The organism is Serpentinimonas maccroryi, assembly GCF_000828915.1.
GTDB lineage: Bacteria > Pseudomonadota > Gammaproteobacteria > Burkholderiales > Burkholderiaceae_C > Serpentinimonas > Serpentinimonas maccroryi.
Window position 1 is genome coordinate 2,475,986 of sequence record NZ_AP014569.1, and the last position, 55,667, is coordinate 2,531,652.

50 protein-coding genes and 2 pseudogenes (2 of these 52 running past the window's edge) are annotated in these 55,667 nt (G+C 67.4%); 11 read left to right on the forward strand and 41 right to left on the reverse strand.

Annotated elements, in window-relative coordinates:
* A protein-coding gene (locus tag SMCB_RS11330; protein ID WP_052468520.1) for a YhdP family protein crosses the window boundary here: on the reverse strand, nt 1-3,388 show its 5' portion. The gene continues 794 nt to the left of window position 1, outside the view; 3,388 of the gene's 4,182 nt are visible here — the first part of the coding sequence; the start codon lies at nt 3,386-3,388; its stop codon lies beyond the left edge, outside the window.
* Between the two features lie 8 nt (nt 3,389-3,396).
* Here SMCB_RS11330 and glnE point away from each other — a divergent pair, with 8 nt between their 5' ends.
* Nucleotides 3,397-6,249 carry a bifunctional [glutamate--ammonia ligase]-adenylyl-L-tyrosine phosphorylase/[glutamate--ammonia-ligase] adenylyltransferase gene (gene glnE, locus SMCB_RS11335; RefSeq protein ID WP_082027378.1) on the forward strand — a complete coding sequence of 951 codons (2,853 nt, stop codon included), beginning with the start codon at nt 3,397-3,399 and terminating at the stop codon, nt 6,247-6,249.
* A 27-nt stretch (nt 6,250-6,276) separates the two neighbouring features.
* A complete protein-coding gene (locus SMCB_RS11340; protein WP_045537100.1) occupies nt 6,277-6,576 on the forward strand; it encodes a 4a-hydroxytetrahydrobiopterin dehydratase in 300 nt (99 codons plus the stop codon).
* A gap of 61 nt (nt 6,577-6,637) precedes the next feature.
* Here SMCB_RS11340 and SMCB_RS11345 read toward each other — a convergent pair whose 3' ends face one another.
* The 7 genes from SMCB_RS11345 to SMCB_RS11375 all read right to left on the reverse strand — a co-directional run bounded on the left by SMCB_RS11345 (nt 6,638) and on the right by SMCB_RS11375 (nt 14,020).
* Nucleotides 6,638-7,624, reverse strand: coding sequence for a Bug family tripartite tricarboxylate transporter substrate binding protein (locus SMCB_RS11345; protein WP_045537102.1), 987 nt, complete (start codon nt 7,622-7,624; stop codon nt 6,638-6,640).
* A gap of 88 nt (nt 7,625-7,712) precedes the next feature.
* Nucleotides 7,713-9,167 carry an aldehyde dehydrogenase gene (locus tag SMCB_RS11350; RefSeq protein WP_045537104.1) on the reverse strand — a complete coding sequence of 485 codons (1,455 nt, stop codon included), beginning with the start codon at nt 9,165-9,167 and terminating at the stop codon, nt 7,713-7,715.
* Nucleotides 9,168-9,209: 42 nt separating this feature from the next.
* Nucleotides 9,210-10,028, reverse strand: a complete 819-nt coding sequence (locus SMCB_RS11355) for an ABC transporter ATP-binding protein (RefSeq protein WP_045537106.1) — start codon at nt 10,026-10,028, stop codon at nt 9,210-9,212.
* Nucleotides 10,025-10,822 (reverse strand): ABC transporter ATP-binding protein, encoded by a 798-nt coding sequence (locus SMCB_RS11360; protein ID WP_045537108.1) that lies wholly within the window; start codon nt 10,820-10,822, stop codon nt 10,025-10,027. The genes SMCB_RS11355 and SMCB_RS11360 overlap by 4 nt, the downstream gene beginning before the upstream one ends.
* Nucleotides 10,815-11,843 carry a branched-chain amino acid ABC transporter permease gene (locus SMCB_RS11365; RefSeq protein ID WP_045537110.1) on the reverse strand — a complete coding sequence of 343 codons (1,029 nt, stop codon included), beginning with the start codon at nt 11,841-11,843 and terminating at the stop codon, nt 10,815-10,817. Before SMCB_RS11365 ends, SMCB_RS11360 begins: the two co-directional genes overlap by 8 nt.
* On the reverse strand, nt 11,840-12,730 hold the full coding sequence (locus tag SMCB_RS11370) for a branched-chain amino acid ABC transporter permease (RefSeq protein WP_045537113.1): 891 nt from the start codon (nt 12,728-12,730) through the stop codon (nt 11,840-11,842). Before SMCB_RS11370 ends, SMCB_RS11365 begins: the two co-directional genes overlap by 4 nt.
* Nucleotides 12,731-12,826: 96 nt before the next feature.
* The gene (locus tag SMCB_RS11375) at nt 12,827-14,020 is read right to left on the reverse strand and encodes an amino acid ABC transporter substrate-binding protein (RefSeq protein WP_045538123.1); all 1,194 of its coding nucleotides are present in this window, start codon (nt 14,018-14,020) and stop codon (nt 12,827-12,829) included.
* A gap of 199 nt (nt 14,021-14,219) precedes the next feature.
* Between SMCB_RS11375 and SMCB_RS11380 the strand changes: the two genes are divergently transcribed.
* Nucleotides 14,220-15,191: an AraC-like ligand-binding domain-containing protein gene (locus tag SMCB_RS11380; RefSeq protein ID WP_045538124.1), complete on the forward strand. Its 972-nt coding sequence runs from the start codon at nt 14,220-14,222 to the stop codon at nt 15,189-15,191.
* Nucleotides 15,192-15,239: 48 nt separating this feature from the next.
* Here SMCB_RS11380 and holA read toward each other — a convergent pair whose 3' ends face one another.
* The 7 genes and pseudogenes from holA to SMCB_RS11410 form a co-directional block, all read right to left on the reverse strand.
* Nucleotides 15,240-16,295, reverse strand: a complete 1,056-nt coding sequence (holA, locus tag SMCB_RS11385) for a DNA polymerase III subunit delta (RefSeq protein WP_045537115.1) — start codon at nt 16,293-16,295, stop codon at nt 15,240-15,242.
* A 35-nt stretch (nt 16,296-16,330) separates the two neighbouring features.
* Nucleotides 16,331-18,478 (reverse strand): CHASE2 domain-containing protein, encoded by a 2,148-nt coding sequence (locus SMCB_RS11390; protein WP_052468521.1) that lies wholly within the window; start codon nt 18,476-18,478, stop codon nt 16,331-16,333.
* Between the two features lie 962 nt (nt 18,479-19,440).
* Nucleotides 19,441-19,527 (reverse strand): annotated as a pseudogene (locus SMCB_RS13365) (zinc-ribbon domain-containing protein); the annotation flags it as partial.
* Nucleotides 19,528-19,544: 17 nt separating this feature from the next.
* Nucleotides 19,545-19,715: a hypothetical protein gene (locus tag SMCB_RS12910; protein ID WP_171820308.1), complete on the reverse strand. Its 171-nt coding sequence runs from the start codon at nt 19,713-19,715 to the stop codon at nt 19,545-19,547.
* Between the two features lie 287 nt (nt 19,716-20,002).
* Nucleotides 20,003-21,376: an IS1380 family transposase gene (locus tag SMCB_RS11400; RefSeq protein WP_045537692.1), complete on the reverse strand. Its 1,374-nt coding sequence runs from the start codon at nt 21,374-21,376 to the stop codon at nt 20,003-20,005.
* Between the two features lie 83 nt (nt 21,377-21,459).
* Nucleotides 21,460-22,227 carry a hypothetical protein gene (locus SMCB_RS11405; protein ID WP_231851212.1) on the reverse strand — a complete coding sequence of 256 codons (768 nt, stop codon included), beginning with the start codon at nt 22,225-22,227 and terminating at the stop codon, nt 21,460-21,462.
* 208 nt (nt 22,228-22,435) lie between these two features.
* Complete coding sequence (locus tag SMCB_RS11410) at nt 22,436-23,632, reverse strand: zinc ribbon domain-containing protein (RefSeq protein ID WP_045537119.1); 1,197 nt, start codon at nt 23,630-23,632, stop codon at nt 22,436-22,438.
* A gap of 392 nt (nt 23,633-24,024) precedes the next feature.
* Here SMCB_RS11410 and SMCB_RS11415 point away from each other — a divergent pair, with 392 nt between their 5' ends.
* Entirely contained in the window at nt 24,025-25,983 is a 1,959-nt protein-coding gene (locus tag SMCB_RS11415; RefSeq protein ID WP_045537121.1) for a TolC family outer membrane protein, read from the forward strand.
* Here SMCB_RS11415 and SMCB_RS11420 read toward each other — a convergent pair.
* From SMCB_RS11420 to SMCB_RS11445, 6 genes are all read right to left on the reverse strand, one after another.
* Nucleotides 25,970-26,431, reverse strand: a complete 462-nt coding sequence (locus SMCB_RS11420) for a FecR family protein (RefSeq protein ID WP_045537123.1) — start codon at nt 26,429-26,431, stop codon at nt 25,970-25,972. The genes SMCB_RS11415 and SMCB_RS11420 overlap by 14 nt on opposite strands.
* 72 nt (nt 26,432-26,503) lie before the next feature.
* The gene (locus tag SMCB_RS11425; protein ID WP_045537125.1) at nt 26,504-27,283 is read right to left on the reverse strand and encodes an MBL fold metallo-hydrolase; all 780 of its coding nucleotides are present in this window, start codon (nt 27,281-27,283) and stop codon (nt 26,504-26,506) included.
* 8 nt (nt 27,284-27,291) lie between these two features.
* Nucleotides 27,292-27,837, reverse strand: coding sequence for an LPS-assembly lipoprotein LptE (locus tag SMCB_RS11430; RefSeq protein WP_045537127.1), 546 nt, complete (start codon nt 27,835-27,837; stop codon nt 27,292-27,294).
* A 58-nt stretch (nt 27,838-27,895) separates the two neighbouring features.
* The gene (locus SMCB_RS11435; protein WP_045537128.1) at nt 27,896-30,766 is read right to left on the reverse strand and encodes a leucine--tRNA ligase; all 2,871 of its coding nucleotides are present in this window, start codon (nt 30,764-30,766) and stop codon (nt 27,896-27,898) included.
* Nucleotides 30,767-30,843: 77 nt separating this feature from the next.
* Nucleotides 30,844-31,605 (reverse strand): 4-hydroxy-tetrahydrodipicolinate reductase, encoded by a 762-nt coding sequence (dapB, locus tag SMCB_RS11440; protein ID WP_045538128.1) that lies wholly within the window; start codon nt 31,603-31,605, stop codon nt 30,844-30,846.
* 142 nt (nt 31,606-31,747) lie between these two features.
* Nucleotides 31,748-32,308: an outer membrane protein assembly factor BamE gene (locus tag SMCB_RS11445; RefSeq protein ID WP_045537130.1), complete on the reverse strand. Its 561-nt coding sequence runs from the start codon at nt 32,306-32,308 to the stop codon at nt 31,748-31,750.
* A 108-nt stretch (nt 32,309-32,416) separates the two neighbouring features.
* On the opposite strand from SMCB_RS11445, the gene fur reads away from it, so the two are divergent.
* Nucleotides 32,417-32,854, forward strand: coding sequence for a ferric iron uptake transcriptional regulator (fur, locus tag SMCB_RS11450; protein ID WP_045538129.1), 438 nt, complete (start codon nt 32,417-32,419; stop codon nt 32,852-32,854).
* Between the two features lie 28 nt (nt 32,855-32,882).
* Here fur and SMCB_RS11455 read toward each other — a convergent pair whose 3' ends face one another.
* Nucleotides 32,883-33,797: an NAD(P)H-binding protein gene (locus SMCB_RS11455; RefSeq protein WP_045537132.1), complete on the reverse strand. Its 915-nt coding sequence runs from the start codon at nt 33,795-33,797 to the stop codon at nt 32,883-32,885.
* Between the two features lie 113 nt (nt 33,798-33,910).
* Between SMCB_RS11455 and SMCB_RS11460 the strand changes: the two genes are divergently transcribed.
* On the forward strand, nt 33,911-34,297 hold the full coding sequence (locus SMCB_RS11460) for a winged helix-turn-helix transcriptional regulator (protein WP_045537133.1): 387 nt from the start codon (nt 33,911-33,913) through the stop codon (nt 34,295-34,297).
* 184 nt (nt 34,298-34,481) lie between these two features.
* On the opposite strand, the gene hprK is transcribed toward SMCB_RS11460, so the two are convergent.
* From hprK to hpf, 3 genes are all read right to left on the reverse strand, one after another.
* Nucleotides 34,482-35,432, reverse strand: coding sequence for an HPr(Ser) kinase/phosphatase (gene hprK / locus SMCB_RS11465; protein ID WP_045537134.1), 951 nt, complete (start codon nt 35,430-35,432; stop codon nt 34,482-34,484).
* A gap of 39 nt (nt 35,433-35,471) precedes the next feature.
* On the reverse strand, nt 35,472-35,942 hold the full coding sequence (locus SMCB_RS11470) for a PTS sugar transporter subunit IIA (RefSeq protein ID WP_045537135.1): 471 nt from the start codon (nt 35,940-35,942) through the stop codon (nt 35,472-35,474).
* Between the two features lie 132 nt (nt 35,943-36,074).
* The gene (hpf, locus tag SMCB_RS11475) at nt 36,075-36,407 is read right to left on the reverse strand and encodes a ribosome hibernation-promoting factor, HPF/YfiA family (RefSeq protein ID WP_045537136.1); all 333 of its coding nucleotides are present in this window, start codon (nt 36,405-36,407) and stop codon (nt 36,075-36,077) included.
* 421 nt (nt 36,408-36,828) lie between these two features.
* On the opposite strand from hpf, the gene corA reads away from it, so the two are divergent.
* On the forward strand, nt 36,829-37,815 hold the full coding sequence (gene corA / locus SMCB_RS11480) for a magnesium/cobalt transporter CorA (protein WP_045537138.1): 987 nt from the start codon (nt 36,829-36,831) through the stop codon (nt 37,813-37,815).
* A 44-nt stretch (nt 37,816-37,859) separates the two neighbouring features.
* Here corA and SMCB_RS11485 read toward each other — a convergent pair whose 3' ends face one another.
* The 5 genes and pseudogenes from SMCB_RS11485 to ssb all read right to left on the reverse strand — a co-directional run bounded on the left by SMCB_RS11485 (nt 37,860) and on the right by ssb (nt 42,561).
* A complete protein-coding gene (locus SMCB_RS11485) occupies nt 37,860-38,615 on the reverse strand; it encodes a 5'-methylthioadenosine/adenosylhomocysteine nucleosidase (protein ID WP_045537139.1) in 756 nt (251 codons plus the stop codon).
* A 12-nt stretch (nt 38,616-38,627) separates the two neighbouring features.
* Entirely contained in the window at nt 38,628-40,322 is a 1,695-nt protein-coding gene (locus SMCB_RS11490; protein WP_045537141.1) for a long-chain-fatty-acid--CoA ligase, read from the reverse strand.
* 176 nt (nt 40,323-40,498) lie between these two features.
* On the reverse strand, nt 40,499-41,431 hold the full coding sequence (locus SMCB_RS11495; protein ID WP_231851213.1) for an ImmA/IrrE family metallo-endopeptidase: 933 nt from the start codon (nt 41,429-41,431) through the stop codon (nt 40,499-40,501).
* Between the two features lie 63 nt (nt 41,432-41,494).
* A pseudogene (locus tag SMCB_RS13395) lies at nt 41,495-41,653 on the reverse strand (helix-turn-helix transcriptional regulator); the annotation flags it as partial.
* Between the two features lie 419 nt (nt 41,654-42,072).
* Complete coding sequence (gene ssb / locus SMCB_RS11505; protein WP_045537145.1) at nt 42,073-42,561, reverse strand: single-stranded DNA-binding protein; 489 nt, start codon at nt 42,559-42,561, stop codon at nt 42,073-42,075.
* A 251-nt stretch (nt 42,562-42,812) separates the two neighbouring features.
* Between ssb and SMCB_RS11510 the strand changes: the two genes are divergently transcribed.
* From SMCB_RS11510 to SMCB_RS11525, 4 genes are all read left to right on the forward strand, one after another.
* Complete coding sequence (locus SMCB_RS11510) at nt 42,813-44,243, forward strand: sigma-54-dependent transcriptional regulator (RefSeq protein WP_420834911.1); 1,431 nt, start codon at nt 42,813-42,815, stop codon at nt 44,241-44,243.
* A complete protein-coding gene (locus SMCB_RS11515; protein ID WP_045537147.1) occupies nt 44,240-45,235 on the forward strand; it encodes an NADH-quinone oxidoreductase subunit B family protein in 996 nt (331 codons plus the stop codon). The genes SMCB_RS11510 and SMCB_RS11515 overlap by 4 nt, the downstream gene beginning before the upstream one ends.
* A gap of 21 nt (nt 45,236-45,256) precedes the next feature.
* A complete protein-coding gene (locus SMCB_RS11520) occupies nt 45,257-46,741 on the forward strand; it encodes a nickel-dependent hydrogenase large subunit (protein WP_045537149.1) in 1,485 nt (494 codons plus the stop codon).
* A 69-nt stretch (nt 46,742-46,810) separates the two neighbouring features.
* On the forward strand, nt 46,811-48,205 hold the full coding sequence (locus SMCB_RS11525) for a sensor histidine kinase (protein ID WP_045537151.1): 1,395 nt from the start codon (nt 46,811-46,813) through the stop codon (nt 48,203-48,205).
* Here SMCB_RS11525 and SMCB_RS11530 read toward each other — a convergent pair.
* The 11 genes from SMCB_RS11530 to SMCB_RS11580 all read right to left on the reverse strand — a co-directional run.
* Nucleotides 48,177-48,470: a DciA family protein gene (locus tag SMCB_RS11530; RefSeq protein WP_052468525.1), complete on the reverse strand. Its 294-nt coding sequence runs from the start codon at nt 48,468-48,470 to the stop codon at nt 48,177-48,179. The two genes, SMCB_RS11525 and SMCB_RS11530, sit on opposite strands and share 29 nt — an antisense overlap.
* A 74-nt stretch (nt 48,471-48,544) precedes the next feature.
* Nucleotides 48,545-49,372, reverse strand: coding sequence for a S1 family peptidase (locus tag SMCB_RS11535; protein WP_045537153.1), 828 nt, complete (start codon nt 49,370-49,372; stop codon nt 48,545-48,547).
* 4 nt (nt 49,373-49,376) lie between these two features.
* On the reverse strand, nt 49,377-50,033 hold the full coding sequence (locus SMCB_RS11540) for a BMC domain-containing protein (RefSeq protein WP_045537155.1): 657 nt from the start codon (nt 50,031-50,033) through the stop codon (nt 49,377-49,379).
* The gene (locus SMCB_RS11545; protein WP_045537157.1) at nt 50,030-52,402 is read right to left on the reverse strand and encodes a VWA domain-containing protein; all 2,373 of its coding nucleotides are present in this window, start codon (nt 52,400-52,402) and stop codon (nt 50,030-50,032) included. The genes SMCB_RS11540 and SMCB_RS11545 overlap by 4 nt, the downstream gene beginning before the upstream one ends.
* A 49-nt stretch (nt 52,403-52,451) precedes the next feature.
* Complete coding sequence (locus SMCB_RS11550) at nt 52,452-53,294, reverse strand: CbbQ/NirQ/NorQ/GpvN family protein (protein WP_045538132.1); 843 nt, start codon at nt 53,292-53,294, stop codon at nt 52,452-52,454.
* A 173-nt stretch (nt 53,295-53,467) separates the two neighbouring features.
* Nucleotides 53,468-53,734, reverse strand: coding sequence for a hypothetical protein (locus SMCB_RS11555; RefSeq protein ID WP_045537159.1), 267 nt, complete (start codon nt 53,732-53,734; stop codon nt 53,468-53,470).
* Nucleotides 53,731-54,372 (reverse strand): nucleotide-binding protein, encoded by a 642-nt coding sequence (locus tag SMCB_RS11560; RefSeq protein ID WP_045537161.1) that lies wholly within the window; start codon nt 54,370-54,372, stop codon nt 53,731-53,733. Before SMCB_RS11560 ends, SMCB_RS11555 begins: the two co-directional genes overlap by 4 nt.
* 7 nt (nt 54,373-54,379) lie before the next feature.
* Nucleotides 54,380-54,697, reverse strand: coding sequence for a 4a-hydroxytetrahydrobiopterin dehydratase (locus tag SMCB_RS11565; protein WP_082027381.1), 318 nt, complete (start codon nt 54,695-54,697; stop codon nt 54,380-54,382).
* A gap of 19 nt (nt 54,698-54,716) precedes the next feature.
* A complete protein-coding gene (locus SMCB_RS11570; RefSeq protein WP_045537164.1) occupies nt 54,717-55,025 on the reverse strand; it encodes an alpha-carboxysome major shell protein CsoS1 in 309 nt (102 codons plus the stop codon).
* Nucleotides 55,026-55,091: 66 nt separating this feature from the next.
* Nucleotides 55,092-55,388, reverse strand: coding sequence for an alpha-carboxysome major shell protein CsoS1 (locus SMCB_RS11575; RefSeq protein ID WP_045537166.1), 297 nt, complete (start codon nt 55,386-55,388; stop codon nt 55,092-55,094).
* Between the two features lie 123 nt (nt 55,389-55,511).
* A protein-coding gene (locus SMCB_RS11580; RefSeq protein WP_082027383.1) for a carboxysome peptide B crosses the window boundary here: on the reverse strand, nt 55,512-55,667 show its 3' portion. It continues 168 nt past the right edge of the window; the window shows 156 of its 324 coding nt (coding positions 169-324); the start codon falls outside the window, past its right edge; the stop codon is at nt 55,512-55,514.

Genomic DNA, 55,667 nt, shown 5'->3' on the forward strand with positions numbered 1-55,667 from the left:
CGACGCGGCTCGCGGCCTGCACCTCCAGCCGTCCGAGTTCGCGCCCGTCTAGGCGCAGGCGCTCGATCACCAAGTCGATGGCCGGCATGGCGTTGGGTTGTTGCAGCACCTGCTCGGCTGGCTGCTCGACGCCGGCGCGCGGCCAGTCGAGGCGGCTCAGGCGCGCGTGCACCAAGCCGGCCGCTTGGGGGCCGCCAGCTCGGTAGCTGAGTTGCCCGGCCAGTTCGCGCGCCACCACCGTTGCGCGCCAGGTGTCGCGCTCCAAGCTGCCGCTCAAGCTCAGGTCGTGCCAGCTGCGGCCGGAGTGGGTGATTCGCGCAGCTTGCAGCCGCCACTGCGTGGGCCAGTAGGGGCGGCTGTCTTGCAGGCTGAGCGCGCTGGCGGCTGGTGCCGGAGCGGCGGCTGTTGTGGGCGCAGGCGTCACTTGGGGGGCAGCGTAGAGGCGTGCCCAAGCGTCGGCGTCGAAATCGCCCAGATCGAGCGCGGCCAGCACGCCCAAGGCGGGCAGCGCCGGGCGCGCGCTGCGCACGGCCACGCTGCCGCGCAGCACGCGGGTGGCCGCGCCACGGTGCTCGCGTTGGTAGTGCAGGCTGAGCCAAGGGGTGGGGCTGCTGCCCAGTTCGAGCTGCAATTCGTCGCGTGTGGCCCCTCTAGGGGCACCGGCCAGCGGCTCGATGCGCAGCCGCAGCGGCAGCGCCGCCTCGGCGCTTTTGCTCAGCGGCGCGGGCAGCTGCAGCGCCAGGCCCTGCAGGTTGGAGTCCACCTGCACCGAGGTGCCCTCGGGGCCGATGCGCAGTTCGGCCTGGTAGGTGGCGCTGCCGCTGCCGGCACGCCCCAGCGGGGCCAGCCAAGGCCACGGCTCGGCTTGGGACAGGCCCAGCGCCGTGGCTTGGCCGGTGCCGCGCAAGCGCAGCACCGACTGGCCCTGCTCGGTGGCCATGCGCCCCGAGAAACGCAGCGGCCCGCCCAGCATCTGGGCGCTGGCGGCGGGGATGTCGAAGCCGCTTTCGCTGAAGTTCAGCACCCCGTGCAGCGCCTGCAGGGTCGGGCTTTCGGGGCCGATGCGCAGCTCGTTGCCCGCAAAACGCAACTGCCCGCGCACGCGGGTGGCGTTGGTGTCGTTGAGCGGCATCTCGAGTTGCAGCCCCAGCTCGAGCGCGCCGCTGGCCTGGGCCTGGTCGAGCGCGGCCTCGGTCATTTGGCGCAGCGGCGAGCTGCGCACCAAAGCCAAGGCGTCGGTGGCCGGGCCGCGCAATTGGCCGTTTACGCGCAGTTGCGGCTCGGTGGCCATGAAGTCGGGGATTTCAGCTTGGGCCTGCACGATGCGCAACTGCGGCCAAAGGCGCACTTGGGCGCTGGCTTGTTCCAGGCGCAAGCGCGTGCCCTCGATCAGCAGGCGCGCCTGTGGCACCTGCAGGGTGGGCCAAGGCGGGCTGCCCGCCGGCAGCAGGTGCGCCGGGGCGTAGTCGAGTTGCACGTCATGCAACGGTGCCTCGAGCGTGAACACGCCGCTGCCCGGCTGCTGATAGGGAAAGTTCCTCAGATCGCCGCGCACCCGCACCAGCGCTTGCTCGATGCGCCCGGCGACGATGGCGCTGCGCAGCCAGGCTTTGGTCTCCGGTCCCACGTTGAGCGGCAGGTAGCGCACCACCTGCGCCGCGTCGGCGCGCAGGATGCGGCCATCGAGCTCGATCACCCCCGGAAAACGCGCGCGCGCCGGGCTCAGGGCCGGGTCGGCGCTGCGCCAGTTCAGCTGCAGCTCGGCTTCGAGGTCGGGGTTGCGCAGCAGCAGGCGCGGCACTTCGACGGTGATCTGATCGCCTACCACGCGCCAGCTCAGGCCGGCTTGCAGCCGCTGCAGCGTCACCCTGGGTTGGGCAAAGACGCCGGGCAGATCGAGGTGCCCGTTGTCGAGCCGCAGCTCGGCCTGCCCGCCGCTCGAGGTGAGGTTGAAGTCGAGGTCGGCGCCGCCGATGCCGGGGCGCCCGGGCGTGTGCACGTCCCAGCCCTTCGCATGGCGGTACACCGGCGGAGCAGCCCCAGCGCGCAGCCCGACGTTGCGCAGGCGGCCGCTGGCGCTCCAGCTGGCTGCGGCCCCGGTCTGGTCGGCGCCTGCGGTTTGGCCTGCGCCCGCAGCTTGGGCGGCGCTCCATTGCATCTGTATCTGCTCCACCAAGCCGCTGGGGGCGGTGTCGCGCAACCACTGGTGCGCGAGCGCGGGCAGGGGCAGTTGCAGCGCCAGTTGGCTCAGCACCTGCGCATCGAGCCGCTCGGCCTGGAGCGCAAAACCGGCCGGTGCCGTGTCGCTGCTGCGGGTGTGCAGGTGGCGCACGTTGCCGCCCGGCCACACCAGCCCGTCGGCGGTGCGAAAGCCCAGCCCGTGGGTGCTCAAAGTGGTTTGCAGCCCCTCGTGCTGCAACTCGAGCCGGGTTTGCAGGTTTTGCAACTCGAATGGCTGCGCCACCTCGGGCCACTGCAGCTGCACCCGTTGCAAACCGAGGTCGGCGCTGGCCTGGCGCAGCGCGCCGCGCTGCCAATCGAGCCACAAGCGCGCCGCTCCCTGCCCCTGTTGCACCTGCAAACCCAGCCAGTTGGGTGCATCGATGTAGCGCCCCATGTGCGCCCAATCGACCCACGGCAGATCGGCATAAAGGGTGCCGCGCCAATAGCGCCACTGGCTCGGGCGCAGTTGCCAGAACGCGCGGGTGAAATCGCCGCGCACGCTCAGGCGCTGGCCCCAGTGCGCGGGCGGGGTGGCGTCGAGCCGGAACTGGTGCTGGCGCCCGGGGTTGCGCAGCACCAGGTCGATGCCCGTGAACTCGGCCACGGGCAGCGTGGGGCGGGTCTGGTCGTGCCAGCGCAATGTGCCTTGCAACAGGGCCAGCTCGGTTTGCCCCAGCAACCAGTCGGCCAGCGGGCTTTCGTCGCCGGTGCGTTCGAGGTGGCCCAGATCGATGCCGCCCAGCAGCCAGCGCCCATCGGTGCTGCGGCGCAACTCCAGCACCGCGCCTTCGACCACGATCTGATCAAAGCCCAGCCGCCACAACGAGGGCAGCGACAACGCGGCGCGCACGCTGGGCAGGCGCAGCGCTTCGGCGCCGGCGGCGTCGCGCAGCACCACGTCGCGCAGTTGCAGGCTGGGCACCGGGCCGCTGGAGTTGGCCGTCAGGGCCCCGATCTCGACCTTCACCCCCAGCGCCTCGCTGGCCATGCGCTCCAGCGCCGGACGCCATTGGTCAACTCTTGGCACAATGAGCTGATGCAACGCCACCCAACTGAGCCCCAGCAGCAGCCACGCCGCCACCAGCAGCCACAACAGCGCACGCAGCAGCCGGGCCTGCCAGTGCAGCCAGCGCGGTGGATGGGGGGGGCGGGGTTTATCGAGCACACCAAATTATGATGGTTAGCGCCACTTTGGGCCCTGGCGGCCCGGACCAAGTTGTATCAAAAGCTCTCGAAGCCGCGGCCCACTCGCGCTTCGTGCAACGCATCCGGCGCCGCTACCACGCCGAGCTGGCGCTGTTGCCGCCGGGGCCGCCCACGGCCGCTGCCATGCGCCAGACGCTGGCGGCGCTGCAAGCGGGGGGCTTGGACACGCCTGCGGCCCTGCGCGTGCTGCGCCATTTGGTGCTCGAGCGGCTCGCGGTGTTGGACGTGGAGCACGAGGCCCCGCTGGCACTGGTCACCGGGGCCATGACCGATCTGGCCGAACTCGCGCTCGACACCGCTTTGCAGGTGGCTTTGAGCGAGCTCGACGAGGTCCATGGCGCGCCCACGTGCCCGGATGAAGCGCTTGCCGCAACCTCTGCAACCGCCGCAAATGCAAAGGCTGCGGCCGGGTGGCGCCGGGCCGAGTTGTGGATCGTGGGCATGGGCAAGCTGGGGGCGCGCGAGCTCAACGTGTCGAGTGACATCGACCTGATCTACGTCTACGACCAAGACGGCGAAACGCGCGGCAACGCGCTCGGGCGCGGGCGCATCAGCAACCACGAGTATTTTGCCAAGGCGGTCAAGCGCATTTACAGCCTGATAGGCGACAACACCGAGCACGGCCAGGTGTTTCGGGTCGATCTGGCGTTGCGGCCCAACGGCAACTCGGGCCCGCCCGCGCTCTCGCTCGACGCGCTCGAGGAGTATTTTTTGGTGCAGGGGCGCGAATGGGAGCGCTTTGCCTGGCTCAAAAGCCGCGTCGTGGCGCCGCAGCAAGTGCTGGACACCGACCACCCGCAGGCGCTGCGCGCCCTGGTGCAGCCCTTTGTGTTCAGGCGCTACCTCGACTACAGCGTGTTCGATGCGCTGCGCAGCCTGCACCAGCAGATTCGGGAGCACGCGGCCAAACGGGCGGCGGGCAACCCGGGCCGCTTGAACGACGTCAAGCTCTCGCGCGGCGGCATCCGCGAGATCGAGTTCACGGTGCAGCTGCTGCAGGTGGTGCGTGCCGGCCAGTTCCCCGAGCTGCGCACCCGCGCCACGCTGGAGGCGCTGAAGCGGCTGGTGCGCGCCGGCCTGATGCCCGAGCCCAAGGCGGCCGCGCTGGCGCAGGCCTACGAGCTGCTGCGCAAGGTGGAGCACCGCATCCAGTACCTGGACGACCAGCAAACCCATCTGCTGCCCACGCGCGACGACGACCTGAGCTGGATTGCCCAGACCTTGGGTTTTTCCGACACCGCCGCTTTTTTGTGTGTGCTCGACGCCCAGCGCGAACTGGTGGCGCAAGAGTTCGACACCCTGCTCGGGGCCGGTGCGCTGCCCTGCAACGGCAAAGGCTGCAACGGCCACGCACCGGCAGCGCCCAGCCACGATTGGCTCACTGTGCTGGCGCAACTGCCGCCGGGGTTGGGGCTGCGGGTGGCGCAGTGGGCCGAGTCGCCGCGCGTGCAGGGTTTGCGCGAGAGCGCGCGCCAGCGCCTGCTGCGGCTGTTGCAGCGCACCGGTGCCTGGCTCAATGAAGGGCGGGTGAGCGAGGGCGCGGCGCTGCGCTTGTGCGACTGGATCGAGCCGCTGCTGCGCCGCGAGAGCTACCTGGCGTTGCTGCAAGAGCGCCCGGCGGTGCACGAGCGGCTGCTGCGCATGCTCGGTGCCGCCCAGTGGCCGGCGCGCTACCTGTTGCGCCATCCCGGTGTGATCGACGACTTGGCCGGGCAGCAGCTGTACCAAGAGCGCTTCGAGGCGCCGCAGTTCGAGGCCGACCTCGAGGCGCGCCGCCAGGCGCTGGCCGCCGGCGGCGACGACGACGAAGAGGCGCTGCTCGACCTGCTGCGTCGCGCGCACCACGCCGAGGTTTTTCGCACGCTGGCGCGTGACGTCGAAGGCGTGCTCACGGTCGAGCAGGTGGCCGACGACCTGAGCGCCCTGGCCGACGCCGTGCTGCGCGTGAGCGGCCGCTGGTGCTGGCAGCGCCTCAAGCAGCGCCACCGCGACGAGCCGCGCTGCGCCATCATCGGCTACGGCAAGCTCGGCGGCAAAGAGCTGGGCTACGGCAGCGACCTCGACATCGTGTTCGTTTACGACGACCCAGACGAGCGCTCCAGCGAGGTCTATGCCACCTTGGTGCGCAAGCTCATCAACTGGCTCACCGTCAAGACCGGCGAGGGCGATCTGTACGAGATCGACACCGCGCTGCGCCCCAACGGCAACTCGGGTCTGCTGGTGACCAGCTTCGACGCCTTTGCGCACTACCAGCAAAACCGAGGCAGCAACACTGCCTGGACTTGGGAGCACCAAGCGATCACGCGCGCGCGCTGCGTGCTCGGGCCGCCCGACTTGGTGCAGCGCTTCGAGGATGTGCGTCTGGCGGTGCTGACGGCGCCGCGCTCGAGCGCCGCACTGGCGGCCGAAATCTGCGCCATGCGCGAGCGCTTGCGCCAAGCGCATCCGGTGCGTGCGGGGTTGTTCGACATCAAGCACAGCCCCGGCGGCATGGTCGATGTCGAGTTTGCGGTGCAGCACCTGGTGCTGGCGCACGCCGCCGCGCACCCGGCGCTGTGCGCCAACAGCGGCAACATCGCCTTGCTGCACGCCGCCGAACAAGCCGAGCTGCTGCCCGCTGGCATGGGGCAGGCGGCCGCGCGCGCCTACCGCGCCCTGCGCCAGCGCCAGCACCGGGCGCGGCTGGACGAAGCCAGCACACAGATCGCCCCAGAGCTGGTGGCCGAGCACAGCGCGGCGGTGCGGGCGCTGTGGGCGCAGGTGTTCGGGTCCGTCGATTGCACGGCCCCCGTAGGCCCCGCAGCCCTGCCCACCCGGTAACGCCCAGACACAGGAGCAGAGCAGACCATGAAAAAACTCGAAGGGGCGGCCCTGCAAGCCCAGATCGAACGCCTGCCGCTGTGGCGCTTCAACCCGCAGCGCCACGCGCTGGAGCGGTGTTTGGTGTTCAGCGATTTCAACGCCGCTTTCGGCTTCATGAGCCGGGTCGCGTTGGCGGCCGAGCAGCGCAACCACCACCCCGAGTGGGCCAATGTGTACAACCGGGTTGACATCGCCTTCACCACCCACGAAGTGGGGGGCTTGAGCCTGCGCGACATCGAGTTCGCGCTCTGGGTGGACACGCTGGCGCCCGGCGTGGGCGACTGAGGGGGCGCCCTCTCAAGCGCGCATCATCGCTGCTTGCCAGCCGCTGCGTGCACGCGCCGCTTTAGTCCGCCGTGATGTTGCGCTCGCGCACCACCCGGCCGTAACGCTCGCTGTCGGTGCGCGACAGCGCCAGAAGCTGGGCCGGCGTCAAGGGCGTGGGTTGGGCGCCAAAGCCGCGGATCGGGTCGATCACGCTCTGCACGGCTAGGGCGCTGTTGATCTCGCGGTTGAGGCGCTCGACGATGGGCGCTGGTGTGCCGGGCGGAGCCCAAAAGCCATGCGAGGTGCCCACGTCGAAATCGGCCAAGCCCAGTTCGCGCAGCGTGGCGACGTTGGCAAACTGCTCGACCCGCCGCTCCCCGGTGACGGCCAACATGCGCAGGCGACCGGCGCGCACGTGCTGGAACGACACGCCCGGATCAAACGCCCAATCGACCGTGCCGGCCAGCAAGGCCTGCATGACGTCGGCCGAGCCGCGGTACGGGATGTGCACCGCTTGGGTCTGGGTGGCTGCCTGCAGCATCTCGGCGGCGATGTGCGGCGAGCTGCCATTGCCGGGTGAGCCAAAATTCAGCCGGCCCGGGTTGGCGCGCATGTGGCGGATCAAGCCGGCGTAGTCGTCGAAGGGCAGGCCGGCGCGCGTGACCAAGAACAGCTCGAAGCGCGCCGCCGCCGCCACCGGCACCATCTCGCGCAGCGGGTCGTAGGTCTTGCGCAGCAGGTGCGGCCCGATGACCATGGTGCTGCCGGCAATCAGCCCCAGCGTGTAGCCGTCGGGCGCAGACGTGTGCACGGCGTTGAGGCCAATCATGCCGCCGCCGCCAGAGCGGTTCTCGACCACCACCGGCTGCCCCAGCGATTGTGAAATTTGCTGCCCCACCGCACGCGCCACGATGTCGGGCGTGCTGCCCGGTGCGAAGTTGACGACCAGGCGCAGCGGCCGGGTCGGGAAGGACTGCGCCAGCGCGGGCAGCAGCGGCGCGCTCAAGGCGAGGCCGGCGCCCATGGCGAGCACGTGGCGGCGGGAAAGGCGGGGGGGTTGGGTCATGTTTGTCTCCTAGCGGTCAAAGCCGGTGTGATGGGTGAAAGAAAAAGCGAAGGCAGCGCGTGTTGAATGAGGGCCTAGCGGGCGCTGGTCAGAACGGGTAGTGCCGCGGTTGCGTTTGCACCGTGATCCAGCGCAAATCGGTGAACTCGGCGATGCCGGCGCGCCCGCCGAAGCGCCCCATGCCCGAGCCCTTGACGCCGCCAAAGGGCATCTGGGCTTCGTCGTGCACCGTGGGGCCGTTGACGTGGCAGATGCCGGTGTCGATCTGGCGCGCCACATTGAAGGCGCGCGCCAGGTCGGCGCCAAAGACGGCGGCCGACAAGCCGTATTCGTTGTCGTTGGCGCAGGCCACGGCCTGCTGGGTGTCTTTGACGCGCACGATGCACTTGACCGGGCCGAAGGTCTCCTCGTGGTAAATGCGCATGGCCGGTGTCACGTGGTCGAGCAAGGTGGCTGGCATCAGGGTGCTGTCGGCCTTGCCGCCGCAGAGCAGCCGGGCGCCTTTGGCCAGCGCGTCGTCGATCAGCTCGTTGCAGTGGTGCACGGTGTGCATGCCGATCACCGAACCCAGCACCACCGGCTCGGGCTTGCGCGGGTCGCCCAGCGGCAGCGCCTTGGCCTTGTCGGCAAAGCGGCGCACGAATTCGTCGGCCACCTTCTGATCGACGATCAGGCGCTCGGTGCTCATGCAGATCTGGCCGCTGTTGGCAAAGCAGCCAAAGGCGGCGGCGTTGACGGCGTCCTCAATATCGGCGTCATCGAGCACGATCAGGGGCGCCTTGCCGCCGAGTTCGAGCACCACCGGCTTGAGGTGGCGCGCGCAGGTGATGGCGATGATCTTGCCGACTCGGGTGCTGCCGGTGAAGTTGACGCGGCGCACCGCCGGATGCGCGATCATGGCATCGACCACCGCCGCGGCATCGGCGGGGGCGTTGGTGAGGTAGTTGACGACGCCGGGGGCAAAGCCGGCCTCTTGGAAGGCTTCGGCGATCAGGGCATGGGTGCGTGGGCAGTTTTCGCTGCCTTTGAGCACCACCGTGTTGCCGCAAGCCAGCGGGGTGGCGATGGCGCGCACCCCGAGGATGACGGGCGCGTTCCAGGGCGCAATGCCCAGCACCACACCGGCTGGCTGGCGCATACCCATGGCCAAGCTGCCGGGTACGTCCGAGGGGATGACCTCGCCGGCGACCTGGGTGGTCAGCGCGGCGGCTTCGCGGATCATGCCGGCGGCCAACATGACGTTGAAGCCGCCCCACGGGCCGGTGGCCCCGGTCTCGGCCGCCATGGCCTCGATGAAGGCCGGGGTTCTGGCTTGCAGGGCGTCGGCGGCCTTGAGCAGCAGCGAGCGGCGCTCGTTGGGCCCGGTCTGGCTCCAGCTCCTGAAGGCTTCGGCGGCGGCCTCCACGGCCAGCACGGCGTCGGCGGGTGAGGCCGCTGGGGCCCGGGTGGCCACGGTGCCGTCGAGCGGGTTGCGGCGCTCGAAGGTCGCGCCGCGCTCGGCGCTCACTTTCAGGCCGTTGATCAGCATGGACAAATCAGACATAGGGGGGCTCCAGATTAGACAGCGATAAAAAAAGCGGTGCGGCTAGGCTGATCGTGCGCTGGCCAGCGACGATCGGGCGGCCTTGGCGGCCGTTGCGGGCTGTGGGGTGGCGCAGGCGGCGGCACCGAGGTAGGCCTCGCGGATCACGTTCGATCGCGCCAGCAGCCTGGCGGCGCCGCTGGCGACCAGGGTGCCGCGCTCCATCACGTAGCCGCGGTCGGCCACGGCCAGCGCCTTTTTCACGTTCTGCTCGACCATCAGCACCGTCGTGCCGGCGTCGGCGATGCGCCGCGCGATAAGCAGCAACTCATCGACCATGCGCGGCGCCAAGCCAAGCGAAGGCTCGTCGAGCATCAGCAAGCGCGGCGCACTCATCAGCGCGCGCGCCACCGCCACCATCTGCTGCTCGCCGCCGCTCATGGTGCCGGCCAGTTGGCTGGCGCGCTCCTTGAGCTTGGGAAAGTCGATCAAGACCTGTTCTAGGCGGCGTGCGCGCTCACCCTTGGGCACCAGCCAGCCGCCAAGCTCTAGGTTCTCGCGCACCGTCAACTGCGGAAACAACTGCCGACCTTCTGGCACCAGGGCCACCCCGGCACGGACGATTTCGTGCGTCTGGCTGGGCAGCTCCGCGTCATCGAGCCAGACATGGCCGCTGCGCCCGATCAGGCCGTTGAGGGCTTTGAGCAATGTGGACTTGCCCGCTCCGTTGGGCCCCAAGATCACGGTCAGGCCGGGCTTGACTTCTAAACAGAGCTTGCGCAGCACCAGAAAATTGCCATAACCCGCACTCAGATCATCGACCCACAGCCGGGCGGCCTCTTGCGCGCCCAAGGTGAAGGGGGTGTTGCGGTACCACATCATGCGGTGCTCTCCATCTCGTCACCGAGGTAGGCTTCGATCACGTCTGGGTTGCGCACCACCTCGGCCGGGCTGGCGTCGGCGATTTTGCGCCCCTGGTGCAGCACGATCACGCGCTCGACGTGGCGCAGCAAGGTGGTGACGGCGTGTTCGATCCAGATCACGCTCAGATCGAGCTCGTCGCGGATGCGCCGGATCAGTTGCGCCATGTTCTCGAGCTCGGCCTCGGTCAGCCCGGCGGCAACCTCGTCGAGCAACAGCAGCCGCGGCCGCGTCGCCAGCGCCATGCCGATCTCGAGCAGGCGCTGCTGCGAAGGCGTGATGGCTGCTGCGGGCAGGTTGCCCAGTTGCGCCAAGCCGATCAGCTCCAGGATGCTCTCAGGCGTACGCAAGGCCCACGGCACGCGCGTCTCAGGGCCCCAGAAGACCCATGGCCGGGGTCGGCGACCGGCGAACTTCAAGCCGAACTCGACGTTGTCGCGCACCGCCATGTCGGCAAACACGCGCGGGGTCTGGAAGGTGCGGGCGATGCCGTGCGCGGCGTAGCGGTGCGGGTTGCGGCCGATCAGGTCGTGTCCGTCCACCAGCAGCTTGCCGCTGGTGGGGCGCAGCACGCCCGAGATGGCGTTGAAAAAGGTCGTCTTGCCGGCGCCGTTGGGGCCGATGATGCCGACCAGTTCGCCGGCGCGAAACACCGCATCGACCCCATCGACAGCGGTCAGGCCGCCAAAACGCACCGTGATCTCGCTCGCCTCCAGCAAGGGCGGGAGCTGGTTTTGTGGGTGCAGCTCAGACATGACGACGCTCCCGGGCGCGTTGGCGCGCGCGCGCTTCGTCGCGCGCTTGCTGCCCGCTCCACCTGTAGCGGCGCACGCGCCAGCCTTCGCGCAGGGCGCTCCAGGCCGCATGCAGCATGAACCAGCGCACCGAAGCCAGCCCGCCGGGGAGGTAGAGCACGAACAGGATCAGCAGCAAGCCCAGCGACATCATGTACAGCTCGGGCGCCTGCAGGCGCAGGGTTTCCGCCAAGATGCTGAACAGGATCGCTGCCAGCAGCGGCCCCCACAGCGTCATGGCGCCGCCTATGAGCGCGATCAGCACGGTTTGAAAGCCGATGAAGGGGTTGAACACGGTGGTCGGGTCGATGTAGGTCCAGCGCACCGCCATCGCCGCCCCGACGGCCCCGGCAAAGGCGGCGGTCAGGGCAAAGCCACCGATCTTGACCAGCCGGGTGTCCACGCCCAGGGTCTGGGCCCGTTGCTCGTCGGAGCCGATGCCCTGCATGGCCAGGCCAAAGCGGGTGCGGCGCACCACGATCGAGGTCGCCACCGCCGCCACCGCCAGCAGCAGCACCGTGTAGTAGACCGTCTTGCTGTCGGGTGCCACCAGAATCATGCGCCCGACGGTGCCGGTGACCGTGCTTTCGTAGAAGGTGACGGTATGCCGGATGAGTTCGGTCATGCCAAAGGTCAGGATGGCGAAGTAGGTGCCGCGCAGGTGCAGCACCAGCGCGCCCATGAACACCGCCAGCAGCGCCGCGACCAGCGCTCCCAGCGCCACCACCTGCCACCAGGGCCAGGTCTCGACCAGCAGCGCGCTGGTGTAGGCACCGACGCCGAAGAAGGCCGCCGTGGCCAGCGACAGGTAGCGAGTGGTGCCACAGAACAGCGCCCAACTGGTTGACAGCGCCACGTACATCAGGCAGGTCAGGGCCATCGAGAGCACGAAATCGCTGGCAAAGCCAGGCAGGGCCACGGCCCAGCCGGCGAAAGCGAACAAGATCAGCACATCGCGCAGCAGCGTTTGACGGGAATTCATGCCTTGCGCCCCTTGCGAGTGAACAAACCTTCAGGGCGCAACACCAGCACGCCAATGAAAACCAGATACGACAGCAGCGCCTTGAGCGATGGGCTGGTGAAATGCATGGCGATGGCCTCGATCACCCCGAGCAACAAACCGCCGACCAAGGCCCCGCCCATGCTGCCAAAGCCGCCCAGCGCGATGACGATCAAGGCCGTGATGGTGTAGGCTTGGCCCATGTCCGGGCTGATGGTGTAAGCCATCGAGAGCAGCACCCCGGCCACGCCCGAGAGCCCCAGGCCGATGCCAAACATCAGCGGGTGCAAGCGCTTGGTGTCGATGCCCACCAGTTGCGCGCCCATCGGCGACTGCATCAGCGCGCGCACGCCTTTGCCCAGCAGCGTCAGGCGCAGCAGCACGATCAGGGCGGCGCAAAACAGCAGCGCCAGCGCGAAGATCAGCAGCTTGTTGGCGGCAAACTGGCCAAACCCTAGGTGCACCGGTTGCGACAGGTAGTCGTAGCCGCGGATGTCGCCACCCCAGACGTAGGTGACGAAGCTCTTGACTAGGAACATCAGCCCGAAGGCGACCATCAGGCCACGCGCCTCGAACACGTCCAGATTGGGCGACGTCTGCGTCAGCGGCCTGAAGCACAGCCTGTGCAGCACCCAGCCCAGCAGCAGCAGCAGGCCGAAGGTCACGGGCAACATCAGCAGCGGCGACAGGCCAAAGCTGGTGTGCACCATCCAGGTCAGGAAGGCGCCGACCAGCAAAAACTCGCCATGGGCGATGTTGAGGATGCGCATCAGCCCGTACTGGAGGTTGAGCCCCAGGGCGATGAGCGCATAGATGCCGCCGGTGATGAGTCCGGAGACGATCAGCTCGATCCATGTAGAAAGGGACATGAAAGTGCGTGGGTGCGTGGGTGCAGGTCTGTGTGCAGGTCTGTGTGCGGCGCGGGCCGTGGGTGGGCGACCGCGCCGTAAAGGGCTGGCGTGGAATTACCAGGCGGGCTTGTTCGGGTTGAGCGCCGCGGTGGCCACTGCGCGCGGCCAGACGACCTCGAACTCGCCGCGTTGCCACTGCCCCACCGTGCCCGGCGTGCCGACGTTTTCGCTGCCACTGAAGCGGATGTCGCCGACGATGGTGCGGTGCGTGTTGCCGGCCACAAAATCGCGGATGGCCCGCCGATCCAGCCCGACCCGGGCCACGGCAGCGCTCAGAATCTCCAGCGCCGCCCAGGTGTGCCCGCTGGCCCAGCGGTCGGGCTCGCGGTTGTGGCGCGCCACATGGGCCTCAAAATAGGCCTGCGCCCCGGGGCTGCTGCGGCGGTTCCACGAGCCCATGCCCATCACGCCTTCGGCGCCGGTCGGGGTCATGACTTCGCGAAACATCGGAAACGCAGTCCCGACCGAGGCATAGAAAAAGCGCGGGTTGAAGGCGATCTCGCGCGACTGGCGGCTGGCCAGCACGGTATCCGGCGGGTAGGTGAAACCGACAAAGGCGTCCGGGTTGCGGCCTTTCATCGTGCGCAGCACCGGCGCCAGATCGCGCACGCCCAGCGGGTAGCTGCGGTGGTCCACCATCTCGATGCCGCTGCCCTGCAAGGCCACGCGCAAGGCGGCAAAGTTCTCCAGCCCGAACAGGTCATCGACGTAGATGCAGGTTAGGCTGCGCACGCCGTTGGCGCGCAACATGTCGACCAGCGCACCCACCATGGCAGCGGGCTGTTGCAGCAACAGAAAGAAAAAGGGCAGGCGCAGCTCGACCAAGCGCCTAGAGAGTGCGGTCGGGGCCAGGAAAGGGTAGCCGTGGCGGTTGGCCAGTGGGGCAACGGCAAAGTTGGCGCTGCTGCCCCAAGGCGGCAGCACCAGATCGACGCGCTCGCTGCCCATCAGCCGCTCGTAGGTGCGGATCACGGTTTCCATGTCGCTGCGGTCATCGACGCCGATCAGCTCGATCCGGCGGCGCACACCCTGCACGTTGAGGCCACCGGCGGCATTTTGCTGCTCGGCCCACAGAATGTAGTTTGGCTCCTGGCTGGTCTGGGCGCCCACCGTCCACGGACCGGTGCGCGACATGGAGTAGCCGATGCGCACCGGGGCCCCCTGGGCCAGCAGGGGCGGCGCAAAGGCCAAGGTGCCCAAGGCGGCGGCGCTGCCTTGGACGACGGTGCGGCGGGTGGGGTGATTCATGCTGGTCTCCTGGTGCGGAAGCGGATGCGGGTGCGCAATGGGGGCATCGTAGAAGTTTGCTGCCGCGCGCGCTTGCACCACGGTGCACGGCGTTTTGACGATGCGTGCAGCAAGGAGCGGGATTACCCTAGCCCAAAAAAGCTGGCTGAAGCAAGGGGCCGGCCCGATAATTTGGCGCACAGCAAACCCGGAGCGAATGATGACCCCTTCCCAGTCGATGAGCACCGATTTGTACCCGGTCAAGGAGCGCTCGTTGGCGTGGGCAGACTGGATTTCGGGCCACTTCGGCGGTTTGGATTCGGATTTGTACGGCGACTCAGGCTTCGACGGTCGGGTGCTGTCAAGCCGGGCCGGCGAGGTGGTGCTGACCAAGTTGGAGGCCAACCGGCACCGGGTGATGCGCAGCAGCAAGCTGGCGCGCACGGCTGAAAACAGTTACCTCAAGATCGTGGCACCGTGGCAAGGCAGTGCCGCCGTCGAGCAGCATGGTCGCCAGGCTTGGGTGCGCCCGGGTGGTTGGGCCATTTACGACACCACGGGCAGCTACGAAGTCGCCAATCCGGAGCAGGTCGAGCACCTGATCGTGATGCTGCCCAAGGCCAATTTGCTGGAGCGCGGCCTCAAGCTCGAGCCGCTGATGGCGCGCCACGTAGGCGGCTCAAAGGGCATTTCCCGGGTGGCGCTGGAGGCCATGCGCAGCACCTGGCAGGAGTTGCCGGTCATGGGGGCGCAGGCGGCTCGCGGGGCCGGCGAGGCAATCGTCGAGCTGGTGCGGCTGTCCTTGCTGGAGCTGGCGGGCCGCTCCACCGGTACCACGCAGATGGAAGCCTTCAGGGATCGGATTCGGCACTACATCAGCCTGCATCTGCACGACCCAGAGCTGAGCATCGAGCGCATCGCGGTGGCGCTCAATTGCAGCAAGCGGCATTTGCACAATGCCTTCAGCGAGGAGGAGGGCACCTTGGCCTTGTACATTTTGCGCCGACGCTTGCAGGCCTGCATGCGCGACCTGGGCAATCCGGATCTGAATGCGCGCACCATCACCTCGATTGCTTTGACATGGGGCTTCAACCAGAGCGCACACTTTAGCCGGGTGTTCCGCGAACACACCGGTTTGTCGCCCAGCGATTACCGCCAGCTGCAACGCCGCAACGCCAAGCTGGCGCACTGATGCGGTGCGGACTCGGGTGTACCCAGCCGTGTGCCGCGCCCCCAATGCTCAGCGCGCCAGCGCGCACCCTTGCGCCACCTGCTGCGCCAGCCGCTCCAGCGCTTGCCAGGGGTGGGCGGGCCAGTCGGGGTGGCGCAGGCCCTTGACGATGCCGTCGACGGTGTGCGCATCCAGCAGCCAGCGTTCGAGCTGCGCCAGCCCGAGCCGGGGCAGCAGGCGCTCGAAGCGCTTTTCGCGCCCGCCCCAGACGCGCTGTTCGCGCAGCGCCAGCGGCAGCGGCTTGCCCTGCGCGAGTTCGTTTTTCACGCGCCACAGCGCCCGGATGTCTTCGGCCAGCGCCCAATGCACCAGCACGGCGGCGCTGCCGTCGGCTTGCAGGCCGTCGAGCAGGCGCTGCACGCGCAGCGGTTGGGCGTCGAGCACCGCCTCGGCGAGCTTGAAGGGGTCGTGGCGCGCCACGTCGAGCACGGCGCGCTCGATCTGCTCAAAACCGAGCTCGCCTGCCGGGTAGAGCAGCGCGAGTTTTTGCAGTTCCTGGTGCGCCGCCAGCAGATTGCCCTCGACCCGGTCGGCCAGAAAACCCAGGCACAGCTGGCCGGCCTCGCCGCTGGGCACGTGTTGCCCTTGCAGGCGCAGCCGTTGCGCGATCCAAGCCGGCAGCTGGGCGCGCTCGACGGCGTCGATGCGCAGCGTCAGGCCGTGTTGCTCGAGCGCGGCAAACCAGGGGCTTTTGAGGGTGGTGGCGTCTAGCCTAGGCAGCAGCACCAGGGTGAGCAGATCGGGGTGATGGGGGGCGGCGGCGGCCAGTTGCTGCAGCACCGCCGCGCCCTCCTTGCCGGGTTTGCCCGAAGGGATGCGCAGCTCCAGCAGCTGGCGCTCGGCAAATAGGCTCTGGCTGCGGCCAGCGGCCAGCACCGCGCTCCAGTCGAAGTGCGCGCCGCTGACCGTGCACACGCTGCGTTCCACAAAACCCTGCGCCCGCGCGGCGGCGCGGATGGCGTCGGCCGCCTCCTGCACCAGCAGCGCTTCGTCGCCGTGCACGGTGTAGAGGGCTTTGAGGCCGCGCTGCAAGTGCGCGGCCAGTTGGGTGGGGGAGCTTTGCATGGCAGGGCTGCAGTGTAGCGGCTGCCGTGCACGGCCTATTTGCTTTCGAGCACCAAGCGATCCCCGCTCTCGCCCAGCCTGAGGCGCTGGTGGTGCAGGCGCACCAGCGGGTCGTCTGGGTAGCGCTGCGCCAGCGCGGCAAAAAGCGGCTCCGCCTCGGGGCTCGACTGCGCCAGCGCAGCGTAGGCGACCTGGTATTCATCCAGCGGGGCGTAGGGGCCGGGCACCTCGGCGCTCAGCGGCTCGAACACCGCCAGATCCTGGCTCTTGCCCTTGAGCACCAGCCGCCCGATCGGCCGTGCCGGCAGGTCGGGGCAGTCGGCCAGCGTCTGGCCCGAGACGCAGATGCGGGTGCCCAGCTGCTTGTTGGCGCTCTCGAGCCGTGCGGCGGTATTGACCGGGTCGCCCAAGGCGCGGTAATCAAAAATGGCTTTGCCGCCAAAATTGCCCACGATCACCTCGCCCGAGTGCACCCCCAGCCGGGTGTGGCCAAAGGGGATGCCGCGCGCCTGCAATTCGCTCGCGTAGCGGCTGGCAAAGGCGTGCATCTCGAGCGCGCAGCGCAGCGCGCGGCGCGGGTGATCGGGTTGCTGCACCGGGGCCGAGAACATGATCGCCACCGCGTCGCCCACGATCCGGTCCAGCGTGCCTTGGTGCTTGAAGGCAATCTCGATCATCTGCTCGAGGTAGTGGTTGAGCAAACCGAGCGCCTCGCCGGGGTCGGTTTTTTCCATCAGGCTGGTAAAACCGGCCAGATCGGTAAACACGAAGCTGCAGGTCTGGCGCTGGCCACCCAGGTTCAGGTCCTGCGGGTGCTCGACCAGGTATTCGACCCGGTTCGGCGACACGTAGCGGGCAAAGGCCTGCTTGATGAAGCGCTGCTGCTGCTCGCTGCGAAAGTGGTGCGCAAGGCTGGCAACCACAAAGGCGGCGCTCCAGACCAGCGCCGGGATCACGCTGTTGAACAGCAAGCCCTGGGAGCTGAAGGCCCACCAGCCGCCCCACAAGGCGGCGCCTATCAGCAGCGCCGCCGCCGCCGCCGCCCACAAGGCGCGGGCGTAGATGGCCAGCAGCACCAGCAGCACGGTGCCCAAAGCCTGCAGCAGCGCCTCCAGCCCCAGCGCCCAAGTCGGGCGCGTCAGAAAATGCCCACCCAGCGCCTGCTCGAGCGCTTGCGCGTGGGCTTCGACGCCGGGCATGATGCGGCCCAAGGAGTTGAAGCGCAAGTCCATCAGGCCCTGGGCCGAACTGCCCACCAGCACCAGATGGCCTTGCAGCAGCGCCGGATCGGCGCTGCCGTCGAGCAGCTTCCAGGCCGGGATGTAGCGCTCGGGTACCGGCTCGGTGTAGTGCAGCCAGAGCTCGCCGGCTGCCGTGGTCGGCAGGGTCAGGTCGCCGATGCGCACCTCCTCCAGCGCCGGCCGGCCCTGCTCGGCGCTGCGCAGCATCACGTTGCGGGCGTCGAGCCCCACGCGCAGCGTTTCGGTGACCAAAGAGGGCACGAGCTGATCGCCCAGCCGCAGCACCAGCGGCACCCGGCGCACCACGCCGTCGGCATCGGGGACGAAGGTCAGGGCCCCGTTGCCGGCGGCCTGTCGTTCCAGCTGGTCCAGCGCCACCAAGGCCGAATCAAAGCCGTGCAGCGCCTGCGGCTGCGCCCCGCCACCCAGCCAGACGAAGCGCGCGGCCACGGCGGGGGTGCGTTCGTTGGGGCGCGCGGCGCGCTCGCGCTGCAGCGAAAACCCGAGCACCACGTGGCGATCGGCCAAGTTTTGCGCCAGCACGGCGTCGTGGTCGGGCAGTTGCAGCAGGGCTTGACGGGTTTGCGGCGCCAAGGGCCAAAGGGGGGCCAGCGCCTGCGGCGAGGTGCGGTCGGGCTCGATGAACAAGACGTCAAAGCCGATCGCGGCCACCTCGGCCGCGTGCAGCCGCTGCACCATTTCAGCCACCTGGGTGCGCGGCCAAGGCCATTGCCCCAGCCGCTGCAGGCTGGCTTCGTCGATGTCGATGATGCGCACCGGCTGCGGCGCATAGACCCGGGGCGACCAACGCTGGTACTGGTCGAACACCTGATAGCGCACGGTTTGCAGCAGCACCGGATCGGTCACCAGCAGCAGCAGGCCCAAGGCCAGCCCCAACAGCGACAACCAAAAAGCCATCGCGCGCTGGTAGAGGTGTTTCATCGCGGGCGAGGTGGCTGGGTTTCAGTCGGTCGGCATGGCAGCTGGGTCAGGCGCGTAGGATGCTCAACGGATGCACGTCAATTGGTGGTGTTGGCGGCCTGACGGTTGCAGCCCGGCAGGTTGTGGTTCCAGTTTCTGAGATCGGGGGCGCATTTGCGGATGATAGCCTGACCCTCGACCGTGCACGTCACCCGCAGGCCCAAGGGCAGCGCCTCGCAGGTGAATGGCGCCGGAGCAGCCGCAGCGGCAGGGCTGGGCGGCGGTGGTGGAGCCGGTGCCGGGGCGGGCGGAGGCGGGGCGGGTGGTGGCGCGGGAGTGGCCAGCGGTGCCGGCACCGGAGCCGGCAGGGGGCGAGGAGCCGGAGCAGGGGGAGTCGGGGCTGGTCTGGGTGCGGGAGCAACGGTCGGCGGCCGCGGGCTCGGGGCCGTTTGCGGGGCTGGGGCCGACACAACCGGGGCCGGTGCTGGAGGAGGGGGCGCGGGAGGGGGAGGCTGCAGCGGCTCGGGGGTGGCGGGGGCAAGGGGTTCGGTGGCCGAGGCGGGCGCTGGTTCGGGGGCGATTGCGGCTGCTGCCGCAGGGGCTGGGGCTGCGCTTGCAGGCGGTTCGGCCGCAGGGGCCGGATCCGCTCCTCCGTGTTGGAGGTACCAGTATGCGCCGCCAACTACCGCGACCAAGCCCACCCCGAGCAAACCAAGCAGGGCCAGTTTGAGGTTGCGCGGTTTCTGCCCGACTTCATTGACAGGCGCTGGCGACAGATCCCGAGGGCCTGAATCCACCACCGGTATGGCGATAGGTGCTGGTGCTGGTGCTGGTGCTGGTGCTGGTGCTGGTGCTGGTGCTGGTGCTTCGGGCTCAGGTGGAGCTGGCACGGGGTCGGTATTGGGCTGGGCAGTGAATTTGATGCCGCAAGCCGTGCAAAATTTCAGGCTCTTGGATTCTGCCTTGCAGGCTGGACAAATCGTGGGAGCGGCGAGTTCGGCGCGGCATTGCTTGCAAAATTTTGCGCCAGGGGAGTTATCGGTTTGGCAAGAGGGGCATTTCATTGGCATTCTCCAGTCGGGCGCGTTTATCTGACGCGTGTCAGGCGGATGTCGAGGCCGACCAATTCTGCGCGCAGATTGTTGCTATCGATGACACGCACGATCAAAAGGACTTGATTGTGTTCGGTGCTGTAAACCAAGACACGGTTGTCATTGATCTCATATCGAACCGATGCTTGACCGGTTGGAGAGGTCATGGTGTGACGGTCAAACTCAAAACCCTGAATCCGTGACCTCAATCCCCGCATCACGACATGCCCGCCCAACCGCCGCCCCAAACTGAGATTTCTCGCACTTTTCCCGCCCAGCGGGCCGCGCGAAGACCCATCGGCGCTCACAAACACCCCGCACAAGGCGCTTGCAAGCCCATCTAACCGTGTTTTCGCCCGCTTTCGCCACCACCAGCGCAGCCTTAGCCCCGCAGAACCCCGCGTTTTTCGCAATCCGTGAGTTCGCTGAGCCCGATCTGACCCAGCCAGCAACCTTAAGCTGCCTTCATCTTGCCAAAGGCACGCTCAAACACCGCAAAGCCCGAGTCCGAGCCCGAGATGCCCAATGCCCAGCCCCGCGCATGGCTGATGACGCGCGCGGCCTTGTACATCAGCTCTTGCATCACGGTCTTGATGCGCCGGCGCAGCGCGGTCTTGCGCATCGGGCTGTCGCTCTCGTGCAGCGTGTACTGCCCCACGATGCGCAACAGGTTCATGGCCAGCGCGGCCAGCGCACACACCAGGTGGTTGGTGGCAAACTTGCCCGAGGGCAGTCGGTTCAAGTCCATGTCGGTCTTGAACTCGGCATGAAACTGCTCGTGCGTGGCGTGGTCACGGTACAGGGCGATGACCTGCTCGTGTGCCACCTCCGGCCCCAGCGTGGTGCTCCAGCCTTCCAGCACGTACTCGGGAAAGAGCAAGGGCTGGCCCCGCTTGTCCAGCGTGCGCTCGGTCAGACGATAGACGCGGCGCAGTGCGCGGCTGCTTTCTGCTTGGGTTTCAATGCCAAGCAGCGCTTCGCTCCACAGGCATTCGCGCTTGCCGGCTCGAAGCGGGTTCCAGACGGTGTGGGCATCGGCGCAGCGCTGGGCGGCAATCTGCTCCACCGGCGCGGCGCGCGGATTCCATTTGATCAGCAGATCGACTTGGCGCCCCAGCTTGGCCGCTTGTTCTTGTGTGCGCGCTATCAGGTGCTGCGAGCAAAAGCCCGAGTCGGCGCGCAGCAGCAAGGGCGCTTGGGCCACCGCACAGGCGGTGCTCAGGGCCCGTTCGATGTTGTATTCGCTCTCGCGCGCGCTGTGCTGGCTGCCCGGACGCAGATCAAGCTCCAGACAGTAGCCGCGGGTGCCCAGGTACAGGGCGATGGGGCAGTAGCCATCGACTCCGGCGTAGGTGTAGGACACGCCTTCTTTGGCGCTGTCGCTCTGATCCATGACGAAGGTGTCGATGTCCAGTGGCAGGTGGCCGCTGGGCAGGGCCCCGAAGTCGATCGCTGCGCCATCGATGTGCAAGCCCAGCAGGGCGCGGTTGATCGAGTCGGCCAGTACGCTCCACTCGCAGCCCATGGCATCGAAGCGCTGGCGCAAGGTGGCGCTGGAGGGCACGGCGCGCAGGCCCAAGGCTTGGTGGGCAAAGCGCTGCTTGCGAAAGGCTTCGACGGCTTCGAAGTCGTTCTTGCCCAAGGTGAGCATGGCCACATAGCACTTGAGGATGTCGCTGTTGGCAATTCCGGCACGCACGGGATACTGGGGATCGACCATGGCCGGCAGGTTGATGCGCTTGAACAAGCGCCCCACCAAGGCCAAGCCACCGTGGCTGGACAAGTCGTAGGGCAGCTTTTTGACAACGAACTCGACTGGGTCAGTCATTTGCGGCGCTTGCACCTGCTGGGTGCGCGGTGGGATGTTGGTAGTGCGTTGATTATAATCGAAAAACGTTGGGTTTGTGGGGTTCAGGTCACGGATTCAGGAAAACGGCTGGAAACTCCAGGAATCATTTCAAACGACCAAACGCCCAAGATCGGGTTGGAAGGGCCAAAGCCAAACAGCGCCGCCAAATTGGCAAAAAAGCCCGCACCTTCTTGGGTGCGCTCGGACTTCTGTTCCTGCTCCCGAGCCTGCGTCCGAGCTTGCGCCAAGGTGCTTTGATTGGCCTGCACCCACTTTCCATCTTGCCGCATCAAAATAAATTCATTGCGCGCCGATTCGCTGTGTGCGTTCTCCAGTGTGCGCTCGAGTTGGCGTGCCTGCGCTGTCTTGGTCCAAGGCATCGGGTTGCGCAGCGCCAGCCGCACGGTGACCAGCGAAACCTCTGTTTGCCCAACCTGCTGCGGCGGGGTAAAGTGGAGCACCTCGGCCACTTCGAGCCCATCTGCGATGCAGAGCGCATTGTTGTGGGTGGCCTTGCGCCCAGCTTCGGTTTTGCTGAATCTGAGCCGTGTTTGCGTAAAGAATCCGTGCTGGGTCGTGATTGTCTCGGGCCCGCTATACAGTCCGGCTTCGGTGAGCAAAGCCATCCAGGATTGGGTGCGCCGATCCGCTGTACTGATCAGCACCGTGTCTTCGCGGTAATTCATGTTTTGCAGGCAATACTGCTCGCGCAACAAGTTGGGGTCGGCCAGCAGCAGCCGGTCGATAGCCTTGCCGAAGGATTCGTTGGAAGCGCGTTCCGGTGCCAGCAGAAATGCCAATCCGGCACCCAGTATCACCAAGCCCACCAAGCCCGCTGTCAGCATCATGAGCAAGCGCTTGCTTGGCCTGCTGGCAGAGGAGCTGGTGGCGTGCAGGGTGCCTTGGGCGTTGGGCTGGGGTGCTGTGGCTGCAGTAGCCGCTGGTTCGGTGTGCTGGGGTTCGCCACAGGCTTCACAAAACCGCGCATCGGCGTCGTTTTTGTGGCCGCATTTTCTGCAAAATGCCATGATGATTCCGTTATTTCAGTTTGTGACCGCAATTGCCGCAGAACACGTCGTCGGCACCAGCAGGGTGGTTGCAACTGGGGCAGGCCAGCGCGGCCGTAGCCACTGGGGCGGTGGCGGGCGGTGTTGTGGTGGCGCTTTGCACTTGTGCTGAATGGGCCGCTTGTTTTGCCGCTTGTTTGAGTGCTTGCTCTTTGGCTTCCTTGGCGCGGCGCTGCACGTCTGCGATTTTTTCTTGTATGGCCTGCTCGGCGTCTGCCAATGACAGATCGGCAATGGCAGCGCGGTGAATGATGGTCGCTCCCTTCATGCCCACCAGCATGCCGGGAGTCACCCCCAGCAGAAACAGGGTTGCGGCACCAAAGCCCAGGGCCCACAGGTAGCCACTGCCCATATTGCCTCCCATGCCGCCCATCGTGCCCATGACCAAGCCGCCTAGGCTGTCCAAGCCGCCCAAGGATGAGCCAATGATGGATGCCGACAGCCCCAAGGTCATGGCGGTGCCAGTGCTTATGATTGCCGTGATGATCAAGGTCACGAGCAGCAGCAGCAAACCCAGCAACAGGGTCATGACCACCACGAACAGCAGGCGCTGGCGCGCAATTTCAGCGAGCATGGCCAAGGCGTTCATCACGGTGGCACCATTCCAGACCGCCGGGGCCGCCAAAGGAACGGCGACGTAGAGCAGCGTAAACAGAATCACGCCCGTCAGGATGGAGCCGGCCGGGAACACCACGGCGTACAGCAGTGGCCCGATGCCGGGGATGCTGCAGATAAACAGAACGATTGCAAAAACAATCAGGTAGAGCAAAAACAACAGGCCTTGGAGGAGCAAAATCCCGATCAGCCGGTGGCTGGTGAAAAGCGAGGCGAACAACGCCTCAACCATGTTGCGCTGTGGCCGCTCCCAGGTGTCATCAGACAACAGGATGCCGGCTGCATTGACGCCGACCAAGGCGGTGACCATGACCAGCAGCAGGGTCACGACCCCCAGCAGACCGGCCACGAAACCCGAGTGGCGGGCCATGGCTGCGCTGACCCCTCCGAGCACCGCCATCAGGATCATGCATGCCAAAAAAGTCAAGACCAGCATGGCAAAAGGCCGCCAGCGTGTGATCGCATCGAGCGCGCCGAGCAGGGAGCGCGATTCGGCCAGTTTGTGGTGCAGCGACGGAGCGGCGGTAGGGGATTCGGGTGCGGCTGTGGTCATGGCTTCTACTTCGTGTCGGTATCAGAGCTTTGTGTAAAACCACCGACCCGATGAAAGCTGCAGCACACGCGGTCGGCTACCAAGGTGCCAAGCGATGACTGCCGTCGCCAACCAATGCGCCAACACACAATCCCCCGCCTGAGCAAAGGGATGCTAACACAGCTTTATTACTTCGCACGCCTTTGCCGCAAGGGGGCATGCGCAAGCTCGAATGGACCTAGGGAGTCGTAGGCGGAGCGCTTCGCCTGCGCAAGCGCCGGCGTTCATGTATCATTCTAAGCACTGAGGCGGGTCTGCGTGCGGATCGTTTCTTTGTTGGGGTGCTGGCTTTGGCTCTGAGCGCCGCTTGCAAGCACTGTGAGCTTTTTTTATTTTCTCAGGAGCTTAGTGTGATGCCACCCTTCAAACCCCTAGGGCTTGCCCTTTGTTTGGCCGCGGCAGCGGCCAGTGCGCAGCCTTTGCCGGCTCCTTTGGTGCAAGCCACCCAAGCGGCGGTGCTGCACAGCCCGGAGGTGCAGGAGCGCTGGCGTGCCTTGCAGGCCACACGCCAGCAGGTGCCGTTGGCGGCAGCCGGCTGGCGGCCGCAGGTCGATCTGCAGGCCAGCATTGGGCGCCAAGAGCGGCGCACTCCCAGCCAGAGCGGGGCTTGGATGGGGGTGAGTGGGGTGCAGATCAGCCTGAATCAGTTGCTGTTCGACGGTGGGCAGGCCGCCGCTGCAATGCGCCAGGCCAGCCAAGCCGAGGTGGCAGCGTATTTTGATCTGCGCCATGGCAGTGAAACGGTGGCGTTGCAGGTGGTGCTGGCCTACCTCGAGCTGTTGCGCCTGCAGCAGCGGGTGGAGCTGGCCACCGAAAACTACGTCGAGCACCGCAAACTGTTCGACGCCATAGGCGAGCGCACCCGCGCCGGGGTGGGGCGGCGGGTGGATGCCGAACAGGCGCAGGCGCGGCTGGCGGTGGCCGAATCGTCGCTTGTGGGCGAGACCAGGGCCTTGCACGAAGCGGGGCTGAACTACCAGCGCTTCGTCGGGCAGTTGCCGCCCGCCACGCTGCCGGCTTGGCCCAGCGGGCGCGGTGTGGCCCCCATGCCCGATTCGGCGGCGGTGGCGCTGCGCCAGGGTCTGGAGGCCAACCCGCAGCTGCGTGCCGCCTACCACCGCTGGCAGCAGGCCCAGCAGGCGGTTGAGGGCCGGCAAGCCGCCTTCATGCCGCGCCTCGAGGGGCGCCTGTCGGCCCGCGAGAGCCGCAACCGCGATGGCGTGCGCGGCGAGTTCCGCGATCAGGTGGCCGAGCTGGTGCTGTCGCACAATCTGTACCGCGGCGGCGCCGATTCGGCGGCGCTGCAGCGCGCCACCGAGCTGCAGGCGCGCTCACTGGCCGAGATGGACCTCGTTTGCCGCCAAGTGCAGCAAAACCTCTCGATCGCCTTCAACGACACGCAGACCTTGCGCATACGCCAGCGCTTGGCCGACGCGCAGCAGCTGGCGGTGGAAAAATCCGTCACGGCCTTGCGCCAGCAGTTTGACATCGGCCAGCGCAGCCTGCTGGACGTGCTCGACACCCAGGCCGAGTTTTTTGACGCCACGCGCACCTACGTCGATTCGCGCTACGAGCAGTTGCGTGCCGAGGCCCGCACCCTGGCCTCGATGGGCCAATTGGTGGCGCTGTTTGGCGCCGCGCCCGCCGACCAGGCCGCCGAGCTCGAGGCGCTGGCGGCGCAGCCCAGCGGCTTCGATGCCGCAGCGCTGTGCCCGGCTCAGGTCACGCACATGGAGTCGCTCGAGCGCATCAAGGCCTCGTTGGTGTTGCCGCCGCTGCCGCAGCGCGCCGACCGCGTGGTGCTGCTGCCCAACCCCGATGGCAGCGTGGGCCAGGTGGTGGTGACTGGCCGCGCGGGGCAGCAGGTGCTGGGCGCGGCCTTCACGGGCACGGTTTTGACGGGCGCAGCCCCCGTCGTGGCCATCCCCGAGGAGCAGGTGCGGCGCGAATTCGCTGCCGCGCTCGAGGCCCAACCGCAACGGCCCGAGCGTTTTACGCTGTTTTTTGAAGACGGCAGCGTCAACCTGACCCGGGCCAGCGCCGCCGAGTGGCCGCAAGTGGTGCAGAGGCTGCGGGCGCGCCAAGCGCTCGACCTGACCGTGGCCGGCCACACCGACACCAGCGGCCCGGCACGGCTCAACGAGGCGCTGGCGCTGCGCCGGGCGCAAACCATCGCGCAAAGGCTGCGCGCCAGCGGTTTGCAAGACACCGAGATCGCCATCGAAGGCTTTGGCGAGCGCTTGCTCGAGGTGCCCACGCCCGATGGCACGCGCGAAGCGCGCAACCGGCGCGTGGTGATCAGCGCGCGCTGACTTGGCCGGTGACGGCGTCCACTTCAACCACGAAGTGGGTGCCGCGGATGCCGATGGTCCCGGTGGGGGTGCGCACCTGGACGTTATCCGGCCGCTGGCGCGCAATCGCCCCCGAGACGTAGTTCAGGGTGCCGCGCGCCAACCGGGTGCTCAGGCGGCCGTCGCGCTGCGCCGGCGCATAGACGAACTCATCGACCGTGAGTTCGGTGTTGGGGCCAAACGACATCACGGTTTCATCGCGCAGGGTCACGCCCATGCTGCTGCGCGCCCCGGTGCGCAGCACGCTGCCCAGATGCACCGGTGTGCCGACCGCCGCCGTTTGCGTCTGGGCGCCGGTGACCACCTCGGCTTGGCCCGAGACGGTTTTGACGAAACCGATCGGCACCCCCGTGGCATGGGCGGCTGCCATGGCCGACAACAGCAGCAGCGTGAGAGCAGATTTGAGCATGGCGAGATCCTCTTGAATGAGGTATCAGTGTAAGCGTTTTTTGCCGGCCGCGTCAATGGCCGTCAGCGCGCATCAGAAGTCGAAGCGCTGCCCCGATTCGAGCCAGATCAAGGGGTAGCGCTGCGCCAAGCCCAGCGCCGCGATGTCGGCCTCGATCTGGGGCCGCTCGGCCGGTTTAGTGTGGGTGAGGCCGATGCGCAGCCCCGGGTGGCGGCCGAGGTCGAGCTGGGCCAGCTCGAGCGCCAGCAGGCTCGGGCTGAGGTGCTGGCTGCGCAGCGCCAGCCAGTGCTCGCGTTCGCTGAAGGCGCATTCGATTACCAGCATGGCCAGGGGCAGCTCGTTGACGCAGCGCCAAAAGGCCGGGTTCGAGCAGGTGTCGCCCGTGAAAACCCAGTTTCCGCTGGGAGTCGCCACGGCGTAGCCCACGGCGGGCACGTTGTGCTGGGCGGGCAGCGCCTGCACGCGGTGGCCGCAGACCTCGTGCACCTCACCCACTTGCAGCGGCTCGAAGCGCAGGAACGGGTGCTCGGGCGAGGGGATGAGCGAAAAATCGGGCCAGATCACGTGGTTGAAGATGTGCTGGCGCAGCGCCGCGATGGTCTCTGGCAGGGCGTGCACCAGCAGGGGGCGGCGCAAGCCGGCGGCCATGGAGTCGATCATCAAGGGCAGTGCGGCGATGTGATCGAGGTGGGCGTGGGTCAGAAAGACGTGCTCGATGCGCAGCATTTCATCGACCGTGAGGTCGCCCACGCCGGTGCCGGCGTCGATCAGGATGCGCTCGTCCAGCAGAAACGAGGTGGTGCGGGCATCGCGGGCGATGGCGCCGGAGCAGCCCAGTACGCGCACTTGCATAGGCTTGGTCAGAGTGAGCGCAACGCTGCCAGCCGCGCCATGAGTTGGCGCGCCAAGGCTTGTTGCATGTCCTGGTACAGCAGCGCTTCTTCGGCTTCTTTGCCCAAGGCCTGGGCTTCGGTGAAGCTGAGCTCGCGCTGCTGCAGCAGCTCGGTGTCGGGGATGAGCTCGCGCCCAGCCAAGGTGCGCAAGCGAAAGCGCAGGCGCTGGCGCAGCTGCAGCTCGCGTACCTGCCCAGCGGCGGTGGTGCCGGCGACGGCGCGCTCGCTCTGGTCCTGGGCGATATCGAGCAGCACCTCGGGCGGCGCACCGCCCGGCGGCAGCGGCTGCGGCACCAAGCTCACGCCGCTGGCCTGCAGTTGCGGGATCAGCAGCCGCGCCACCGGGCTATGCGGCGGGGCGCTCAGCTGCAACCGGCTAAAGGCCAGCGGGGCGGCAGTGCCACGCAGGCGAAAGCCGCAGGCGCTCAGCAGCAGCGGCGCACCGGCCAGCGCAAAGCCCGCCAGCCAGCGGCGGCGGGTGGGTGCGAGTTGAACGCTGGGGCGGTGGGTCATGGGGCAGGATACAAAAGCGGGCGATCCGTTGGGCTAGTCAAAATCAGCAACAGCCCGTTCAGAGTACCACGTTGACCAATCGCCCCGGCACCCACACCACCTTTTTGGGTGCGGCGCCTTGGGACAATTTTTGCACCGCTTCGTGCGCCACCGCGGCGGCTTCGATGGCCGCGCGCTCGGCTTGCGCGCTCACGCGCAGCGCGCCGCGCAGCTTGCCGTTGACTTGCAGCACCAGCTCGATCTCGTCTTGCTCCAGCGCCTTGGGCTCCACCTGCGGCCAAGGGGCGTCGAGCAAATCGCCCAGTTGGGCCGCGTAGCCCAGCTGCTGCCAGAGCGCGTGCGCCAGGTGCGGGGTGGCGGGGTAGAGGCAGCGCAGCAATATCCCCATGCCCTCGGCCAGCGCCAGCCCTAGGCTGGGGTCGGGCGCGGTGCTGGCGGCGCTGGCGCGGCGCTGGTCGGCCAAAGCGGCTTCGAGCGCGTTGCCCAATTTCATGCAGCCCGAGACCACGGTGTTGTACTGCAGGCGCTGGTAGTCGTAGTCGATCTGCTTGAGCAGGCTGTGGACTTCGCGCCGCAGCGCCTTGGCTGCCGGCCCAAAAGCGATGTCCGAGAGCTGCTGCGCGCCGCCAGCGCTGGCCGCAGCGCCAGCCCAGTCGGCCTGCCCGAGCTGCTGCCCCAGCGCCCAGACGCGCTTGAGGAAGCGGTGGCTGCCCTCGACCGCGGCGTCGTTCCACTCCAGCGTGGCCTCGGGCGGGGCGGTGAACATGGTGTAGAGGCGCGCGGTGTCGGCGCCGTATTTTTCGATCAAATCCTGCGGATCGACGCCGTTGTTTTTGGACTTGGACATCGTGCCCACGCCCTCGTAGTCGATGGCCGTGCCGGGCGGCAGGCGGCCGTCGGCGCTGTCGGCGGCATTGAGCAAGCGCGCGCCGACGATCTTGCCGCTGGCGTCGAGCACGTGTTCCACGTCGTGCGGCCAGAAGTAGTCTTTGCCGCCGCGCTGGTTGCGGCGTGAGTAGATGTGGTTGAGCACCATGCCCTGCGTCAGCAAGCGCTTGAAGGGCTCGTCGATCTGCACCAGCCCCAAATCGCGCATGACCTTGGTCCAAAAGCGCGCGTACAGCAGGTGCAAAATGGCGTGCTCGACGCCGCCGATGTACTGGTCCATCGGCATCCAGTACTGCGTGCCCGCGCCCACCATGGCCTGCTCGTTGCCGGGGTCGCAGTAGCGCATGAAGTACCAAGACGAATCGACGAAGGTGTCCATGGTGTCGGTTTCGCGCCGCGCCGGCTTGCCGCAGACCGGGCAGGTCACACCAGCATGAAAATCCGCGTGCTTGAGCAGCGGGTTGCCCGAGCCGTCGGGCACGCAGTCTTCGGGCAGCAGCACCGGCAAGTCGCGCTCGGGCACCGGCACCGCGCCGTGTTCGGGGCAGTGGATGATGGGGATCGGTGTGCCCCAGTAGCGCTGGCGGCTGATGCCCCAGTCGCGTAGGCGCCAGGTGGTTTTTTTGGCGCCTAGGCCGCGCTCGGCCAGCAGCTGCGCCACCTTGTCCACCGCCGCTTGGTAACCCAGCCCGTCGAGCACGCCCGACTGGATGCAGACCAGCCCGTGCTTGTCGGCGTACCAGTCCTGCCAGCGAGTGGGGTCGAAAATTTTCGTGCCCACCAACGAGTCAGCGCTGGGCTGCCCCCCCGGTGAGGAATCGGAACGTGTGACTGACGAACCGGGGGGGCAGCCCGGCGCTGACGGAGCCACGCCAACGCCAACCGCGCCACCCTGCACCCCCACCACCTGCCGAATCGGCAACCCGTACTTGAGCGCAAAAGCAAAGTCGCGCTCATCGTGCGCCGGCACCCCCATCACCGCGCCGTCGCCGTAGCTCATGAGCACGTAATTGCCCACCCACAGCGGCAGCTGCTCACCGGTGAGCGGGTGCTGCACGTGCAGGCCGGTGGCCATGCCGCGCTTTTCTTGCGTCGCCAGTTCGGCCTCGGTGTGGCTGCCGGTGAGGCATTCCTCGATGAACGCCGCCAGCGCTGGGTTGCCCTCAGCGGCTTGGCGCGCCAGCGGGTGCTCGGGTGCCACGGCGCAAAAGGTCACGCCCATGAGGGTGTCGGCGCGGGTGGTGAACACGTACAGACGGCCGTCTAGTATCGGGTTGCCGTCGTGGCCGCAGATGGAGTGCGTGAAGGCAAAGCGCAGCCCTTCGCTCTTGCCGATCCAGTTTTCCTGCATCAGCCGCACCTTGTCCGGCCAGCCCTCCAGCGTGGCTTGAGGGTGGCCCAGCTGCACCTGCTGCAACAACTCGTCGGCATAGGCCGTGATGTTCAGGTAGTAGCCCGGGATCTCGCGCCGCTCCACCGGGGCCCCGGTGCGCCAGCCACGGCCGTCGATCACCTGCTCGTTGGCGAGCACGGTCTGATCGACCGGGTCCCAGTTCACCACCTGGGTTTTGCGGTAGGCGATGCCGCGCTCGAGCATCTGCAAAAACAGCCACTGGTTCCACTTGTAGTAGTCGGGCGAGCAGGTCGCGACTTCGCGGCTCCAGTCGATCGCTAGCCCCAGCGCCTGCATCTGGCGCTTCATGTAGGCGATGTTGTCGTAGGTCCAGCGCGCCGGCGCCACCTGGTTTTTGATCGCTGCGTTCTCGGCCGGCAGGCCAAAAGCGTCCCAGCCCATCGGCATGAGCACGTTGTAGCCCTGCATGCGCAGCTGGCGCGCCAGCATGTCGTTGATGGTGTAGTTGCGCACGTGGCCCATGTGCAGCTTGCCGCTGGGGTAGGGCAGCATCGAGCAGGCGTAGTACTTGGGCTTGGGCGCGCCTTGGGCGTTGAGCGCGTGTGCATGCACGCGGTAGGCGTCGCGGGCCTGCCAATGCGCTTGGGCGGCGCGCTCGACGTCTAGGGGCTGGTATTTTTCTTGCATGGGCCTTATTTTAGGCCGAAGGGTGGTGGCGGCCCGCGTGCCGCGCAGCCCACTGCGCGGCCCAGCAGGGCTAGGGTTTAGCGCAAACCCAGCACGTCGTACATATCGTAGAGGCCGCTTGAGCGCCCGGCCAAAAAGCGCACGGCTTGCAGGCTGCCTTGGGCGTAGGTGGTGCGGCTGCTCGATTTGTGGCTGATCTCGATGCGCTCGCCCGTGCCGGCAAACAGCACCGTGTGGTCGCCCACGATGTCGCCGCCGCGCACCGTGGCAAAGCCGATGCTGCCCGGGGCGCGGGCGCCGGTGTGGCCGTAGCGCTCATAGACCGCGCAGTCGGCCAGCTCGCGCCCCTGCGCTGCCGCGATCACCGCGCCCATGTGCAGCGCGGTGCCGCTGGGTGCATCGACCTTGTGGCGGTGGTGCGCCTCGACGATCTCGATGTCGTAGTCGGGGCCGAGCGCGCGCGCCGCCTGCTCGAGCAGCTTGAGCGTGACGTTGACGCCCACGCTCATGTTGGGTGCCATGACGATGGCGATGTGCTGCGCGGCGGCCTCGATCGTCGCCTTTTGCGCCGCATCAAAACCGGTGGTGCCGATCACCATCTGCACCCGCTGCTGCACGCAGGCTTGCAGGTGCGCCAGCGTGCCTTCGGGGCGCGTGAAGTCGATCAGCACCTGGCAGCCGGCCAAGGCCGACAGGTCGGCGCCGATCACGGCCCCGCTGCGCTGGCCCAAAAAGGCGGCGGCATCCTGGCCCAGCGTGGCGCTGCCGGGCTGGTCAAAGGCGGCGCCAATCCGGCAGTCGTCGGCTGCCAGCACGGCTTCGACCAGCATGCGGCCCATGCGGCCGCTGGCACCGGCGATGCCGACGCGGTAGGTGGGGGAGGGGGTCACGGTGCGCGAAAAAAGAAGGGGGGTTGGAACGGGGCAGGGGCAGGCACCAACAACCGCTCGGCAAGCTTTGGCGGCGACGCCTGCGCAGCGCCTAGCGCGCTTCGAGCGGCGGGAACGGACCGGCGGGCACGGGGGCCGGGGCTGGCTGGATCGCAGGCGCGGGGTGGCGTTCGCGGAAGGCGCGCAACTGCTCCTCGCTGGCTTGCAGCACCGGCGTGCGGCCGGCGGCGCGCTCGGCTTGCAGCGCGGCCACGAACTCTTGCTCGGTGGGCAGTTCGTCGGCCTCGACGCGCTGCAGGGCGTTGCCCTCAAAGAACACCGTCACGCGGCGCAGCTGTGGCTCTTGGCCCTGGCGGTTGAAGGTGAACACGTAATCCCAGCGCGCAGCATGAAAGGCGCTGGCCACCAGCGGCGTGCCCAGAATCGCCTGCACCTGCGCGCGCGGCATGCCCGGCTGCAGCGCTTGCAGCTGCTCGCGCACCACCACGTTGCCCTGCTGGATGTCCATGCGGTGCGGAGTGAGCAGGCCGCCCAAGGTGCTCATTTGGGTGCCGGCGTTTTGGAAACTGGCGCAGCCCGACAGGGCCAAGGCGGCAGCCACGAGTGCGCCCACTCCGACCGAGCGAGCGCACGACAACAAAGGTTTGAACATGTGGGCGGTGCGGATGATGGAAACCACCGGTGCACACCAAGGCGCACCGTACTATGATGCAGGCCATTGTAGCCCTTGCCGACCCAGGCAGCCACCCGCACCAACCGCATGAGCAACATCGACGAACTCAAAAGCACCGGCCTCAAGGCCACCCTGCCGCGGCTGAAAATCTTGGAGATCTTTCAGACCGGCCGCCAGCGCCACATGACGGCCGAAGACGTGTTCCGGGTGCTGCTGGCCGACCACGCCGACATCGGGCTGGCCACCGTGTACCGGGTGCTGACGCAGTTTGAGCAGGCCGGGCTGCTGGTGCGCAGCAATTTCGAGTCGGGCAAAGCGGTGTTTGAGCTCAACGAAGGCCAGCACCACGACCATTTGGTGTGCCTGGATTGCGGCCGGGTGGAGGAGTTTTACGACGCCGAGATCGAGCAGCGCCAGCACGCGGTGGCCGAGCAACGCGGTTTTAAGCTGCAAGAGCACGCGCTGTCGCTGTACGCGCACTGCACCAAGCCCGACTGCGCGCACCGCGTGCCGGGCCGGCGCTGACGGCGCGTCAAAGCCGCGCACTCGCGCGTCAGTGCCTTCCCATCAGCGCAGGCGTGCTCTGCGCCAACCAGGCTTCGAAAGCTTGTGGCTTGCGCCCTGTGATGCGTTCGAAATCGCCCGTGACTTCTGCCACGCAGCCGGCGGCGGTGTTGGTGTCGAACGACGCAAACACGCGCGCCAGCGGCTCGGGCAGCCCAGCCGCGACCATGCCCTGCACCAGATCCTCCAGCGCCACGGGCACCACGTCGATCGGCTGGCCCACAGCCTTGGCAATCAATGCAGCCATTTCAACCGTGGAGTAGGCCCTTGTTCCGCTCAGGGTCCAGGTGTTTTTGCCGCTCCCTTTGCCGGCCAGAACGGTGGCAGCCGCCAAGGCCAGGTCGTCGCGCGCAATGTGCGCCACCCGCCCTTGACCCGCAGCCGAGTACCATTTACCCGTCGGCAGCACCTGGGGCAGCGTCATAAACAGGTTTTCAAAATACCAGTGGTGGCGCAACACGGTCCAGTTCGGCAAGGCGCTGGCGGCTAGGGCATCCTCGCTGCCGGCGTGGTCTGGCGCGATCAGCAGTGGGGAGCGATGTGGCACCGGCATGGAGGTGTAGGCCACGTGGTCAAGGCCCGCCAGTTCGGCCGCTCGGATGGCGTTGCGGTGTTGCGCCAAACGTCGACCGGCAACGTCAAGCGCATCGGTGCTGATGAGCAGCATGCGGCTGGCCCCCCGGAAACAAGGGGCCAGCGCTTGCGCGTCATCAAAGTCTGCGGCACGCACGTCCACGCCCTGCGCGGCCAACGCAGCCAGCTTGGCTGGCGCGCGCGTCGTGGCGATCAAACGCTGTGCCGGCACACCCAAAGTGTTCAGCAGGTGGTGCACGACACGCAGCCCCAGTTGGCCCGAGGCGCCCGTCACGAGCAGTCTGGTGTTGTTGTGGTCATTGGTATTCATAAGGAACTCACTTTCAAAAAGGAAACAAGTCCTTTATGATGCCGGCATTCTGGGTACCCCGCAAGAGATGTTGTAAAAGTGACCGGGTTACCGCCAAGTCACCAAGGAACTTCATGAACCTGCACAAGTCCCGTGCACCCTATGCCGATCAATGCCCCGTGCGCGATGTGCTGGACCGTCTGGGCGATCGATGGAGCATGCTGGTGCTGATGGTTTTGGATGAGCGTGGAACGCAGCGGTTCTCGGTCCTGAAAGCGCGCATCGACGACATATCGCAGCGCATGCTGGCACAGACATTGCGCCGGCTGGAGCAAGATGGGCTGGTCTCGCGCACGCTGTACCCGACCGTTCCACCCAAGGTCGAATACGCCCTGACACCGCTGGGTGCGTCGTTCATCAAACCCCTGCGCAGCCTAGAGCAATGGGCGCAAGCGCACCACGAGCAAGTGCGCCAAGCCCGAGCCCGCTACGTCGCACCACAGCGCGCACAAGCCCTTTGAACCGTGAGAGTCGGTTCTGGACTCAGAGGCTGAGAGGCAATTGGGCGTGTCCGAAAGGGCGCTCCAAAGCGCCGACGGCAAGGCGCAAAGCACAGCCGTAGCCCGTGCTACGGCGAGCATTTGCAACGCCGCAGGCGGTGTTTTGGGGCGTCAAGGCGGGCATGACCGATTGCCTCTCAGCCTCTCACCCCCCGCGCAGCATCGCCGCGCGCTGGCGCTGGGCGAACTCCTGGTAGGTATCGATGCCGCGCAGCTGCAAAATGGTGTTGCGCACGGCGGCTTCGACCAGCACCGCCATGTTGCGCCCGGCCACCACCTGAATCACCACCTTGCGCACCGCCACCCCGAGCACGTCGTGGTACAGCGGCTCGTGCGGCAGGCGCTCAAAGTCGCGCTCCAGCGTCTCTTTGCGCACCAGATAGACGATCAGGCGCAGCCGCATTTTGCGCCGCACGGCGGTTTCGCCAAAAATGGCCTTGATGTCGAGCAGCCCGATGCCGCGCACTTCCAGCAGGTTTTGCAACAGCTCGGGGCAGCGGCCTTCGAGCACGGTTTGGTTGATGCGGTCGATATCGACGGCGTCGTCGGCCACCAAGCCGTGCCCGCGCGAGACCAGCTCGAGCCCGAGTTCGCTCTTGCCCAGGCCCGATTCGCCAGTGATCAGCACACCGAGGCCAAAAATATCCAGGAACACGCCGTGCAAGGTGGCGCTGTCGGCAAACAGGCGCGACAGGTGCGCGCGCAGCACGTCGATGACAAAGGCGGCTGAAGATGCGGTGATAAAGAGTGGAATCTGGGCGCGCTCGCACATGGCCACCAGTTCGGCCGGTGGGGGCACCTCGTCGGCCAGCACCAAGGCCGGGGGCTCGAGTTCCACAATGCGCGCCACGCGGCGCCGGCAATCGTCGGCGCTGGCGTTGAGCAGGTAGTCCACCTCGCGCCGCCCCAGAATCTGCACCCGGTAGGGGTGGATGTAGTTGAGGTAGCCGACCAAGTCGGCCCCAGAGCGCGCTGCGCTCACCGCCTGCTCGAGAAAACGGCGCTCGGAGGCGCTCTGCCCAGCCACCCACTGCCACTTGAGGGTCTCGCGGTGCTCCTCGAACAAGGCGTCGGCGTTGATCGCAACCGGCTTCATCTGCAGTGCGCGGCCATGACTGGTTTGCGCCTGCGCCGCTTAGGCCAGTGCGTGCGCCGAGTGCCAGTTGTGGATCAGGGCGTGCAGATCGGACGCGGCGGTGCTGCGCTTCATCTGCTCGCGCAGCGCCGCATCGCTGAGCAGTTCGGCGATATCGGACAAAATTTCCAGGTGTTTTTGCGTCGCCGCTTCGGGCACCAGCAAAAAAAACATCAGCCGCACCGGTTGCTCGTCGGGGGCGTCGAAGCCGATCGGCTCGGCGAGCTGGAACACCGCCGCCAAGGGTTGCTTGAGGCCCTTGATGCGCCCGTGCGGGATTGCCACCCCATGCCCGAGCCCGGTCGAGCCCAGCCGCTCGCGCGCAAACAGGCTGTCGGTGATGAGGGCGCGGTTGAGCCCGTGCAGGGATTCAAACAGCAGCCCAGCTTCTTCGAAGGCGCGCTTTTTGCTGGTGGCATCGAGCGCGACCAGCACCTGATCGGCAGGCAAAATGGCAGAAAGACGGTTCATAAAGACCTCGCAAGGCGCGAATTATGCGCTTTTGCGACGCGTTGGCAAGTGCAGAAAACAAACAAGCCGCTTGACAAAATGGGCGGCTTGTTGCAGCGCAGCACAAAAGCTGCGGGGGCTCAGGGGGCGGTGTCAGTGCGTTTCGCGTTTGGCCGTTTCGTGGTGGTGGTCTTGCATCTTGGTTTTGTGGCGCAGCACCTGCCGGTCGAGCTTGTCGGCCAGCTCATCGACGGCGGCGTAAAGGTCGGCATGGCTGCTTTCGGCGAAGATGTCTTTGCCCTTGATGTGGATGTTGCACTCTGCTTTCTGGCGCAGGGCCTTTTCGGTCTGGTTGTCCACCGTCAGCAGCACGCGCACATCGACGACTTGGTCAAAATGCCGAGCAATCCGGTCGAGTTTGGCCGTGACATACGTGCGCAGCGCCGGGGTGACTTCGAGATGATGACCGTTGATCGACAAGTTCATGGAGAGCCTCCTAAAGCTCGGGTTGTAAAGGCCGACCCCAACTGGGTCGGCCGGCGAAAACTGGCTGCCGCCTTGTGGGCACTATGCCATGTTCGGTGGCTGGGGGCAAGTGTGCCACGAATGCGGGTGCCATGGCCTTTGAGCTGGCTCAAGGTGCAGCTGCGGCGGCCACATGGGCCTCACACTTTGCGGGCATAATGTGTGGCTGAATCAACCACTGAAAGCCCCGAATGGACAGCGCCCCTAGTCGCGCGCTTTCGGCTTCCTGCGCTTCTGGCTGACGTCGAGCTCCATTGGGGGGTGTGGCGCAAAGGCTAGGGCGGGGGAGGCCGAAAGCGCATCGCTCCCCTCCCACCTTGCCGCAATGGGCAGCGCCCGCTGCTGCCCAAACCACCACCTGTAGCCCCAAGGAGCTTGCCCCATGCTCAACGTGTTCACCTTGGCCAACGGCCGCCTGTTTCAAGAAGAAATCGAATCGCTCGAAGACCTGGCCCGCTTCACGCCGGTGTGGGTCGATATGGAAGCGCCCACGCCCGAAGAGCGGCGCTGGGTGCGCCAGCATTTTGGCCTGTCCATCCCCGAAGACGCGATGGACGAGGACATCGAAGAGTCGGCCCGCTTTTTCCAAGAAGACAACGGCGAGCTGCACGTGCGCAGCGACTTTCTGATCGCCGATGACGCCGACCCGCGCGCGGTGCGCGTGGCTTTCATCCTGAACGAACACAACGACGCCCTGAAAAGCCGCGGCGTGCTGTTTTCGATCCACGACGAAGACGTGCCGGTGTTCAGGCTGCTGCGCTTGCGCGCGCGCCGCATGCCGGGCCTGATCGAAGACGCCAAAGACGTGCTGCTGAGCCTATTTGACACCGACGCCGAATACTGCGCCGACACGGTCGAAGACATCTACGACGACCTCGAAAAGGTCAGCCGCCAGGTGCTGGCCGGCGACGTGACCGACCACAAGGCGAGCGAGGTGCTGGCGGCGATCGCGCGCCACGAAGACATGTCGGGCCGCATCCGGCGCAACATGATGGACACCCGGCGAGCGGTCAGTTTCATGATCCGCACCCGGCTGCTAAGCGCGGCGCAGCACGAGGACGCGCGCCAGATTCTGCGCGACCTCGACTCGCTCGACAGCCACACCGCGTTCATGTTCGAGAAAATCAACTTCTTGCTGGACGCCACCATCGGTTTCATCAACATCAACCAGAACAAGATCATCAAGATCTTCTCGGTGGCCGCGGTCTCGCTGCTGCCGCCCACGCTGGTGGCGAGCAGCTACGGTATGAACTTCGAGCACATGCCCGAACTGCAATGGGAGCTCGGCTACCCGATGGCCATCGGCATGATGGTGTTGGCGGCGGTGATCCCGATGCTGTACTTTCGCAAGCGCGGCTGGCTGCGCTAGGGCCGCTAAGCCGCGCAGCCGATTAGAGGCTGGCTCAGCCCCCGTTAGAGCAAGTTGAGCGCCTTGCGCACGATGCGCGCGCTGTAGTGGCGCGCCACTTCGTGCAAAAAAAGCCGGAAGTCGACGTGCGCCTGGCTGTCGGCGCGGTCCGAGATCGTGCGCACCACCGCAAAGGGCAGGCCGCAATCGTGGCACACCTGCGCCACGGCGGCGCTCTCCATGTCCACTGCCAGGGCCTCGGGCAAGGCCGCGCGCAGGGCGGCGCTGTCGGCCTCGCAGGACACGAAGCGGTCGCCGGTGGCGATCTCGCCTTGGTGCACGCTGGGCGAGTGCAGGCCCATGGCACGCAACACCTCGGGGTTGAGCAGCTTGGGCAACCAGGTGACGGCGTCTTTGGCGGCCGCGTGCAGGACTTGGGTCAGGGCCAGATCGGGCTGGAAGCGGCTGCGGCCGTAGCCCGGCACCTCGTGGCGCGCAAACAGCGGTGTGGCGTCGAGGTCGTGCTGCACCAAGGCGCTGCCGACCACGATGTCGCCCACTTCCACACCCGACATCAGCCCGCCAGCGACGCCGGTGAAAATCACCTGCTGCGGAGCAAAGCGCTCGATCAGCAGCGCGGTGGTGGTCGCGGCCGCCACCTTGCCTATGCCGCTGAGCACCGCCACCACCTCGTGGCCTTGCAAGTGCCCCTGCCAGTACGTGCGCCCGCCCAAGGCCACCTGCTGTTCGTCGGGCATGAGCTGCAGGATTTCGGCCAGTTCTTCGTGGACGGCGCTGATGAGGGCGATGCGTTGACCCATGAACACTCCGGATTAGCTTGGCTGGCGCAATTGACGGCGCAAAATTTTGCCGACCGGGGTTTTGGGCAGTTCGCTGCGGAACTCGATCAGCTTGGGGATTTTGTAGCCGGTCAGGCGCTCGCGGCAGTAGTCGCGCACCGCCTGCTCACTCAAGGCCGGGTCTTTTTTGACCACGATCAGCTTGACCGCCTCGCCCGAGTGCTCGTCGGGGATACCCACCGCCGCGCATTCGAGCACCCCGCCCATGCCCATGACCACGTCTTCGACCTCGTTGGGATAGACGTTGAAGCCGCTGACCAGGATCATGTCCTTCTTGCGGTCCACGATGCGAAAGTAGCCGCGCTCGTCCATCACGCCGATGTCGCCGCTGCGAAACCAGCCGTCGGCGCTCATCACCTTGGCGGTTTCGTCGGGGCGCTGCCAATAGCCGGCCATGACCTGAGGGCCCTGGATGGCGATCTCGCCCGGCTGACCCAGTGGCACCTCGTGGCCTTCGTCGTCGATGCACTTCATGCGCGTGCCCGGCAGCGGCACGCCGATGCTGCCGCTGAAGGCCGTGACCGTAACCGGATTGCAGCTGGCCGAAGGGCTGGTCTCGGACAGGCCGTAGCCCTCGCAGATCGGGCAGCCGGTGCGCTCGAGCCAGAGCTTGGCCACGGCCGCCTGCACCGCCATGCCGCCGCCGATCGAGACCTTAAGGTGGCTCCAGTTCACGCTGCCAAAATCGGGGTGGTGCAGCATGCCGTTGAACAGCGTGTTGACGGCCGGAAAGCTGTGAAAGGTCTGGCCCCTGAGGGCTTTGAACACCGCCGGCAAGTCGCGCGGGTTGGGAATGAGGATGTTTTTGCCGCCGCTGCGCAGGCTCAGCATCATGTTCACCGTGAAGGCGAAGATGTGATAGAGCGGCAGCGCGCACACGGCGGTGGGCTGCTCACCGGCCGGAATGCGGTGCATCACCGGCGCGTCCCAGGCCTCGGATTGCAGCACGTTGGCCAGCACGTTGCGGTGCAGCAGCACGGCGCCCTTGCTCACCCCGGTGGTGCCGCCGGTGTATTGCAGCACCGCCATGTCGTCCGGGCCGATGTCCACTGGCTTAAAACTTAACCCGTGGCCCTGGTGCACGGCATCGGCAAAGCGCACCGCGCTGGGCAGCTCAAAGGGCGGCACCAGTTTTTTGACGTGGCGCACCACGTAATTGACGAGCCAGCGCTTGGGCCAAGGCAGCAGCTCGCCCATCGAGGCCAGTACGATGTGCTTGACCGGCGTTTTGCCTAGGCAGGCGGCTAGGGTGGCGGCAAAGTTTTCGATGATCACGATCGCCTTGGCGCCAGAGTCGTTCAACTGGTGTTCGAGCTCGCGTGCGGTGTAGAGCGGGTTGACGTTGACCACCACCAGCCCGGCGCGCAGGATCGCCGCCACCGCCACCGGGTACTGCAACACATTGGGCATCATCACCGCGACCCGGTCGCCTTTGACCAAGCCCTTGCTCTGCCAATAAGCCGCCAGCGCACGCGCCTGCGCGTCCACCTCGGCGTAAGCCATGTCGTGGCCCATGTAGTGGTAGGCGCTGCGCGCGGCGTACTTGGCCAAGCTCTCGTCGAGCAATTGCACCAGCGAGCGGTACGGCGAGAGGTCGATGTCGGCGGGCACGCCGTCTGGGTAGGCGCTCAGCCAGGGGCGGTCGGCGGCGTTGGGGGGGGTGGACAATGGATGCTCCTGCTTGTAGTGGTGATCGCAGCGTTCAGGCCAAACTGAAGGCCTGCGCTGGGCCCACCATTATGCAGGCATCAAGGCCTGGGGTTTGCTAGCGCAAGTCGCTGACCTGACTCTGACATTCGGGCGCGGGCGCAGCGGGGTTTGCGTGGGCGCCCTTGCAATCACGGCTACGACCCAGACGAGCCAGCGCATGCAGGTTGCGCGCAGGCTGACGCCTCGAGGCTAAAGCTCTGCTTGAGGTCGTTCATCCATGAGGGTTCGATGTACCCGTCATGCTGCAGGCGGCCCACCACGATGCCAGGGTGGACGCCGATGGCTTGCGCAAACTCTTCCGCCTTCCTCTTGGTACGAAGCTTCGCAAGGGTTGACGCATGTTGCTCAGGGATGAGACAGTTGCCTGCCCAAGTGTTGGCTTCATGTTCCCGCGGGTCGGTGGTGTGTGCTGCGTTGGGGTCATCCAGAAAGATGGATTTTTTGTCTTCTGGGCTGTTGGCATGCAGCAGTATATGGGCGGCTTCATGGAAAAAGCTGAACCAGAATTTGTCGTTGGTCTTGCCGTAGAGCGACAGCTGGATCAAGGGGCGCGTGGGGCTGAGCCAGCGCGCCACCCCGCTCACATGGGCGCGGGGTATGGCAGGCACCAGCACCAGCAGCACGCCCGCGTCCTGCAACAGGCTGCGCAGCTTGGGTTCAAAAACCTGGGGCTGCTCACGGGTCAGAGCTCGGATGGCCACCAGTGCTTTTTCGAAGCGGGCCTTGTCGTACTTGGGTCCGTCCAGCTTTTCAGCTTGCTGTTCGCCCAATCTCAGCCAAGCCGATATCGCACCCACGTCGCTTTGGTCCTCGCGGCTGCGCCTAAAGGCCACGTGCATGCCAGCGTAAAGGTTGCGCCATTCATCGGGCGATGCGACGCCAAAAAATCGCAAGCAAGCTTCAACCAGCCTAGGCTTGTTTTTGGCATCTGCACGCATTTTGGGTACTGCACCGCAGGCCATCAGCTCTTTGAGCGGCAATTCGTCCAGCCAACCTGCCCAAGTGGCGTGTCGTTTGGCGGCTTCCAGCCGTGCCTTGTGGCGTTGAAAATTGGCTTCGCGGGCCAACCAAAAATCGGCCGAGCTGCCCAGCACACGCTCTAGGCGCAGGGCCGCATCGACACTCAGCGGCACCTTGCCGTTGATGAGGTGGCTGACATGTTTTTCGCTATACCCCAGTCGGAGGGCCAGTTCGGCTTGGGTCCAGCCGCGTTCCTCGACAATGTCGAGGACGGTTTCGCCAGGTGGGGAGACCCAGTCTGGCGCGAAAGGAGCACTCAGCTCAGTCATGATAATCCCCTACGTAATCAATGCAGACGATGGTTACTTGGGACCAGTCAACCCCGCCATCTGGCCGGGCCGGCGAAGGGTCGTGGGCAGGAGAGAGCACGAGCCGCCAGCCACCAGATCTGACACCCGACCGGCGGCCTCCAGATCACTCAAGCGGAGGCGAAGTTTCCCAGCGCACGCGGCGCCCAATTTCTGCTCAGCGACAACGCGCTTCTCGCACAGATCGCGAACCTTCTTGTCTTTGTAACGAATCTGCAAGAGCCCTCCATTCTACCGATATTTACCTATCAGGTAAACTTTATTTTTTCTCTAGGTCGTCAAAAGCTTCTTCCTGGGCATTCATCTGTGGCCTAAACGGCCGCTCCTCGCTCTCCTCGGCGAGGGGCTGGCTATTGTTTACATGCAAAGAAACCTACGGGCTAGAACGGAATATCGTCCTCCATGCCGTCAAAGTCGGTCGAGGCGGCAGCGGGTTTAGCGGCGGCGGGGCGGCTGGGGGCGGGCCGGTTGGCTGCCGGGGCGGCAGCGCGCGGGGCGGCGCCAGCGTCGTCTGAGGTGGGGGCGCCCATGCCTTCGCGGCCGCCAAGCAGCTGCAGCTCGGAGGCCACGATGTCGACCGTGTTGCGCTCGACGCCGGACTGGTCGGTGTACTTGCCGTATTTCAGGCGGCCTTCGACGTAGATCGGGCGGCCTTTTTTCACGTACTCGCCGGCGATCTCGGCCAGCCGCTCGTAGAAGGTGATGCGGTGCCACTGGGTGTCTTCGACCATTTCGCCGCTGGTGCGGTCTTTGCGCCGGCTGGTGGTGGCCAGTGTGACGTTGGCCACTGCTTGGCCCGAAGGCAGGTAGCGGATCTCGGCGTCGCGGCCGCAGTTGCCGACCAGTATGACTTTGTTGACGGATGCCATGGCGCGGGTGCTCCTCTCTGAGGGTGGGTGATGATGGGTGGGATGCGAAGGATTGTGCAGCATTTCAAACCCGGTTCTGCGGTTTGATTCGCAGCCCAAGCTGCAGCTGCAGGCCAAAGCGATCGCCGCCGCTGACCCGGCTGCGATCATTGGTTTGGCGCTTGCCTACAATGGCCAGCGCGCAACCCTTGTTTCCCGATCGGCCCAGTGCTTTGACCACGCCCCCTTTGCCCCTCAACCCCGAGCCCACCGTGCTGGTGGTCGATGACGAACTGCGTTCGCAAGAAGCGATCCGGCGCACCCTGGAGGAAGACTTTCGCGTGCTCACCGCGGGCAGCGCCGAACAGGCCAGCGCCTTGCTCGAGCGCGAGCCGGTGGCGGTGCTGCTGTGCGACCAGCGCATGCCCGGCACCAGCGGCGTGGCTTTTCTCAGGCAGGTGCGCCAGCGCTGGCCCGAGGTGGTGCGCATCATCGTTTCGGGCTACTCCGAGAGCGCCGACATCGTGGCCGGCATCAACGAAGCCGGCATCTACCAGTACATCCTAAAACCCTGGGCGCCCGAGCACCTGCTCGACTCGGTGCGCAACGCGGTGGAGGCGCAAGCCCTGCAGCGCCAGACCGCGCGTCTGGATCTGGAGCTGCGCACCAGCACCCCGGCGCTGCGCCAGCGCGTGAGCCAGCGCCAGCAGCAGGTGCAGCAGGTGTACGGCTTCGAGCGCATCGTGCGTGCAGCGGGCAGCCCGCTCGACGGCGTCTGTGCGCTGGCGGCAAAGGTGGCGCGCTACGATTTGCCGGTGCTGGTGCTGGGCGAATCGGGCACCGGCAAGGAGCTGCTGGCGCGCGCCATCCACTACGCCTCGCCGCGCGCGAGCGGCCCGTTCGTGGTCGAAAACTGCGCCGCCATCACCGACACGCTGCTCGAGTCCGAGCTCTTTGGCCACAAGCGCGGGGCCTTCACCGGCGCTTACGAAGACCACGTCGGGCTGTTTCAGCGTGCCCACGGCGGTACCGTGCTGCTCGACGAGATCGGCGAGACCTCGGCCGCGTTTCAGGTCAAGCTGCTGCGCGTGCTGCAAGAGGGCGAGGTGCGGCCGGTGGGTGCGGCGCGGCCGCTGCCGGTCGATGTGCGCGTGCTGGCTGCCACGCACCGCGAACTCGAGCAGCGCGTGCGCGACGGGCTGTTTCGCGAAGACTTGTACTACCGCCTGGCTGCGGTCACCCTCACCATGCCGCCGCTGCGCGAGCGCATGGCCGACATCGGGCCGATCGCGCAGCAGCTGCTGCACCAAGTGGCCGCCGAGCTGCGCCGCCCGGTGCCCGAACTGCCCGATGGCACCCTGGCTTGCCTGCTGGCTTACCCGTGGCCGGGCAACATCCGCGAGCTGCGCAACGAGATCGCGCGCGCGCTGGCGCTGCACGACGGCGCGCGGCTGCCCCCCGAGGTGTTCTCGCCGCGCGTGCTGCAAGGGCACGGCACCGGCAGCGCCGCGGCCCAGCTGGCGGCGCTGGTGCCCAGCAGCGGCACCTTGGCGCAGCGGCTCGAAGTGATCGAGGCCATGCTGCTGCGCGAAACGCTGCTGCGCCAGCGCTGGAACAAAACCCGTGCAGCGCAAGAGCTGGGCCTGTCGCGCGTGGGCCTGCGCAGCAAAATCCAGCGCTTTGGGCTGGAGCCCGGCGCATGAACCTGCTCTGGTTGCAAGCCGGGGGCTGTGGCGGCTGCAGCATGTCGCTGCTGTGCGCCGACACCCCCGACTGGCACGGCCAGCTGCGCGCCGCCGACATCGAGCTGCTCTGGCACCCCTCGCTCTCGCTGGCCAGCGGCGCCGAGGTGCTGGAGCTGCTGCAGCGCTGCGCCGATGGCCGCCAGCCGCTCGATGCACTGTGCATCGAAGGCGCGCTGCTGCGCGGCCCGCACGGCACCGGGCGCTTTCATGTGCTGGCGGGCACCGGGGTGCCGATGATCGATTGGGTGCGCCGTCTGGCCGCCCGGGCGCGGCACGTGCTGGCGGTGGGCAGTTGCGCCGCGTGGGGCGGGGTCACTGCGGCGGGCGAGAACCCGACCGACGCCTGCGGCCTGCAGTACGAGGACGAGCGCCCCGGTGGCCTGCTGGGCGCCGAATTTCGCAGCGCCAGCGGCCTGCCGGTGATCAACATCGCTGGCTGCCCGACGCACCCGAACTGGGTGCTCGACACGCTGGCGGCGCTGGCGGCCGACAGCCTGGCTGCCGCCGACCTCGACGCGCTGGCGCGGCCGCGCTTTTATGCCGACCAGCTGGTGCACCACGGCTGCACGCGCAACGAGTACTACGAGTTCAAGGCCAGCGCCGTCAAGCCTTCCGATCTGGGTTGCCTGATGGAGCACATGGGCTGCAAGGGCACCCAGGTGCACGCCGACTGCAACATCCGGCTCTGGAACGGCGAGGGCAGCTGCACCCGCGGCGGCTACGCCTGCATCGCCTGCACCGAGCCGGGTTTCCAGGAGCCGGGCCACGCCTTTGCCCAGACGCCCAAGGTGGCGGGCATCCCGATCGGGCTGCCGACCGACATGCCCAAGGCCTGGTTCATCGCGCTGGCCGCGTTGTCCAAGAGCGCCACGCCCAAGCGCGTGCGCGACAACGCCGAAGCCGACCACCTGCTGCAAAAACCCGCGCTGCGGCGCACGCGGCTCAAATGAACGCACCATGAACGCACGCCCATGAGCCGCCTGATCGTTGGGCCCTTCAACCGCGTCGAGGGCGACCTCGAGGTCACGCTCGACGTGGCCGACGGCGCGGTGCGCGCGGCGCACGTGAACGCGCCCATGTACCGCGGCTTTGAGCAGATTTTGCACGGCAAACTGGCGCACGATGCGCTGGTGTTCGTGCCCCGCATCTGCGGCATCTGCTCGGTGTCGCAGTCGGTGGCTGGCGCGCGTGCCTTGGCCGATCTGGCTGGGGTGAGGCCGCCGCCCAACGGCCAGCACGCCATCAACCTGATGCTGGCGACCGAAAACCTGGCCGACCACCTGACGCACTTTTACGCCTTCTTTATGCCCGACTTCTGCCGGCCGGTGTACGCCGACCGGCCTTGGCACGGTGAAGCCCGGCGCCGCTACTTGCCCGAACACGGGGTGCAGACCCGCCAGGCGCTGGCGGCGCGCCAGCGCGCCTTTACCCTGCTGGGCACGCTGGGCGGCAAGTGGCCGCACACGCAATCGATCGAGCCCGGCGGCAGCACGCGCGCCATCGACGCCGCCGAGCGGGTGCGGCTGCGCGCCAAATTGCGCGAATGGCGCGCCTTTCTGGAGCAGCAGCTGTTTGCCGACACGCTGGAGCGCGTGAGCGGCCTCGATAGCTTGGCCGGGCTGTGGCGCTGGCACGCCGCGCAGCCCGAGGCCGGCGATTTGCGTTTTTTCCTCACGCTGGCGCGTGACACTGGGCTGGCTGGTTTGGGGCTGGGCCCGGGGCGCTGCCTGAGCTACGGCACCTACCCGCAGCCCGACGGCACGCTGGCGCTGCCGGCCGGGGTCTGGCAGCAGCAGCCCGGTGGCGCGCAGGTGCTGGCGCTGCAGCCCGAGGCCATCAGCGAAGACGCCAGCCGCAGCTGGCTCGAGTCGGGCCCGGCGGGCGCTGAGGGCGCTGCGGTGGCGCTGCACCCCTGGAGCGGCCTGACCCGCCCGGCCCCCGACAAAGCCGATGCCTACACCTGGAACAAGGCGCCGCGCTGGGCCGGCCAGGTGGTGGAGACGGGGGCGCTGGCGCGACAGCTGGTGGCCGGGCAGCCGCTGGTGTGCGAGGCGGTGGCGCTGCATGGGTGCAGCGTGCTGACGCGGGTGCTGGCGCGCGCCCTCGAGCTTGCGCAAGTCTTGCCGCTGATGGAGCGCTGGCTGCAAGCCATACAGCCCGGCGAGGCCTTCTGCGTGCCGGCGCCGCTGCCCGATGCCGGGCGCGGCATGGGCCTGACCGAGGCCGCGCGCGGCAGCCTAGGGCATTGGGTGGTGGTGCAGCAGGGCCGCATCGCCAACTACCAGATCGTGGCCCCCACGAGCTGGAACTTTGCCCCGCGCGACGCCGCCGGTGTGCCGGGCGCGCTCGAACAGGCGCTGGTGGGGGCGCCGGTGCGCGCCGGCGAAGACACGCCGGTGGCGGTGCAGCACGTGGTGCGCTCCTTTGACCCCTGCATGGTCTGCACGGTACACTGAAAAGCCGCAGCCCACAAGGCGACACCCAGCACCCTTCCCATTCAGCCTCTCCAGCCTTCAGAGCCCCGCATGGCAGCGCGCCCACCCTTGCCCGCCCGGGCTGTGCCCGAGCCCGCCAGCAGCCTCGAGCGCCTCGGTGCGCTCGAGGGCGTGGACGAATCCGCCTGGCTGGATGTGATCCAGAAAATGGAGCAGGTCTATACCCAGTTGATCGACGACGAGGTCAAGCTGGAGCAAAAAAACGCCGAACTGGAGTTGCAGCAGCAGTTCATCGCCAGCGTGATGGCCTCGATGTCGGACGTGCTGGTGGTGTGCGACCGCAGCGGCCGCATCGAACAGGTCAACCGCGCCTTGTGCGAGCTGGTGGGGCGCAGCGAAGCCGAGCTGGTGGGCCAGCCGGTGGCGCGCTTGCTGGCCGATGCAGGCAGCCAAGAGCGGGCGCAGCGGGCGATGCAAGGCAGCACCCAGCAGGGGGTGGAGATCGAGCTCAACCTGCTCGACCGCCATGGGCAGCCGCTATCGGTCGATGCCAGTTGCACCCCGCGCTTCGGCGGTGCGCGGCGCCGTTTGGGCACGGTGTGGGTGGGGCGCCCCACGGGCGAGCTCAAGCGCGCCTACCAAGAGTTGCAAGCGGCGCACGCGGCGCTCAAGAGCGCGCAACAACAGCTGTTGCATTCCGAAAAAATGGCCTCGCTCGGGCAGCTGGTGGCCGGGGTGGCGCACGAGCTCAACAACCCCATCAGTTTCGTGCTCGGCAACACCCACGCGCTGCAAAAATACTGCAACCGCTTGCAAAGCTACTTGAGCGCGGTGCACCAGCAGCGGCCCAATGCCGATCTGGCCGACCTAGCCGAGCTGAGTGCGCTGCGCCAGCGCCTGCGCATCGACCGCTTGCTCGACGACCTGCCCGAACTGATCGCCGGCACGCTCGAGGGCGCGCAGCGCACCGCCGACATCGTGCAGGGGCTCAAGCGCTTTTCGGCCATGGACCCGCAGGAGCACCAGCCGCTGGAGCTGGCGGCGGTGATCGAGCTGGCGATCGCCTGGGTGCAAAAGGGGCAGGCGGAGCCGGTGCAGCTGCGCTGGCAGCGCCCGGCCACGGCGCTGCCGGTGCGTGGCAGCGCGGGCCAGTTGCAGCAGGTGCTGATGAACCTGCTGCAAAACGCCTGCTACGCCGTGGCCACCCAGCCCCCCGAGCGCCGCTGGGTAGAGATCCGCGCGACCGCCGACGCCAGCTGGGTGCGGGTGTGCGTGCTCGACGCCGGGGCGGGCATTGCGCCCGAGCACCTGCCGCGCATTTTCGACCCTTTTTACACCACCAAACCGGTTGGGCAGGGCACGGGCTTGGGGCTGTCGATCAGTTACGGCATCGTGGAGGAACACGGCGGCCAGCTGCGCGCGCGCAACAGCGCCCACGCCGGGGCCGAGTTCGAGCTCAGCCTGCCACGGGCTTGCGCACCTTGAAGCGCAGCGCGCTCACCGGCTGCCCGCTGGCCTGCAAGGCCTGCAGCAAGGCCGGGGCGAGCTGACGCAGCTTGCTGCCCACGGCGGGGTTGTGGACCAGCAGGCACCAGACGCCGTCGTCGAGCGGGCCGGCGCTCACCTGATCGCGCAGCGGCGGCGGCAGCAGCGGCAGCACCAAGCGCAGCAGCTGCTGCGACTGCGCCACGCGCTGCGTGATGGCCGACAACACGCTGGAGGCGCGCACGGCTTGTTCGAGCGGAATCATGGGGCCTGAGTATCGCTGTTTTATCGCTGTTTTGGAGCCTCAAGGCGGGCACGACCGATTGCCTCGCCAGCCGCTCAGTCCAGCCAGCGCCCTAGGTAGGCCGCCAGCAGCTCTTGCACCGCGCTGGCCTTGATCACCAGCCCGAGGTCGATCATCTCGCTGCCCAACACCGTGCCGCCGACGCTGGCCGGTACCGGCACCGGCACCAGGCGGCTGGCTTCTTCGCGAAAAAACACCGCCGCCACCACGCCGGCAAACCAAGGCGCACTCTGGCTGGTGTCGTCGGGCGCGCCGTCGCTGCGGCGGCGGCGCACGAACACCGGCGAGCCGCTGGAGCCCGGATAGACGGCGGCGTCGATCAGAAACTCGGCCCGGCCCTCGAAGTCCAGCGCCAGCGCCGTGGCGGTGCTGCCGCGGCGCAGAATCGGCAGCGCGTTGACCTGATCCCAGACGCCGCTCGGGTAGCCGACAAACAGCACGTCTTCGAGCGCGTCGAAGGCGGCGCTGTCCGCCGCGTTGGGCATGGTGCGGCTGTCGATGGGCTGCACGTACAGCTCCACGCCTTGGGCCTGCGCGGCCTCGAGCAAGGGCCGCAGCGGCACCAGCGCCAGATCGACCTCGGGCTGCGGGTGGCAAAACCAGGCCTGCGGGAAGTCTTCGATGTCGATCTGGAAGCGCTGCCCGATCAGCGGCTGGCCATTGTGGGCGCGCGTGAACACCAGCGCGCCGCGCTGCACGCCCTCGACCAGGTGCCGGTTGGTGACCACGAAGCGGCTGCGGCCGCGCGTGTGTTGGTGCTCGATCACGAAGGCGGTGCCCGAACCCAAGCTGCCGTCGGCGAGCACGGTATCGACGCGCACGGTGTGGAACAGCAGGCGTTTGGCGGCGGTATCGACGTGCATGGTTTTAGTCCTCGCCTAGGGGGGCGGCGTTTAGGTTGATGGTGGCGATGGCGCGCTCGGCCGCCTCCAGCGCCTGCTCCGCTTCGGCTTCGCTGCCCATCATCGTCAGGCGGCCAAAGGAGCCGAAGGGGCGCACGTCGATCAGGGTGACGTTGGCGGCTTTTTCGGCCTGGTTGGCGGCATAGACCACGTAGCCCGCCGGCTCGACCTCGAAGATGAACATGCTCTTGCCCGGCAGCAGCATCGAGCCTTTGCGGAACTGGCGGTTGATCAGGGTGGCGTGGTCGGGCGTGAGGGCGCAGATGACTTCGCTCCAGGCGATGCGGCACGGCAGGCGCTCGGATTCCGCTGCGCCCAGCTGCTGCAGGATCAGCTGCCCGGCCTGCGCCACCTCGCTCTGGTTGCGGTAGTGGATTTCCATCGAGCCAAAGGCGCGCTCCACCACCTGCTCGCCCATGTGCACGTTGCTGCTCTTGAGCGCGATGTCGGACAGGCGGTGCACCGCCATCCCCGGCGCCACCTCGACCCACAGGCAGGCGTCGCCCGGCACCGGCAAAAAGCCCTGCGACGAGGTGGCGAGGTACGAGGCCAGCTGCGGCTGCAGCGAGTCGATCAGGACGTAGGTGCGCAGCGACACCGGCGCGCCGCCGGCGGTCTTCATCGGGTCAGGCCCAGGTAGAGCTGCGGCAGGCGTTCGGGCAGGCGCTCGACGCGGTCGATGACGCTGTAGTGGCCGCTGCCAAAGATGCGCTCGACGTAGCCGTCGGCACGCGGATCGAGCGACAGGCCGTAGCACATGGTGCCGTCGCGCTGCAACTCCTGCACCGCGCGCTGGGCGTCGAGGCGCAGGTACTGCGGGTCGGTGACGTCGCGGTCGGCGGGCGCGCCGTCGGTGATCACCAGCACCAGCCGTTTGCGCTGCGGCTGGCGCCGCAGTTGCGCGCCGGCGTGGCGCAGCGCCGCGCCCATGCGGGTCGAGTAGCGCGCCTGCATCGCCGCCAGCCGCGCCTGCGCCAGTTCGGCAAAGGGCTCGTCGAAGCCTTTGAAGCGGTGGTAGTGCACGTCGTGGCGGCCGTCGGAGCAAAAGCCGTGCAGGGCAAAGGGGTCGCCGATGCGGCGCAGCGTCTCGGCCAGCAAGATGGTGGCGGCGCGCGTGAGCTCGAGCACGGTCTGCTCTTGGCCGCGCACCTTTTCGTTGGCCGATTCCGACAGGTCGAGCAACACCAGCAAGGCCAGATCGCGCTCGTGGCGCTGGCGCCGCTGCATGATGCGCGGGTCGGGCTGGCGCCCCAGGCGCCAGTCGAGCAGCGCTTGCAGCGCCGGGTCGAGGTCGATGTCGTCGCCGTCTTCGATGCGCCGGATGCGCTGCAGGCCCTGCGGCGCCAGCGCCTCGATCAGGTATTTGAGGCGCGCGATCACCGGCTTGTTCTGTTCCAACACGGCTTGCACCGGCGCAGGGTCGGCGAGTTCGACGTGGCGCTCCTGCACCGTCACCCAGTCGGGCCGGTGCAGCTGGATTTGGTAGTCCCACTCGGGGTAGTGCACCGGGTCGGCCAGCGGCGCGCGGCCCAGCAGCGAGTTGATGGTCACGCCTTCTTGGTCCAGCCAGTATTCGGTCGGCAGGGTCCAGATTTCTTGCGCGTCGTCGCCGGCGTATTCGACGTCGACTTCGTTGACCATCTCCATGATGTTGACTTTGCGCCGCACCTGCTGGCGGCTGTCCCAGTCCGCTTGCAGCGCCTGCGCCTCGTCGTAGCGCGCCGCTTGCCAGAGGTAGCGGTTGTCGTCGCGGTAGGGGGCGCGCAGGGCGTCGTGGCGGGCTGAAAACGGCGCCCAGCCGTGTTGCAGGCGCCAGTGCTCGAGGCTCGCAGCCAGCTCGAGGCCGGTGCTCAGGCTGCGCTGGGCGTCGTCGCGATCGGGCCAGGCGGCCCAAGCCGCCAGACCCTGCTGCACCCAAGGATGGGGGTCGGGGCGGGCGGGCTCGAGCCACGCGCGCACCAAGCGGTGCAGCAGGTCGCCGCAGTGGGCGGGTTCGGCCACCGGCGGCGGCTGCAGGCGCAACCAGAGCGCAGCCAGCCCGGGGAAGCGCGCGATCGCCAAGGCCTCGACGCGCGCGTCTTCGACCGCTTCGACCAAGGCGCGCTGCAGGGGCGACAGGCCGCTGTCGTCGAGCGCCGTCTGGCCAAACACGAGGTGCGCGGCGCAGTGGGCGGCGGCGGCGCGGTAGAGCTCGAGCGCGCTCACCGGGGCGGCCTCGGTGCTGCCGTCGCTGCTCGGGTTGGCGGGCACGTCGTCGTAGGCGTCGGCGAGGTGGATCACCATCTGGTCGATGAACGGGCGCAAGCCTTGGCGCTGCTCGTAGTCGCCGGCGGTCGGGCGCAGCACGAAGTCGCGGCCCCAGAGCGCACGCAAATACATATTCAAGCGGCGCTGCACATCGACCAGCAGCGTGCCCTTGCGCTCTTGCTGCAACACCGCCAGCGCGTCCGGGCTGGCGAGGCCAAAGTAGCGCTGCTGGCCTTCAAAATCGCTGCGGTAGGCGTTGGCGCCCCACATCACCCAGCGCCGCAGCCCACCCAAGGTGAGCTGGCCCAGCAGGCGGTCGAGCTGCTCGAGCATCGGGCGCAGACCGCGCGGGGCTTGCGCCAGCACCAGTTCGAGCACGCTCAGGTACTGACGCCACAGGCTGGCGTCGCCCAAACGCTCGGCCACCGTGCCGGAGGTGCCGGCGATCAAGGCCAGCACCTGGCCCGAGGTGCGCGAAGCCATGCCGAGCAGGAACTGCACCAGCCCCGGTAGCTCTTCCTCGCCCACGGCGCGCGCCAGGTGCGGCATCTGCTGCAGGTAGGTGAGCACCAAGTCTTCGCCGCGCCCGAGTTGGTGCAGCGCCCGCGCGCCCTTGAGGTAGTTGTCGAGCCCGCGCGGCGACATGGCGCGCGCAGCCTCCTGCCACGCTGCGGGCAGCAGCTCCTGCGCCCGGGGGGGCAGTTCGGCGAGCAGCTCGTGCTGGTCGTGCAGGTGGATGCTCATGGCGCTTGGGGGCCGTTTTTAGGCTGAGGGGGTGCGGTCGTGCTGCGTGTTAAAAGTAGGTGCCCACGGCGGCGTCGAGCACGTCGCGCATGTCGGCGTCGTCGGTGATCGGGCGCACCAGCGCCATGCGGCAGGCCGCCGCAGGCGCCACGCCGCGCGCGATCAGGGTGCCGGCGTAGATCAGCATCCGGGTCGAAAGCCCCTCGTCGAGGCCGTGGCCCTTGAGGTTGCGTGCGCGCTCGCCGATGTGCACCAGCCGCCCCGCGGTTTCGGCATCGACGCCGGACTCGTGGGCCACGATCTCGACTTCGAGCGCGTGCTCGGGGTAGCCAAAATCGAGCGCCGCAAAGCGCTGTTTGGTGGACTGTTTGAGGTCCTTCATGAGCGACTGGTAGCCCGGGTTGTACGAGATCACCAGCACAAAGTCGGGGTGGGCGTGCAGCAGCTCGCCTTTTTTCTCCAGCGGCAGCAGGCGCCGGGCGTCGGTCAGCGGGTGGATCACGACCGTGGTGTCTTGGCGCGCCTCGACCACTTCGTCGAGGTAGCAAATCGCGCCGTGGCGCGCCGCCAGCGTCAGCGGCCCGTCTTGCCAGCGTGTGCCCTGGGCGTCGAGCAAAAAGCGCCCGATCAGGTCCGATGCCGTCATGTCTTCGTGGCAGGCCACGGTGACCAGCGGCCGATTCAGGCGCCAAGCCATGTGTTCGATGAAGCGCGTCTTACCGCAGCCGGTTGGGCCTTTGACCATGACCGGCATCCGGGCGCCGTAGGCGGCCTCGAACAGCTCGACCTCGTCGGCGACGGGGCGGTAAAAGGGCTCGTGTGTGGTGCGGTAGGCGCTCAGGGGGTCGCTGCTGCTGCCAGCGCTGGGCGGGGTGTCAAGGCTTGGGCGCATGGCGGCGTGGCTGCTGTGGGCGGCGCCGGCTGGGGTGCGGCCTGTGGGCGCAGCGGAGTATGTAGGCGCTTGCGCCGGGTGCATGCCGGCGAGGTCGAGGTGGCGCGCCGGGTAGCTGCGTTCTGGGTAGTTGCGCGTGGGGGTGCTGATCATGGTCGTGCTCGGGTTAAAGCCTAGTCGGGCCAGACGCGCTGCGGGAACAGCTCGCCGGCGCTGCTGCGTGGGGTTGAGGCGCTGGCGCTGGCGTCGGGCTGTGGCTGGACGGGTGCTGGTGCGCGCGGTTTGGGCGCTGCACGCGGCGCGCGCGCCGGCCGTGTGTCGGCAGACGCATCGGCCTTGGGAGCCAGCGTGGGCGGCGCCTTGCTGGCCGATTCGGCCCCAAGCTCAGGCTGAGCGCTGCGGCGCACGCTGGCGGCGAGTTGGGTTTTGAGTGCGGTCATTTCAGTATCTCCTCGAGTACGGCTTCGATTTCGGCCCGGGCCGCGGCCGCTTGGCGCCCCAGCGTGTGCACGGTTTGCCCCTGCAGCGCGGCGCTGCGGTAGATCGCGCGCCGCCGCACCACCGATTGCAGCAGCTCGAGCCCAAACTCGGCCACCGCCTCGTTCATGGCCTGCGACCAGGCGCGATCGGGCTCGGCTTGGTTGAGCACAAAGGCGGCGCGCCAGGCGCTGCGGCCGGCCCCGGCTTGCTCGAGCAAACGCACCAAATGCCAGCTGGCCCACAGGTCGAGCGCCGAGGGCAGCACCGGCACCAGCACCCGATCGACCCGGCCCAGCAAGGCCTGCAAGCCGTCTTGCTGCAGCGCCGGCGGGCAGTCCCAGACCACGTAGTGCGGGCTCGGCTGCGATTCGTCGGCCAGCATCTGGGCCGCCTCGGCGCCATACACCGCCATCGGCAAACCCGCCGCACCGCTCTGCGCCGCCCATTGCAAGGCCGAACCCTGCGGGTCGAGGTCCACCAGCACCGTGGGGCCGCGTCGTGCCAACGCCGCAGCCAGGTTCACGGCCAGCGTGGTCTTGCCGGTGCCGCCCTTGTGGTTGATCAGGGCGAGCTGAAACGGTGCGGCGCGGCGGCTCATGGCGCTGTCAGGCCGTGGCCAACCGCCCCAGTTCAGCCGCCAGCGCGTACTCGGCCGGGCTCAAGGCCGCGCCCGTGGCGCTGAGCGTGACGTTGACGTAGGTGCGGCCAAAGTTGATGTTTTGTGCCGTCACGCCGCTGGACTCTTGCAGTTCGGCGAGCCGATCCAGAAAAGTCCGCGTTTGGGCATAACTGGCGAACTCGAAGCGCCGAAACAGGCTCGGCGGGCGTTCGCTAAAGCTCCAGCCCGGCGCGGCAGCCGCCAACGCCGTGGCCTCGCTGGCCGTGGCCGGGTTGCCGCTGGGCGTTGGGTTGAGCGCTTGCATGCGATGGCCTTTCAGCCGCTCAGCTGCGGGTCGAGGTGATTTCGAGGTCGCGGCCACCGCCGTCGGCGTCGGGGCGCTCGGGCAAAATGCCTTCGACTTCGTTGTGCACGCGCGCGATGATGTGCGCGGCCACCAGCCCGTCGCCCACGCGTTCGCAGGCGTCGGCGCCGGCACGCACCGCTGCGTTGACGGCGCCGGTCTCGCCGCGCACCAGCACCGTGACGTAGCCGCCACCGACGAACTGGCGCCCGATCAGGCGCACTTCGGCGGCTTTGGTCATGGCGTCGGCGGCCTCGATGGCCGGCACCAGGCCGCGTGTTTCAATCATCCCGAGGGCGATTCCTGTGCTCGTAGCCATCGTGTTGCCTCTTTGTCTTTAAAAAGTTGAGTGGATTCAAGCGCTCGGGGCCACGGGCAGAATGCCTTCGACCTCGTTGTGCACGCGCGCGATGATGTGCGCGGCCACCAGCCCGTCGCCCACGCGTTCGCAGGCGTCGGCGCCGGCACGCACCGCTGCGTTGACGGCGCCGGTCTCGCCGCGCACCAGCACCGTGACGTAGCCGCCACCGACGAACTGGCGCCCGATCAGGCGCACTTCGGCGGCTTTGGTCATGGCGTCGGCGGCCTCGATGGCCGGCACCAGGCCGCGGGTTTCGATCATGCCCAGGGCAATACCTGTGGTTGCTGCCATTTCATTTCTCCTTCAGTTCAAAAAAAACACCAAAAAACACCTAAACCCCACGAGCCGTTGGTCAAAGCAAACGACTCACCCATGCCCACACGAGCTGGCCAGCGGCCGGCCCACTCAGCATTCCTACGGTGCAGCGCGCACGTCGGCGCGTGCTCCGGTATCGGCCGCCGCGGCGTCTGGCGTTACCGCCTGCGCGTTGCCCGCACATTCCCAGTGATCGACGATGCCGCAGATCGCCAAATCGGTGATCGTCAGCGGATCGGGCATCGCAAACCGGGC

Excerpts from the sequence above, each read along its gene's own strand:
- glnE (WP_082027378.1), top strand. The coding sequence starts at position 3,397 with ATGATGGTTAGCGCCACTTTGGGCCCTGGCGGCCCGGACCAAGTTGTA.
- SMCB_RS11340 (WP_045537100.1), top strand. The coding sequence starts at position 6,277 with ATGAAAAAACTCGAAGGGGCGGCCCTGCAAGCCCAGATCGAACGCCTG.
- SMCB_RS11345 (WP_045537102.1), bottom strand. The coding sequence starts at position 7,624 with ATGACCCAACCCCCCCGCCTTTCCCGCCGCCACGTGCTCGCCATGGGC.
- SMCB_RS11350 (WP_045537104.1), bottom strand. The coding sequence starts at position 9,167 with ATGTCTGATTTGTCCATGCTGATCAACGGCCTGAAAGTGAGCGCCGAG.
- SMCB_RS11355 (WP_045537106.1), bottom strand. The coding sequence starts at position 10,028 with ATGATGTGGTACCGCAACACCCCCTTCACCTTGGGCGCGCAAGAGGCC.
- SMCB_RS11360 (WP_045537108.1), bottom strand. The coding sequence starts at position 10,822 with ATGTCTGAGCTGCACCCACAAAACCAGCTCCCGCCCTTGCTGGAGGCG.
- SMCB_RS11365 (WP_045537110.1), bottom strand. The coding sequence starts at position 11,843 with ATGAATTCCCGTCAAACGCTGCTGCGCGATGTGCTGATCTTGTTCGCT.
- SMCB_RS11370 (WP_045537113.1), bottom strand. The coding sequence starts at position 12,730 with ATGTCCCTTTCTACATGGATCGAGCTGATCGTCTCCGGACTCATCACC.
- SMCB_RS11375 (WP_045538123.1), bottom strand. The coding sequence starts at position 14,020 with ATGAATCACCCCACCCGCCGCACCGTCGTCCAAGGCAGCGCCGCCGCC.
- SMCB_RS11380 (WP_045538124.1), top strand. The coding sequence starts at position 14,220 with ATGACCCCTTCCCAGTCGATGAGCACCGATTTGTACCCGGTCAAGGAG.
- holA (WP_045537115.1), bottom strand. The coding sequence starts at position 16,295 with ATGCAAAGCTCCCCCACCCAACTGGCCGCGCACTTGCAGCGCGGCCTC.
- SMCB_RS11390 (WP_052468521.1), bottom strand. The coding sequence starts at position 18,478 with ATGAAACACCTCTACCAGCGCGCGATGGCTTTTTGGTTGTCGCTGTTG.
- SMCB_RS12910 (WP_171820308.1), bottom strand. The coding sequence starts at position 19,715 with ATGACCTCTCCAACCGGTCAAGCATCGGTTCGATATGAGATCAATGAC.
- SMCB_RS11400 (WP_045537692.1), bottom strand. The coding sequence starts at position 21,376 with ATGACTGACCCAGTCGAGTTCGTTGTCAAAAAGCTGCCCTACGACTTG.
- SMCB_RS11410 (WP_045537119.1), bottom strand. The coding sequence starts at position 23,632 with ATGACCACAGCCGCACCCGAATCCCCTACCGCCGCTCCGTCGCTGCAC.
- SMCB_RS11415 (WP_045537121.1), top strand. The coding sequence starts at position 24,025 with ATGCCACCCTTCAAACCCCTAGGGCTTGCCCTTTGTTTGGCCGCGGCA.
- SMCB_RS11420 (WP_045537123.1), bottom strand. The coding sequence starts at position 26,431 with ATGCTCAAATCTGCTCTCACGCTGCTGCTGTTGTCGGCCATGGCAGCC.
- SMCB_RS11425 (WP_045537125.1), bottom strand. The coding sequence starts at position 27,283 with ATGCAAGTGCGCGTACTGGGCTGCTCCGGCGCCATCGCCCGCGATGCC.
- SMCB_RS11430 (WP_045537127.1), bottom strand. The coding sequence starts at position 27,837 with ATGACCCACCGCCCCAGCGTTCAACTCGCACCCACCCGCCGCCGCTGG.
- SMCB_RS11435 (WP_045537128.1), bottom strand. The coding sequence starts at position 30,766 with ATGCAAGAAAAATACCAGCCCCTAGACGTCGAGCGCGCCGCCCAAGCG.
- dapB (WP_045538128.1), bottom strand. The coding sequence starts at position 31,605 with ATGGGCCGCATGCTGGTCGAAGCCGTGCTGGCAGCCGACGACTGCCGG.
- SMCB_RS11445 (WP_045537130.1), bottom strand. The coding sequence starts at position 32,308 with ATGTTCAAACCTTTGTTGTCGTGCGCTCGCTCGGTCGGAGTGGGCGCA.
- fur (WP_045538129.1), top strand. The coding sequence starts at position 32,417 with ATGAGCAACATCGACGAACTCAAAAGCACCGGCCTCAAGGCCACCCTG.
- SMCB_RS11455 (WP_045537132.1), bottom strand. The coding sequence starts at position 33,797 with ATGAATACCAATGACCACAACAACACCAGACTGCTCGTGACGGGCGCC.
- SMCB_RS11460 (WP_045537133.1), top strand. The coding sequence starts at position 33,911 with ATGAACCTGCACAAGTCCCGTGCACCCTATGCCGATCAATGCCCCGTG.
- hprK (WP_045537134.1), bottom strand. The coding sequence starts at position 35,432 with ATGAAGCCGGTTGCGATCAACGCCGACGCCTTGTTCGAGGAGCACCGC.
- SMCB_RS11470 (WP_045537135.1), bottom strand. The coding sequence starts at position 35,942 with ATGAACCGTCTTTCTGCCATTTTGCCTGCCGATCAGGTGCTGGTCGCG.
- hpf (WP_045537136.1), bottom strand. The coding sequence starts at position 36,407 with ATGAACTTGTCGATCAACGGTCATCATCTCGAAGTCACCCCGGCGCTG.
- corA (WP_045537138.1), top strand. The coding sequence starts at position 36,829 with ATGCTCAACGTGTTCACCTTGGCCAACGGCCGCCTGTTTCAAGAAGAA.
- SMCB_RS11485 (WP_045537139.1), bottom strand. The coding sequence starts at position 38,615 with ATGGGTCAACGCATCGCCCTCATCAGCGCCGTCCACGAAGAACTGGCC.
- ssb (WP_045537145.1), bottom strand. The coding sequence starts at position 42,561 with ATGGCATCCGTCAACAAAGTCATACTGGTCGGCAACTGCGGCCGCGAC.
- SMCB_RS11515 (WP_045537147.1), top strand. The coding sequence starts at position 44,240 with ATGAACCTGCTCTGGTTGCAAGCCGGGGGCTGTGGCGGCTGCAGCATG.
- SMCB_RS11520 (WP_045537149.1), top strand. The coding sequence starts at position 45,257 with ATGAGCCGCCTGATCGTTGGGCCCTTCAACCGCGTCGAGGGCGACCTC.
- SMCB_RS11525 (WP_045537151.1), top strand. The coding sequence starts at position 46,811 with ATGGCAGCGCGCCCACCCTTGCCCGCCCGGGCTGTGCCCGAGCCCGCC.
- SMCB_RS11530 (WP_052468525.1), bottom strand. The coding sequence starts at position 48,470 with ATGATTCCGCTCGAACAAGCCGTGCGCGCCTCCAGCGTGTTGTCGGCC.
- SMCB_RS11535 (WP_045537153.1), bottom strand. The coding sequence starts at position 49,372 with ATGCACGTCGATACCGCCGCCAAACGCCTGCTGTTCCACACCGTGCGC.
- SMCB_RS11540 (WP_045537155.1), bottom strand. The coding sequence starts at position 50,033 with ATGAAGACCGCCGGCGGCGCGCCGGTGTCGCTGCGCACCTACGTCCTG.
- SMCB_RS11545 (WP_045537157.1), bottom strand. The coding sequence starts at position 52,402 with ATGAGCATCCACCTGCACGACCAGCACGAGCTGCTCGCCGAACTGCCC.
- SMCB_RS11550 (WP_045538132.1), bottom strand. The coding sequence starts at position 53,294 with ATGCGCCCAAGCCTTGACACCCCGCCCAGCGCTGGCAGCAGCAGCGAC.
- SMCB_RS11555 (WP_045537159.1), bottom strand. The coding sequence starts at position 53,734 with ATGACCGCACTCAAAACCCAACTCGCCGCCAGCGTGCGCCGCAGCGCT.
- SMCB_RS11560 (WP_045537161.1), bottom strand. The coding sequence starts at position 54,372 with ATGAGCCGCCGCGCCGCACCGTTTCAGCTCGCCCTGATCAACCACAAG.
- SMCB_RS11565 (WP_082027381.1), bottom strand. The coding sequence starts at position 54,697 with ATGCAAGCGCTCAACCCAACGCCCAGCGGCAACCCGGCCACGGCCAGC.
- SMCB_RS11570 (WP_045537164.1), bottom strand. The coding sequence starts at position 55,025 with ATGATTGAAACACGCGGCCTGGTGCCGGCCATCGAGGCCGCCGACGCC.
- SMCB_RS11575 (WP_045537166.1), bottom strand. The coding sequence starts at position 55,388 with ATGGCAGCAACCACAGGTATTGCCCTGGGCATGATCGAAACCCGCGGC.